Raw genomic sequence first — 55592 nt, 5'->3', positions numbered from 1 at the left:
GGACCAGCGGCACCGCCTGACGCTGCATGTTCGCACCCATGAGGGCACGGTTGGCGTCGTCGTGCTCGAGGAACGGGATCAGGGCAGTCGCGACCGACACCATCTGGCGCGGCGAGATGTCCATGTAGTCGACCTCGGCACCCGGGATGTCGTTGGTCTCGCCACCCTTGGTGCGGACCAGGACACGGTCGAGCACGAAGGTGCCGTCCTCGAGCAGCGGCGTGTTCGCCTGCGCGATGATGTAACGGTCCTCGTCATCGGCCGTCAGGTACTCGATGTTGTCGGTGACCTTGCCGTTCTCGACCTTGCGGTACGGCGTCTCGATGAAGCCGAACGGGTTGATGCGACCGAACGACGCGAGCGAACCGATCAGACCGATGTTCGGACCCTCAGGGGTCTCGATCGGGCACATGCGGCCGTAGTGCGACGGGTGGACGTCACGGACCTCCATGCCGGCGCGGTCGCGGGACAGACCACCCGGGCCCAGCGCGTTCAGGCGCCGCTTGTGCGTCAGGCCGGCCAGCGGGTTGTTCTGGTCCATGAACTGCGACAGCTGCGAGGTGCCGAAGAACTCACGGATCGACGCGACAACCGGACGGATGTTGATCAGCGTCTGCGGCGTGATGGCTTCGACGTCCTGCGTGGTCATGCGCTCACGAACCACGCGCTCCATACGGGAGAGACCCGTGCGCACCTGGTTCTGGATGAGCTCACCGACGGCGCGGATGCGGCGGTTGCCGAAGTGGTCGATGTCGTCGGTCTCGACGCGCACCTCGACGGCCTTGCCGTTGCGGACGCCGGACAGGATCGCCTTGTCCGCGTGCAGGGCAGCGAGGTACTTGATCGTCGCGACGACGTCGGTCAGCGACAGCGTGGACTCGGCCAGCTCCGCGTCGACACCGAGCTTCTTGTTCGCCTTGTAGCGCCCGACCTTCGCGAGGTCGTAACGCTTGGGGTTGAAGTAGAAGTTCTCGAGCAGCGCGCGACCGGCCTCGACCGTGGGCGGCTCGCCCGGGCGGATCTTGCGGTACAGGTCCACAAGAGCCTCGTCCTCGGTGTGGACGTGGTCCTTCTCGAGCGTGTCGAGCACGGACGGGAACTCGGCGAACTCCTCGCGGATCTCCGCCTCGCTCATGCCGAGGGCCTTGAGCAGCACGGTGACGGACTGCTTGCGCTTGCGGTCGACGCGGACGCCGACGGCGTCGCGCTTGTCGATCTCGAACTCCAGCCAGGCACCACGCGACGGGATGATCTTCGCGGAGAAGACGTCCTTGTCGCTGGTCTTGTCCGGCGTGCGCTCGAAGTAGACGCCCGGCGAACGCACCAGCTGGGAGACGACGACACGCTCGGTGCCGTTGATGATGAAGGTGCCGCGTGCCGTCATGAGCGGGAAGTCGCCCATGAAGACCGTCTGGCTCTTGATCTCACCGGTGGTGTAGTTGACGAACTCCGCGGTGACGAACAGCGGAGCCGCGTAGGTGAAGTCCTTCTCCTTGCACTCGTCCGCCGTGTACTTCGGCGGCTCGAAGCGGTGGTTCGAGAAGGAGAGGGACATCGAGGACCCGAAGTCCTCGATCGGGGAGATCTCCTCGAAGATCTCCTCCAGCCCCGAAGTTTCCGGGACATCATTACGGCCAGCCGCCTTGGCAGTTTCTACCCTGGCCTGCCAGGCTGGGTTACCAAGAAGCCAGTCGAAGCTCTCGGTCTGAAGGCCAAGCAGGTCGGGGACCTCGAGTGGCTCATAGATCTTTGCGAAAGAAACGCGACGGGAAGCGGTACGGTTCGCAATGGCTTCGGCGGACGGAGCTGAAGGGGTGCGCGAGGCAGCCAAGAGGGGTCCTTCCCTGCAGTTCGGGTGAACGCTGTACGCTCTGCGGTGCTGCAGGAAGCTCTGCCGGACTTCACCGGTCGCCGGAGGGCATCCCGCAAATGGGGATGCAACCAGGACATTCGGGGAAGCAGGGGGAGGCGTCGAGGGCACACGCGGGCGCAAAGCGCTAGCATACCTATCTCCCTTAAGTATGTCCAGTCGCCCCAGGACCTGCATGTCGAGACGGTACGAATCCTCGAATCGTTGCGTATCCGCACCGCCGCGGCGCACGCACGAGCCTGGAGAGCACGAGAGGCCCGCACCCCGAAGGGTGCGGGCCTCTGCAGTCGGCGGACGCCGCCCGGGACGAACCCGGGCAGCCGTCACACCAGCCCGAAGGCGGTCAGACCAGAGGTCACTTGAGGGTGACGGTGGCGCCGGCGCCCTCGAGGGCAGCCTTGGCCTTCTCGGCGGCGTCCTTGTCGGCGCCTTCGAGAACCGGCTTCGGCGCGCCGTCGACCAGGTCCTTGGCCTCCTTGAGACCGAGGGACGTGAGCGCGCGCACCTCCTTGATGACCTGGATCTTCTTCTCACCGGCGGCCTCGAGGATGACGTCGAACTCCGTCTTCTCCTCGACAGCCTCAGCGGCGGCAGCAGCCGGACCGGCCGCGGCGGCGGCAACGGGGGCGGCAGCGGTGACGTCGAACTTCTCCTCGAAAGCCTTCACGAAGTCGGAGAGCTCGATGAGGGTGAGCTCCTCGAAGGCGGACAGGAGCTCGTCGGTGGAGAGCTTCGCCATGATGGCGTTCCTTTCAGTAGGCGCTTCGCGGGCCGGTTCCGGCCCGCCAGAAGCAGGGGGTTTTGTTCTAGCGCGACCGCCCGATCAGGCGGCAGCGCCCTCCGACTCCTGCTTCTGACGCAGGGCATCGATAACGCGAGCGACCTGGGCGGGCTTGGCGGTGAAGGCGTACGCGGCACGCGTCAGCGTGGCCTTCAGACCGCCGGCCACCTTGGCCAGCAGAACCTCGCGGGACTCGAGGTCCGCGAGCTTCGTGATCTCTGCAGCGGACATCGGGCGGCCGTCGAGCACGCCGCCCTTGATGACCAGAGCAGGGTTCGCCTTGGCGAAGTCACGCAGACCCTTGGCGGCCTCGACCGGGTCACCGGTCACGAACGCGATCGCGGAGGGACCCTTGAGGTCGGCGTCGAGCGAGTCGATGCCGGCTTCCTTGGCCGCGATGTTGGTCAGCGTGTTCTTCACCACGGCGTAGGTTGCGTTGCCGCTGAGCGACCGACGCAGCTCCTTGAGCTGCGCGACGGTGAGCCCGCGGTACTCGGTCAGCACGGCTGCGCTCGAGCCGCGGAACTTGCCCGCCAGCTCTGCGACAGCGGCTGCCTTCTCCGGCCTCGCCATGGCAATCCTTCCGGTGGTGGTACCACCGGCCCCCTGGGGCGTGAGCCCCGGGCGTTGCCCCGGAACGAGAAAAAGAGCCCCGGCGCAGGCGCACGGGGCTCGGTTCGTGCGGCAGGGCCACACTCGAGTTCGTCACCTGCGCAGGCCCCCGCTCTCAGCGGGACTTCGGTCTTCTTCCGCCCTGTGCTCGTGAAGAGCGGGCAGCGTCGGACGACCGGCGGTCTTGGGTTACCTGAGAAGGTTACACGATCCCTGGGGTGGTGCCGCACCGGCGGGCGGTGGCCCTCGCCACACGCTGCCCGACGCCGCCCGCCACGCCCGGACGCCGGCCGTCAGCGCGGGAGTCCCTCCAGGGAGCCGAAGCACACCAGCGGCGCGGGCTCGGGCTCGTCCGCGAGCGCCGCCGCCAGCGCGGCCTCCGGGTCGTCCGTCGCGCGCAGGTGGGCGTGGAACCGTGGCATCACGCGGGCGGCGACGGCGTCGGAGAGCGGTGCGACGGCCGCGACGACGGCGCGGGCGCCGAGCCGCAGAAGGACCGACGTCAGGCCGAGCACCTCGCCGCCGACCACCTGGGACGAGCCACCGACCTCGCACGCGGACAGGATCACCACGGAGCCCGGCAGCCGCGTGCCGTCGAGCTCGTGCGCGAACAGCGGGCCGTCGGCCAGGTCGATCGAGGCGAAGAGAGGGTTGTCGGCGTCGTGCCTGCCATGTGTCGCGAGGTGCACGACGTCGTGGGTCGCGAGCGCCTCGCGCACCGCGGCCGTGGTCGCGGCCCCTCCCGTGAGGACGGTCGCGCCCGCCCAGACCTCGCCCACGGCCCGCACCTCGCTCGCTCCGAGCGTCACGCCGGGGCCGTGCGCCGCGAGGAGCCGGCGCCCCTCCCCCGGCCGGGGGTGGGCGCGTCCCCGTGCGACGTACGAGCGCATGGTCGTGCGCTGGCCCCGCCGGGACGGGAGAGCCGTCCACGGCACGCCGACCAGCGGATCCCGGCCTGCGACGTAAAGCGGGCCGTCCGCCTCCAGCGGGATCGCCAGGAGCGTGTCGAGTGCGTCGAGGTTGCGGGTCAGCGAGCGGCGGGCGACGTCGCGCAACGCCGTGGGCACGAGGTCGTTGGCACACACCCCGAGGTCGGCGCGAGCGCGCAGCACCCGTTCAGCGACCGCGGCGTGGGGCGCGAGGTCCAGGGTGCGAGCACCGTGCGCGTCCAGACGGACGCACCGCAGGACGCCGTCGATCACCATGAAGTTGGCGAGCACCGCGCCGTCGTCGCGGGCGGCCAGGAGGGTGCGCACCTCCGCCGCGGTGGCGGGGCGCTCCCCGGTCGCGGCGTCGTCGCCGGTGCGGTGCCAGGCGCGTTCGCGGGCGGCCGCCAGGAGCCTGCGGGAGCGTCCGAACAGCTGCTCACGCTCGGCCGCACTCTCCCGGTTCGTGAGTGTTCGAGCCCGGACGACGAGTCCGCGGGCCTCCGTGAGGAGTGCTCCCACCGCGGGGTCGTCCGGCGCGGCGGCCCACCCCGCCCCGGCGAACGTGGCACGACCCCGCTCGACCGCCTCGAAGAGCGCATCGGGCCGGCCGGTGCGCACGGCGGCCGCGATGTCGGTCCGCTGCAGGTCGACGCCGTGCGCCGCCGCGGCGGTCACGGACTCCACCGAGCCGAGGCCCAGGCTGTGATCCGCCATCATCCCGAACCCAGCGCGCACGGCCGCCACGCCGCCGGCGCGATCCCCGGACGCGAACGCGAGCTGGGCGAGCACCGTCTGCTGCTGGATCCGGGTGGTCAGCGGGGCGTCGGCCATGCCGTCCGGGAGGTTGTCGAGGACGGCGCGGGCGGCGCCGACGTCGTCGGCCAGGAGATACCACTGAGCGGCGACGAACCGCGCGGCGAGGCCGGGGTGCTGCCCGAGCAGCGGGTCCACCTCGTCTCCCGCCTCGGCCGCTTCGAGCGCCTGCTCTGCGCGGCGGAGGGCGTCGCTCGGCACGGGCGTCTCACCGCGCCGGATCGGCAGGAGGATCGCCTCCAGCTCCGCGACGCGAGCTACCGCGGCCCGCTGCGGGTGACCGACGCCGGCGTAGTACTGCCGGACGAAGGCCGCACAAACGCGGGCCTCGTCCCAGCGATGCAGCGCCATCAGGCAGCGGGCGCGAAAGTACTCGGCTTCCGCCCGGTGCTGCGCGCGGCCGGGCACGGACATTCGGGAGATCGCCTGGGTGAGGACCTGCTCAGCTTCCTCGATCAGGCCGGCCTCGTAGAGGACGGCGCCACGGCCGATGTCGAGCACCCCGTCGGCGCGCTCCGGGTCGACCGCGCGGGCGGCGGCCATGGCCTGCAGCGCACCGGGCAGGTCCCCGAGCGCGTACCGCACGAACCCCGTGTTGTGCAGGGCCAGGGAAGCGATGTTGGACAGGCCGGCGCGCATCGCCTGCTCGCGGCAGGCGTCGAAGTCACGGAGCGCCGCGTCCAGCCGGCCGAGCTCGATGGCGGTGGCACCGCGGTTGAGCAGGGCCGCCGCCCGGTCCCGCGCCGGGAGCACCTCCGGATCTGCGAGCACCTGGTCGTAGGCGGCCATGGCGTCGGTGAGCCGACCCGCGCGCTGCAGGAGCAGGCCCCGCGTCGCGGCGATGACGGCGGCCAGGCGTCCCTGGCTCTGGGACGGCGCCGCGGCTGCACGGCCCTCGGCGTCGTCGAGCAGGGCGAGCGGCTTGTCCAGCGCGTCCTCGACCGCCTGCACCGCCACGGCCTCCCCCGTCAGGGAGCGCATCATGCCCTCGGCCCAGCGCTCGTGGTCAGTGGGAGCGAGGCCGCTCGGGTCCATGACTCGGAGCCGGTCGAGCACGTGCCGGAACCGGGGCAGGGCTTCGCCGGGCAGCGACCGGGAGTTCAGATCCCGGGCGGCCAGCAGCTCCGCCTCGAGTTCGGGCCACATGTTGCCCCCTACCATCTCCACGCGCCCGTGGGCTCAGGCGGGACACGGTAGCGGGACATGGCAGGTCATGTCACCGGCCCGTGCGACGTTGCAGGTCGGAGGCTCGAGTGTGGTTGCCTCGGGAACCGATCAGGTGACTGCCAGGCCTTCGACCGAGCTGAAGCAGACCAGCGGTACCGGCTCGGCAACGTCCTTGAGGGCCGCTGCGAGCGCTGCTTCCGGGTCGTCGGTCTCGCGGAGATGGGCGTGCAGGCGTGGCATGACGCGGGCCGCGAGCTCGTCCGAGAGCTTGGCGACCGACGCGATGACCGCGCGGGCACCCAGGCGCAGGAGCACCGAGGTCAGGCCCAGGACCTCACCGCCGAGCACCTGGGTGGAACCGCCGACCTCGCACGAGGACAGGATCACCACCGAACCTGGCAACGGCGTGCCGTCGAGCTCGTGGGCGAACAGCGGACCGTCGGCGAGGTCGATGCTCGCGAAGAGAGGGTTGTCGGCGTCGTGCTGGCCGTGGGTTGCCAGGTGTACGACGTCGTGCGTGGCGAGGGCCGTGCGAATGTGCTCGGTGACGGCATCGTCCCCGGTCAACACGGTTGCACCCGCCCACTGCAGTCCGACGGCGGCGGCTTCGTCTGCCCCTTGGGCGACGCCCGGACCCGCCGCTGCGAGCAGACGCCGCTTCCCACTGGGTCGCGCATGCGTGCGGCCACGCGCGACATACGAATTCACGGCGGTGCGCAGCGCACCACGAGACGGGAGCGCCGACCACGGCACCCTGAGGAGTGGTTCCCGTGCCACGACATAGAGGTCGCCCTGGGCGCGCACCGGGGCGAGAAGGATGGTGTCGAGTGCCTTGAGGTTGCGCTCCAACGACGAACTGGCGGCGGCACGAAGCGGCGCCGGGATCAACTCGTTGGCCGCCATGGCAAAGTCCGCTCCGACGCGGCGGACCCGCTCGGTCACGTCCTCCGCCGGGCCGAACTCGATGGTCGTCAGGCCGTTGGCGTCCACCCGGACGCAGCGCAGCATGCTGTCGAGCACAAAGAAGTTCGCCACCACGGATGCGTCATCGCCTCGCTCAGCAAGGATTCGGCGCAGTTCGCGGGCCGTGACCGGGCGTTGAACGGCGCCCGCGTTGCCCGCGTGCCGCCACGAGCGCTCCCGCACCTCGTCCTGGATGCGGCGAGCACGGCCGGAGAGTCGCTCCCGCTCCCTCGCGTGCCCTCCGGGCAGCTCGCGCGCCCTGGCCAGGAGGCCCCGTGCCTCGGTGAGGAGTGCAGCGGCCTCGGCGTCGTCGGGCGGGGTGACGCGGCCCGTGCCGGCGAAGGTGGCGCGTCCGCGCTCAAGCGCGTCGAACAGGGCGGCGGGACGGCCAGTTCGTGCGGCGGCCGTGACGTCGATGCGGTTCAGGTCCTCGCCGTGCGCCGCTGCGGCCGTGACTGACTCGACCGAACCGAGTCGGCTGCGATGGTTGGCGAGGAGGCCCAGACCTGCACGCACCGCGCGCAGACCCTTCGCGCGGTCGCCCGTCGCAAACGAGAGTTCCGCCTGGACCGTGTAGTGCTGGATCCGCATGGTCAGCGGGGCACTTGTCAGACCGCGGGGAAGTTCCGCGAGCGCGGCTCGGGCTGCATCGAGGTCGCGTCCGAGCAGGAACCACTGTGCTGCTACCAGCCGCGCCGCGTGGCCTGGATGCTGGCCGAGGACGAGCCCCGCCGCGTCCCCGTCTCGTGCGGCAGCGAGCGCCTGCGCTCCCCGGATGTAGGTAGTACGCGTCGTCGGAGCTTGTACACCTCGGCGAACCGGAGCAAGTGCTGCCTCAAGCTCAAGGACCCGCGCCAGTACGGCCCACTGCTCGTAGCCCGCGGACGTGAAGTGCCTACGTGCGCGGGCAGCAAAGGCGGACGCCTCCTCGAATCGAAGCAGCGCGAGCAGGCACCGGGCCCGGAAGTACTCGGCAATAGCACGATCGGTGCGCAGTCCGGCCTTGAGCAATTGCGGGATCGCCTCACCTAACAGTGTCTCCGCCTCGTCCAGCAAGCCCACGCTGTACAGCACTTCAGCCCGGCCCAGAAGCGGAATACCGTCATCCTGATCCGGAGCAAACATGCGTGCGGCCGCCATCTCCGCGAGGGCCGCGGGTGCATCGCCCAACATGCTCAGGTAGAAGCCTGAGTTGTGCCGCGCGAAGGCCACGAGCACCGGAGTTCCGGCCGCCTCAGCATGCCGCACCGCCGCTAGGTTGTCCGCCAGGGCTCCCTCAACGTCGCCGAGATCCGACAGGGCGGAGGCCCGGTTGAGGTACGCAACGGCCAGATCTCGGGGTTCCCCGTCGTCGCTGACTGCGAGCACCCGATCGAAGAGCCGCACCGCCTCCTCAAGCTCCCCGGCGTTGAGCAGAAACATCCCCCGTTGCCCCGAGGTCACGGCCTCGATGCGACGACGCTCCACGCCGTCGACCAATTGTGCGGCGCCCAGAGCCCGGTCGAGCGATCCGAGCGCAGCCTGAAGATCTCCGGTACATGCGAGGTCCGCCTGGGCAAGTCCCATCCAGGACCGCGCGAGAAGCCACGCCCACGTGACGCGCTCGTCAGTGGCGAGATCCGCTTCGTCGTAGCTGTCGAGGTCGCGAAGGAGAGCCTGAAACTCGCGGCGAGCACGACGCGGGCGGGCGCGGATGTTCCATTCCCGCGCCCGCTCGAATCGCTCGGCGAGCACCCTGAAGCCCGCCGCACTCCTACCCACCTCTACTCACCGCACCCCTCAGGACATCACACTGGCACCCCGGGCACCTCCGAGTAGAGATCCCCGACCTGAGTCACAGCATGCCAGGCGTCGCTGACACGGCCCAGAGCATTCGCCGCTGGCAGCTGACCGGCGGCTCGGCCCGCGAAAATCACCGCCGCGAGCTCACCCGCGAGGTGGGGTGCCGAGAACGAGGTTCCGCTCCACGTCCCGTAGCCGTGCGTGAAGTCGTCCGGGTCGATAGCGTGCCGCAGTCCGTCCGCCGACCGCTCGCCCTCCGCCGCCCCGTCGAACGTGGTGGGCATCGTGCTCAGGACCTGGACGCCCGGGCGGACTGCCGAGATCCAGGCGCCATCGTTGCTGAAGTCGGCCAGGGTGCCGTCCGGGTTGGACGCGGCCACGCCCAGCAACGGCGTGTACTCGGGGCTGAGGTCATGTGCGTCGGCGGGCACCACCCCGTTGCTCGTGCGCCGAACCGGCGGTGCCCAGCCAGCGGGAAAGGTCCTCCGGGTGGATCCGTCATTGCCCGCTGACGCCACCACGAGCACGCCCGCCCGGCGCAGATCCCGGAGTCGGCCGCGGTAGACACCCTCGTAGTCGTCATCGTCCTCGGGGTGCTCCAGGTAGTAGCCGCTGGCGATCACCATGACGTCGACGGGAAAGTACCCCGGGACTCCTGCGAGTCCGCGCAGGTGGAACTCCAGGAGCCGCTCCACCGATCGTGCGAAGTCCCACTCGGAAGCCGTGCCGTCCCCGCCGTAGACGCGGACCGGGAGCAGTGCCGCGTCAGGGCACGTCTGGTGGACAACCCCGGCAATGAAGGTGCCGTGGCCCGCATAAGGGTCGAGCGGTGACGTCGCACCGTCGCGGCGTCCCTCGCGCTCTGCATCCACGTCCTCCTCGGGGTAGGTCCCGATGGGCTGGCCGTCAAGTTCTGCGCCGCGAAGGACGACCGTCCCGGGCTCGTCGAACCACGGGTGCTGCCCGATGCCGGTATCGAGGATCGCCACAACCGGCCGGTCGACCCCGTCCGACGTCACCAGGGGCGACGTCCCGTTGGCGGTGCGGACAGGCGGCGTCCCCGGAAATACCGCAGGAACCCGCTTGTGCGGGTCGCCAAATCCGGCATGATTCTTGTGGCCCGTCACTACATGGTCCAGTGAAACCCGCTTGCGGCTCTCCCCGGCGTCCTGCACGACCGATACCATGAGCCCGAGTGCGTCCCAGTCGTCCCGCACCGCGTCGAGCCGCACCTCGACATCGGGCCGCGCTCCGAGGACGTCGGCAGCCTCGCGCGACGGCGCCTGGTCAAACTCCCCCACGGTCACAGATACGCCGTTCTCGCGGGCGCGAGCCGTGATCATGTCGAGGAGCGCGTTGTGGCCCCCCTCGACATCGCCGCGGATGATCACGCGGTCACGAACGTAACGAGTCGGCGCGGCGCGACCCCCACCGGGAAGCCGGTCCGACGCCGGATCCAGTTCCCGGACCGGCCGCCATCCACCCGCGTGGTCCCGGACGCGCATGCCCTCGGGCATTGGCTCACTCACAGCAGTACCTCTCGATCGATAGGCGTACTTGAGAGACCCTGCCAAGCCCCTTGGCCGGGTCTGAAGGTCAGAGATTCAGAGGTCAGGCAGTCAAAGTTCGATGACCGGCGTGCTCACGGCCCCGCCACCGCCGTCGGTCCGGCGGACTACCAGGCTGGCTCGGCCGCGCTCGACGGAGTCGAAGGCGAACCGGCCGTCCTCGTCGGAGGCAACAGTGACGACGTCGACTCCCGGTCGGTGCAGCTCCACGTCCAGGCCGGCCGCCGGCGCGGCCCAGCCGTCGATCCGTACCCGGCCACCCGCGGCCGGAGACAGGCTGATCATGACGGTCAGCGAGTCGTGCGTGAAGGTGATCGTCTTCGCCTCGGCGGGCGCGGTGTCGTCGGCGCGGGCAGCTGCGGCGGCCCCCCGGACGCCGGCCAGCGGGGTGTCGAGGTAGACGGCCTCCATCAGGTCGGCCTCGAGGCCGGCCAGCGTGATCGCGAACAGCGACCGCTCGACCAGGTCGTCCGGCACGGGATCCACCGCCTCGACGGCGCGGGCGAGACGGGTCAGCACGGCGCCGTCCCCGGCGTCCAGCGCGCCCTTCGGGTCGAACGAGAGGTCCCCCACGGCCTCGTCGTCCTGGTTGGATTCCGGCGTCAGATCCACGAGAAGTCCCCTTGCTCGTCGAGGATGGTGCGCAGCTTCGCCAAGCAGCGGCCACGGGTCGAGCCGATGGAGCCCATCGGCATTCCGATCGCCGCCGAGATGTGCCGGTAGTCCGGCCGATCGGCGAGCGAAACCAGACGCAGCAGTTCCTGGCAGCGTCCGGGAAGTTTCTGGAGCGACATCCACAGGATGCGATCGCGTTCGTCGCGCAGCACCTCGGCGTCGGGCAGCGGATCCTTCGCGGGGAGCGCCATCGGATGCTCTGGGCTGTCGTCCGGTAGCTCGGTGCGGCGCTTCTCGTCGTCACGGTGCTTGCGCACGGACTCCCAGGCGGCGCGCTTCGCCGTCACCAGGAGCCACTTCAGCACGGCCTTGGGCTCCGCGATCGTCTCCGCGTGCCGCACGAGCGCGACCCAGGTGCTCTGCACCACGTCCTCGGCGGCGTCCTGGTCGACGCCCTGCGCGCGGACCGTGTGCCAGAGCAGCGGCGTCGCCTCGCGGACGAGCTCGCCGAGCGCCTGCCGGTTGCCCTCGCGGTACTCGGTCAGGGCGATCGCAGCGCGATCGCCCAACGTGAGCCCGGACCCGTCGACGTCGGGCAGGGCCTCCCTTGATCCTGTCATTGCACCACGGGATTCTCTGCTGGCGGATGTTTCCAGGCCCGGTTCCGGACGTGGACCACTTGGACCAGCCGAGTCTACGGCCGAGATCACGGAACCGGGGAGGACGAAGATAGTGCCCAACGGGCGCTCCCCTCTCTCCTCGGCTCACGTCGGCGCCATGCCGCTCATCAGACAAGAGGGGCTAATGGCCGGTTCGATACATAGTGTGGAAAAGAAACACGAAGGCCCGCATCCCGTCGAGGGGATGCGGGCCTTCTTGCGCTCAGGAGCGCTCGGATCAGGCCGAGGCGTCTTCCAGCAGCTTGGTGGTCTTGCTCTGGTCCAGCGGGATGCCGGGGCCCATCGTCGTGGTCATGGTCGCCTTGCTGATGTAGCGACCCTTCGAGGACGACGGCTTGAGGCGCAGGACCTCGTCGAGCGCGGCCGCGTAGTTCTCCAGCAGCTGGGTCTCCGAGAAGGAGGCCTTGCCGATGATGAAGTGCAGGTTCGCGTGCTTGTCGACACGGAACTCGATCTTGCCGCCCTTGATGTCGGTGACGGCCTTGGTCACGTCCATCGTCACGGTGCCGGTCTTCGGGTTCGGCATGAGGCCACGGGGACCCAGCACCTTACCGAGGCGACCGACCTTGCCCATGAGGTCCGGCGTGGCGACGGCCGCGTCGAAGTCGGTGTAGCCGGCGGCCACCTTCTCGATCAGGTCGTCGCCGCCGACCTCGTCGGCACCGGCCGCGCGGGCCTCCTCCGCCTTGGCGGCGTTGGCGAACACGATGACCTTGGCGGTCTTACCCGTGCCGTTCGGCAGGTTGACCGTGCCACGGACCATCTGGTCAGCCTTGCGCGGGTCGACGCTGAGGCGGAACGCGACCTCGACGGTCGCGTCGTACTTGACGGTGGCGGTCTCCTTGGCGAGACGGATCGCGTCCAGCGGCGCGTACAGCGTGTCGCTGTCGATCTTCTCCGCGGCGGCGAGGTACGCCTTGCTGCGCTTTGCCATGTTTTCTCTCCTTGTGGTCGTAGCGGGCCCGGTATGCCCTGCCACTGCTGGTGCCCGACGACGTCCGCCGGTCACTCTGGTCTGTCAGGTCTCGTTGTGCGCGTGATCGTTGAGACTACGCGCCCGTTATAGGCGCAACGATCGCGCCCACAACGAGGGGGATCACTCCGAGACGGTGATGCCCATGGAGCGGGCCGTGCCCGCGATGATCAGCGATGCGGCGTCGAGGTCGTTCGCGTTGAGGTCCGGCAGCTTGGTCGTGGCGATCTCGCGGACCTGAGCCTTCGTGATCGAGGCGACCTTGACCGTGTGCGGCGTCGGCGAGCCCTTGGGCACGCCCGCGGCCTTCTTGATCAGCTCAGCGGCCGGCGGCGTCTTGGTGATGAACGTGAACGAGCGGTCCTCGTACACCGTGATCTCGACCGGAACGACGTTGCCGCGCTGCGACTCGGTCGCCGCGTTGTACGCCTTGCAGAACTCCATGATGTTCACGCCGTGCTGGCCCAGCGCGGGGCCGATCGGCGGAGCCGGCGTCGCGGCGCCGGCCTGGATCTGCAGCTTGATGAGGCCGGAGACCTTCTTCTTCGGGGGCATGCTTGTCTACCTTCTGTTCGGTGGGCCGACGCCGTGGGCGATGACCCGGTTGCAATGCTGAGGGGACGAACGGATCAGATCTTGGCGACCTGGTTGAACCCCAGCTCGACCGGGGTCTCCCGGCCGAAGATTGAAACGAGGACCTTGAGCTTCTGGGCCTCGACGTTGATCTCGGAGATCGAGGCGGGCAGCGTGTCGAACGGCCCGTCGGTCACGGTCACCGACTCGCCGACCTCGAAGTCGACGTGGACTGGAGCCTTGCCACCGGTCGTCGCACCGCCACCGGCGGCCTGCTGGCCGGCGTGGGCCGGCTGGGGCAGCATCGACGGCGCGAGCATCGAGTAGATCTCGTCGAAGCTCAGCGGCACCGGCTGGTGCGTGTGCCCGACGAAGCCCGTGACGCCCGGCGTGTGCCGCACGGCGCCCCACGACTCGTCGGTCAGGTCCATGCGCACGAGGACGTAGCCCGGGATGCGGACCCGGCTCACAATCTTCTTCTGAGCGTTCTTGATCTCGGCGACTTCCTCCATCGGAACCTCGACCTGGAAGATGTAGTCCTCCATGTTCAGGCTCTGGATGCGGTTCTCGAGATTGGTCTTCACGCGCTTCTCGTAACCCGCGTACGAGTGGATGACGTACCAGTCGCCCGGCAGGCCGCGGAGGGTTCGCTTGAACTCCTCGACCTCGTCCACGATGACGTCGCCGTCGGCGTCGACGGGGCGCTCGTCGGTGGCGTCGCCCTCGTCCGTGGTCTCGGCGTCGTTCTCGGCCGGAGTCTCGGCGTCCGCAGGCACGTCAGCGTTCTCGGCGTCCAGGGGCGCGTCGACAGCCGCATCGGAGGCGTCGGACGGCGAGACGTTCTCCGTCTGGTCCAGAGAGTCCTGGGACACGAAACGAACCTGCTTTCTCTTCGTGCGCCGGGGCTGCGCCCGGCACGGGTGTGCGTACCTCTACGAGCTGTGTCCGCCCATTGTCGCGCGAAAGTACCGCGAAGGGACAATCAGCAACGAGCGAGAACGGTCACAGCGAAGTACTGCGCAGCGTGCCCCATGTGCTCGTCCGGCGCACCCGGACCGTCGCGGGCCCGCGATCAGGCCCCGTCCACGACTGCGTCAGCTGCCGTCTCCGACGAGCTTGATCAGGCGAAGACCCAGCCGGCGAGAAGGCCGAAGCCGTAGTCCAGCGCCACCACGAAGATCATGACGACGACCAGGAAGACAAGCACGACTGTCGTGTACGTGATGAGCTCGGAACGCGTCGGCGAGACGACCTTCTTGAGCTCGGCCACCACCTGGCGCACGAAGAGCGCGATTCGGGCGAAGATGTTGCCGCCGCCCTTGCTCGGACGCTCCGCGGCGCTCTGGATCACCTCGGTGTCGCTCACTGCTACCCCACTCCTGTGGCCCGGCGCGCCGGGCGGCGCGGACTGGCGTTCCAGGTCCACTCACGTGGGCCCGCTGCGCGCGGCCCCGCTGGGGTTCACGCTGGCAGGGTAGACAGGACTCGAACCTGCAACCTGCGGTTTTGGAGACCGCTGCGCTACCAATTGCGCCACTACCCTTTGTGTCCGATGCCTTTGACATGCACTGCTGCGAGCCCGTGAGAGGCGCGCCACATCAGGTGAGCATCGATCACCGAGGCACAACTGTACGGTACCCACGGCCGTAGGTCGAACTCGTTCCGGGTGGCCCTGCGAGGGTCTCGACAAGCTCGACCACCGGAGGGGCGGCTTGACCAAAGGGGCACCGTCCATCGAACGGTGGACAGCAGATGTAGCCGAACGGGCGTCCCGCCACGGGGACCGCGCGGGCCATGCTCGAGGCATGCAGACATCCGGCTCCCCGGCCGTGCAAGTACGCGGCCTCCGCAAGCGATACGGCAACGCACGTACCGGGTTCAAGGACGCCGTGGCGGGCCTGGACCTCGACGTCTCCACCGGCGAGATCGTTGCCGTCCTGGGCCCCAACGGCGCGGGCAAGACCACCACCGTCGAGATCCTCGAGGGCTTCCGCGACCGGGACGACGGCGACGTCGTCGTGCTCGGCGAGGACCCCCGGGACGCCGGTCGCGCGTGGCGGGCGCGGATCGGCGTCGTCATGCAGGACTCCCGGGACCTGAGCGAGCTCACGGTCGCGGAGAAGGTGCGGGCCGCCGCGGCTTCCTATCCCGACCCGCGCGACCCGGCGGAGGTGATCGCCGCGGTCGGGCTCACAGAGAAGGCACGGGCGCGGACGCGCGGGCTGTCCGGTGGGCAGCGGCGTCGGCTGGACGTGGCGCTCGGGATCGTCGGCCGGCCCGAGCTGCTGTTCCTGGACGAGCCCACCACCGGGTTCGACCCGCAGGCTCGCCGATCCTTCTGGGACCTCGTGACCGGGCTGCGGGACGACGGCACCACGATCCTGCTGACCACCCACTACCTGGACGAGGCCGCCCAGCTCGCCGACCGCGTGGTCGTCGTCCGGGACGGCGTCGTGGTCGCCGAGGGCACGCCCGACGCCCTGGGCGGGCCCGGGGCCCGCACCCCCGTGGTGGCGTGGGACGACGACGGGGTGCGCCGCGTCGAACGGACCGACCGGCCCACCGCCGTCGTCGCGCGCCTGATCGCGGCAGCCGGACCCGACGGCGAGGTGCCCGGCCTGTCCGTGTCCCGCCCGACCCTCGAGGACGTGTACCTGTCCCTGATCGGCGAGGCCCCGATCAACGACGAAGAAAGGGGAGCGGCGTGATGAGCACGACAGCCAGCACGACAGGTCTCAACAGGCTCGACCAGACAGGGGCCACCGCGAGGCGGCTGCCCGGCACGCTCCGGCTCGGGCTGGTGCGCGGGGGCGTCGAGCTTCTGCAGTTCGTGCGCGAGCGCGACTCGATGATCTTCGGCTTCGCCTACCCGATCGTCATGCTCGCGATCTTCGCGACGGTCTTCGGCGACGACGACCCGATCGTCGCGAACGGCGTCACCGTCAGCTTCGCGCAGTACTTCTTGCCCGGCATGGTCGCGACCGGCATCATGCTCTCCACCTACCAGACGCTCGCCATGTCGATCGCCGTCGAGCGGGACGACGGGACGCTCAAGCGCCTCCGTGCCACGCCCCTGCCCGCTACGTCGTACTTCCTGGGCAAGGTGTTCCTGTCGCTGGTCACCGTGCTGGTGCAGACCGCCCTGCTGCTCGCGGTCGCCGCGCTGCTCTTCGATGTCCCGCTGCCCGACGACGCCGGCCACTGGGCCACGTTCGCCTGGGTATTCGTGCTCGGGACGGCGACGGGAGCTGTGTGCGGCGTCGCGTACTCGTCGGTGCCCCGCTCCGGCCGGTCCGCGAGCGCGGTGGTGGTCACGCCGATCCTGGTGCTGCAGTTCACGTCGGGAGTGTTCTTCCCGGTCGGCCAGCTGCCGGGCTGGATGCTCGACCTGTCGTCCCTGTTCCCGCTCAAGTGGATAGCCCAGGGCATGCGGTCGGTGTTCCTCCCGGACAGCTTCGCGGCCGCCGAACCATCCGGGGCCTGGCAGCACGGTGCGACGGCTGCTGTACTGGCGACATGGCTGCTGGTGGCGCTCGTGGTCGGCACTCGGACGTTCCGGTGGCGACGGCACGATGACGGCTGATGTGACCACTGACGACGGCGCGGCGCACGGCGAGCGCGCCGTCGAGAGCCTGCACGCCGGGTGGGACCAGCAGGTGCGGTGGTGGGACGCGGCGTTCTACGTGATCGTCGCCCTCACCGCCGTCGCCCTGCTGCTGGAGGGCACGCGCGGCGTGCAGCTCGCCGTGGCCTTCGGGGCGATGGCCGCGATCGTCGTGGCCTACCTGCTGTGGGGCGCGAAGGCCGCGCGGACCCGGGACCAGCGGCTGGCCGGGATGTATCTGGTGGTGCTGGTCCTCGGCACAGGGGTGACGGTGTCGCAGGCCGGGGTGGCGTCGCTCCTGCTGTTCATCGCGTTCGCACAACTGTGGATGCTGCTCGAGTCGATCCGGTACGGCGTGATCGGCTGCGCCGTGCTGGCGGTGGTGGTGGCGTTCGGCATCGCGGCGCGATTCGGATTCGACCCCGCCGTCGTTGGCGAGGTGGTGCCGCAGATGCTGGTGACGCTCGTGTTCTCGATCGGGCTGGGGCTCTGGTTCCACGTCGCGATGCAGCGCGCGGAGGAGCACGCGCGCCTCCTCGGCGAGCTGCAGGCCGCGCAGTCCGAGCTGGCGCGGACGAACCACGAGGCCGGCGTCACGGCCGAGCGCGAGCGCCTCGCCCGTGAGATCCACGACACCCTCGCCCAGGGGTTCACGAGCGTGATCATGCAGGCGCAAGCCGCGGCGGCCGCCCTCGACGTCAAGAACGACGACGCAGTGCGCGAGCGCCTGCACGTCGTCGAGGAGACCGCACGCGACAACCTCGCCGAGGCCCGCGCCCTGGTGGCCGCGTTCGCGCCCGTTGCGCTGCAGGATGCCTCGCTCCCCCAGGCGCTGGGCCGCCTCGGGACCCGGTTCGCCGAGGAGACCGGACTGATCGTGAGAGTCGAGGCCGAGGGCGTCGGGGCCCTCCCGCCGGCGGTCGAGGTGGTGCTTCTCAGGGCCGCGCAGGAGGCGTTCGCGAACGTGCGCCGGCACGCCCAGGCCGGCTCCGTCGTCGTGCGGCTGGGGCAGGCCGGCGGGGAGGTGACGCTCACGGTGTCCGACGACGGGCGGGGACTGGGCCCGGACGCCGCCGACGGGTTCGGGCTGGCCGGGATGCGGGACCGGGTGCGGTCGGCGGGCGGCACGCTGGCGGTCGGGCCGGGGGAGGACGGCGGCACCACGCTGTGCGCCCGCGTCCCGGTCGACGCGCAGGTCGATGCGCGGGTCGACGCGCGGGTCGACGCGCAGGTCGACGATGCGAAGATCCATGCGCAGGTCGACGCAGGAGGCGACGACGCGGAGGCCGACGACGCGGGCGCCGGCTCACCAGCCCGAGCACACGACGGGACCCAGGGGGTGGCGCGATGATCCGAGTGCTGGTGGTGGACGACCACCCGGTGGTGCGGTCCGGGCTGGCGGGAATGCTCGCCGTCGAGGACGACCTCGAGGTGGTGGGCGAGGCCGCCGACGGGCGAGAGGCCGTCGAGCTGGCGGCGTCGCTGCTGCCCGACGTCGTGCTCATGGACCTGCGGATGCCGGTGCTCGACGGGGTCGCGGCGACCGCCGGGATCGTCGGGACCGGGCCGCGCGTCGTGGTGCTGACGACGTACGACACCGACGCCGACATCCTCCGCGCCGTCGAGGCCGGGGCGACCGGGTACCTGCTGAAGGACACGCCCCGCGCGGTGCTCGTCGCTGGTGTCCGGGCGGCGGCCCGGGGCGAGACGGTGCTGGCGCCGAGCGTGGCGACGCGCCTGGTCAGCTCGGTCCGCTCGGCCGCAGAGCGGCCCTCGGCGCGGGAGGCCGAGGTGCTCACGCTCGTGGCACGCGGCCGGTCGAACGCCGAGGTCGGGCGGGAGCTGTCCATCACCGAGGCCACGGTCAAGACGCACCTCATCCGGGCGTTCGCCAAGCTCGGCGTCGCCGACCGGACGGCGGCCGTGACGGTGGCCCGGGAGCGCGGCTGGATCGCCTGACCTTTCCGGGACGCGGCCTGGCTCCTGCCGGTAGGTTGCCCGCATGAACAACTCGGGCAAGATCGACATTCCGGCACGCGTCGAGGCGGCGGTCGCATCGGCGATCTACGACGTGGCGCTGCCGATCGACACCATGGGCGTGACCTTCCACGACGGCGCTCTGAACGACGTCACCGAGGCGTACCGCGCCGAGCCGGACGCCACCCTCGCCGCGGCCGACGCCCGGTTCGCGGCGCACATGGCGACCGTCGCGGCCGCGGCGTCGGACGACGAGGCCGAGGGGCCGATGCTCCGGGCGCGGGCCGCGATGGCCCTGAAGGAGCGCCTCAAGGAGCTGTGACCAGGGGCGACGCGATTACGCCGCCCCGGGCCGCGGCCTAGCGGCTCCCGGCGGCGGGCGCGGACGGGTCCCCGCCGGCCTCGCCGCCGTCGGTCGGCTCGCCCGTCGGCTCCTCCGTGACCGTCACCGTCGGGGTCGGCGTCGGCTCCTCCGTGACCGTCACCGTCGGGGTCGGCTCGGGGTCGGGGGTAGGAGTCGCCGTCGGGGTCGGCGTGGGCGTCGGGCTCGGCGTCGGAGTGGCCGACGGCGTCGGCGTCGGCGACGGAGTGGACGACGGGAGGGGGGTGAAGTCGTCCTCCTCGTCGTCGGTCTGGCTGGGGGTGGGCGACGACGACGGGGTCCGCGACGGCGCCTGCGACGACGGGCTGACGCTCGGGTTGACCTCCGGCGGCGGTCCGTCGTCGAGGATGTTCGCGATCACCAGGCCCGCCCCGCCGAACACGAGCAGCGCGAACACGATGACGGTGGCCACGCGGCCGCGCCCCGTCGTCATGGCGTGCCACCACTTGCGCTCCTCGGCGGGTGGCCCGACCGGAGGCGGCCCCACCGGGGGTGGCCCGACCGGCGGCCCGGACGCCGCTGCGGCCTCGGCGCCGGCTACGCCAGCGGCGGCTACGCCCGCGGCGCCGATCGCGCCGACGACCGTGGTGCGGTCGCCGCCCTCGGCGACCTGGCCCAGCTTCATCGTGCCCGACCCGGCTGCCCCGGCGACCGGGTCGATCACCTCGGTGCCGCCTGCGCCCACGCCGAGCTGCATGGTCTCGCCGCTGGTGCCCATCCGGCCCGCGGGGCCGCCGAGCAGGATCGTGACGGTCCCCCGCATCGCCTCGGCCGTGGGGAACCGCCGGCCCGGGTCCTTGGCCATCGCCCGGGACACGAGGCGGTCCACCGACGCCGGGACCGCGGCGCGACGGGCCGACGCGGCCGGCACCGGGGCGTTCACGTGCGCCCGCAGGACGTCCTCCGCCTGCGCGCGCTCGTACGGCGCGTGCCCGGTCAGCGTGTAATAGGCGAGCGCACCGACGGCGTAGATGTCGCTGCGCGCGTCGAGGGGCTTGCCGCGGGCCTGCTCGGGCGACATCCCGATGACCGAGCCGGCCACGGTGGCGCCGTCGCCCTCGCCGCCGGCGGGCCGGGTCAGGCCGAGGTCCAGCAGCCCGACGACGAAAGTGCCGTCGGGGCGCTTGTCGACCATCACGTTGCGCGGGGCGACGTCCCGGTGCACCAGGCCCGCCGCGTGCACGGCGGCGAGCGCCTCCAGCAGGCCGTCGATGATCGCGAGGGCGTCGCGCCACGGCACGCCGCTGTCCCCGGCGAAGTCGGACAGGGACACGCCGGCCATCCGGTTCATGACGGTCCAGGGGACGCTCGCGCCCGCGACCTCTTCCTCGCCGGAGTCCAGCACCTTCACGACGCCCGGGTGCGTCACCAGCGCCGACGCCTCTACCTCGCGCCGCAGGGAGGCACGCGCGCTCTGGTCGTCGACCAGGTGGGGGTGCAGCACCTTGACCACGAGGGGCAGGTCCGGGTCGATCTCGGGCTCGGCGGGTTCCCCGGGCTCGGCGATCTCGGCCGTCGCGTCGGCGCCGGCACTGTCGTCCGCTTCCGCGTCTGCATCGGGGTCGGAGCCTGCCGCCTCGGCGACGGCGTCATCGGCGTCGGCCGCCTCGGCATCGGCCGCCTCGGCGTCGTCGTCCGGCGTGGGCTCCGGAACCGCCGGAGCTGCTACCCGCTGCGCCTCATAGACGGTGAACGTCGCTCCGGTGCCGAGAACGTCGACCAGCTCGTACTTTCCGCCGAGGACCGCGTGAACCGGGAGGTCTGCGGCGTTGTCCTCGCCCGTGGTCTCTTCGTTCACTGGTTCACCGGTGTCCATGGTTGCGCATCGAGCAAATCAGTCTTTTCGGCTATCTGGGGCATGTTCTTCTTAGGATATGTAGCGGAGCGCATGGACACCAAAGTTGGATGTCGGGATGTGTGAGTAGTGCGGAGTATCACGCTCGTGGCTGCCACAGAGCTGCCACTTTGCCAGACTACGCAGATGCGAGACCTCGCACTTCTCCCCAAAGCGCACCTCCACCTGCACTTCACCGGATCCATGCGGGTGCCGACCCTCGTCGACATGGCTACCGCTTACGGCGTCCGGCTGCCTGAGGCGCTCGTCGACAACGACCCCTTGCGCCTTCCCGCCACCGAGCGTGGCTGGTTCCGCTTCCAGCGCTTGTACGACGCCGCCCGCGCGTGCGTGCGCTCCGAGGCCGACATGCGCCGCCTGGTCCACGAGGCGGCGGCCGACGACGCCGCCGAGGGCTCCGGCCGGCTCGAGATCCAGGTCGACCCCACCTCCTACGCGCCGTTCGTGGGCGGCATCACCCCCGCCGTGGAGGTAGTCATCGACGCCGCCAAGGCGGCGAGCGCCGCGCACGGTATCGAGGTGGGCGTCATCATCGCGGCGTCGCGCATGAGGCATCCGCTCGACGCGCGCACGCTCGCCCGGCTCGCTGCCCGGTATGCGGGCGACGGCGTCGGCGAGGTGGTGGGCTTCGGCCTGTCGAACGACGAGCGCCGCGGGGACACGTCCCAGTTCGGGCCCGCGTTCGACATCGCGCGGCGGGCGGGTCTCGCGGCCGTGCCACACGGCGGTGAGCTGCTGGGGCCGGACCACATCAGCGAGGTCATGCGTGAGCTCGTCCCCGACCGGATCGGGCATGGTGTGCGCGCCGCCGAGGACGAGCGTGTCCTCGCGGACATCGTGGAGCGTGGCGTTGCCCTGGAGGTGAACCCCGGCTCGAACATCGGTCTCGGTGTGTACAGCGAGGCGGGCGAGGTGCCGCTGCGTACCCTGGTGAACGCGGGTGCCCTCGTGGCGCTCGGCGCCGACGACCCGCTCCTGTTCGGGTCGCGGCTCGTGGACCAGTACGAGATCGCGCGCACGGCGCACGGGTTCACGGATGCCGAGCTCGCGGCGCTGGCGGGGTCGTCGATCCGGGCGAGCCGGGCGTCGTCGGCCACCAAGGCGCGGCTTCTGGCCGACGTCGACGCGTGGCTGGCTGCTCCGGATGCCGATGATGTCCTGAATGCCCTCCCCACGGGTGGCACTGTCACGATTGGGTGACGATCGACCGACCCAACCATCCCGGGCGCCCGTGCGTCAGTGGGAGGTACGGGACACTCGCGAGGGGACGAAGTCGTCTCGCGTGTGCGTGCCGCGCCACCCCAGAAGGTGCGGCCGAGGAGGAGTCACGATGCGGGTAGTGCACGGTAGGTCGGCCAACGGTGTGAGCAAGCGGGTCGGCGGCAGGAGAGTCATGGGCACGCTGGGCGCGGTAGCGCTGGCAGCGACCCTGCTGTCCGGCTGCGGCGAGGAGCAGGACCCCCCGGCGGAGGCGGACAGGACGACGAGCTCCCCGTCACCGGAAGAGAGCGCCCCGAGCCCGGAGCCCAGCGCGAGCGACCCGTCGGAGGAGCCGGAGGCGAGCGAATCGCCGCTGGACGACGCCGACGAGGGCGCCGACGACAGCACGGACGCGCCCGGCGACGCGAACGAGGGCGACGACGACGGGAAGACCGACGAGGGCAACGGCAAGTCTCAGGGCGGCGACCAGTCCGAGGACAAGGGCAAGGGCAACGGCGGCGAAAAGGACAAGGACGACCAGCCGGAGGAGCCCGACTACGTCGAGTACGGCGAGGTCAGCGACCGCGTAGGCGATCTGCAGCAGCGTCTGCAGGACCTCGGCTACTTCGTGACGTCCGTCGACAGGTCGTACGGCGGCGAGACGCAGCAGGCGGTGTTCGCGCTGCAGAAGGCCGGCGGCCTGTACCGCGACGGAGTGGTCGGCGACGCGACTCAGGCCGCGCTGGACGACGGCCTGGTGCCGCAGGCGCAGACGTCGTCGGGCAAGGTGCTCGAGATCGACATCGACCGGCAGCTCGTGCTGGCTGTCGAGGACGGCCAGGTCGTGAAGATCATCAACGCGTCGTCCGGCAACGGGGAGACGTACGAGGCCAAGGGCGCCACCTACACGGCGTACACGCCGCGCGGCTCGTTCGCGGTGTACCGCGAGGAGGATCGGAATTACCCGTCGTCGCTCGAGCTGGGCGACATGTGGCGGCCCAAGTTCTTCACCGGCGGAATCGCGGTGCACGGCTCGGCGTCGGTACCCGCGTTCCCGGCGTCGCACGGGTGCGTGCGGGTGTCGAACAGCGCGATGAACTGGATCTGGGACAGCTGGGGCGCTCCGTCGGGCACCCCGGTCGTCGTCTACTGACCTCTCTGCCGAAGTAGAGCTGGGGCGAGATAGAACCCTGGCGAAGTAGAGCCGCAGCGGGAACTGTGGTTCTACTTCGCCAGGGTTCTATCTCGCCACGAAGAGGTCAGAGGGAAAGGCCGACCAGGACCGTCTCCGGCACCAGGGTCACGCCGAACCGGTCGCGGACCCCGTCGCGCACCGCGCGAGCGAGGGCGATGACGTCCTCGGCCCGGGCACCGCCGCGGTTGGTCATCGCCAGCGTGTGCTTGGTCGACAGCCGCGCCGGGCTGAGCTCCCCCGCAAGGCCGAAGCCCTTGCCGAAGCCGGCCCGCTCGATGAGCCAGGCCGCACTGGTCTTCACGAGCGTGGGGTCGATGGCGCCGAGGCTCGGGCCCGTGGTCGTCTCCGGCGTCGCGGAGCGGACCGGGTAACGAGGGGCGTCCGCGGGCAGGTGCTCCAGGTGCTCCACGGGGATCACGGGGTTGGTGAAGAACGACCCCGAGTTCCAGCGGTCGTGGTCCGGCTCCGCACCGAACATCGGGCTGTCGAGCAGCATGCCCTTGCCGCCACGCAGGCCCAGCACGGTCTCGCGGACATCCTTCATCGGGGCGCGCTGCCCCACCTCGACGCCGAGGCGGCGGGCCAGCTCCCCGTAGCCCACGGGCGCGGACAGCGTGCCGAGCCGGAACTGGAACTGGACGTTCAGCACCACGTAGCGCGGCGACGGGTACCAGGGGGCACGCGGATCACCGTCACGGCCTTCGGTGTGCATGGAGCGCTTGAGCAACGACGTGCGGTACCCGAAGCCCAGCTCCCCGACGGCGAAGGTGCGCACCCGCCGCTCCCCCCGGTCCCACGTGCGGACCAGCGAGACCACACCGGAGAGCTCCTGGCCGTACGCACCGATGTTCTGGACCGGGGCGGCGCCGACGGTCCCCGGGATGCCTGACAGCGACTCGACCCCTACCCAGCCCTCGTCGACCGCGCGCTCCACGAGCTCGTCCCAGTTCTGGCCGGCCGGCGCGCTCACCACGGCGCCACCGCAGGAGTCGTCCGACTCGACGGTGAGCCCGGTGCGGGTGTCGCGTACGACGACGCCGTCAAAGCCCTCGTCAGCCACCAGCAGGTTCGACCCGCCACCCACGACCAGCAGCGGCACCCCGTCGTCGTCGGCGGTGCTCACCGCCTCGATCAGTGCGGCCTCTTCCTCGGCCTCCACGTACGAGGCAGCCGGTCCACCTACTCGCAGAGTGGTGAGGTCGGCGAGGCTGGGGACCACCGCTTGCGCCTGGACGGTGTCTGCCGGGTATGGGCTCACCGTGCAAGCCTATCTACCCGTCGCGATGGATTTGTGCACATCTTCGCCATAGCGTGGGTGATGTCTGCCAATTCTGGAACCTTTTGGTGTCCGCATACGTGTTCACTGCTCGACTTCGGCGCCCTGGCCTCGGCAGACGCTTGTCGCAGGCCTGCGCTACCTCTTCACACCCGCCGCCGTCGGCAACGGCCGGACAGACCGCGCCATGGCCAGCCCGAGCGCCATCGGGACCAGGAGCACCAGCACCGCCAGGCGGTAGCCCGTCGCGTCCGCGACGAAGCCGATGAGCGGCGGCCCGACGAAGAACGCGGTGTACGCGATGGTCGAGACGGCCGCCACCCGCATCGCGGCCCGCTTGGGCTCGTCGGACGCCGCGCTCATACCCATCGGGAAGCCCATCGCCGCGCCGAGGCCCCACAGGCCGACGCCGACCAGGGCCAGCCAAAGCACCGGCACCAGCGAGAACGTGAGCACACCCACGAACGCAAGCGCCGCGGAGAGTACGAGCACCGGCACCCGCCCGAACCGGTCGATGGCGCGCGTCCCGGCGAGCCGGGCGGTCGTCATGGCGGTGAGGAAGACCGCGAGGCCGACCGCGCCCATGCCGTCGGACGTGCCGAATCCGTCCACGACCGCGAGGCCCACCCAGTCGTTGGCCACGCCCTCGGTGAGGGCCGCACCGAGCACCACGAGCCCGATCGCGAGCGTGCGTGGCTCTCGCCACGCGGCGAGCAGCCCGGCCAAGCCCGACGCCGGCGGCGTCACCTCTCCCGGGTCGGCACCGTCCGCGCTGCCCGCCCCGGCGGTGGCGACGCCGTGGGGCACGGCTGCCGAGACGACGCTCGGCGAGAAGTAGCGGACCGCGATCACCACTGACAGGAGGGCCACTGCCCCCGCCGCCACGATGTGCCAGACGACCGGGATGTGCGCGTTGGCCACCGGGATGCCGATGCCGGCGCCGACTACTGTGCCGAACGAGAACCCGGCGTGAAAGATCGGCATGACCGCACGGCCGAGACGCTGCTCCACCGCGGCGCCCTCGAGGTTCATCGCGGCGTCCCAGACCCCTGCCCCCACGCCGAACAGGATCAGGCCGAGCCGCACCGCGAGGTGCTCCCCCGCGGCGACGCCGTACCCGGCCACGGCGAGCCCGGCCACGAGGACACCCGCGAAGGCCAGGACCGTCCGCGCGGTGCCGAACCGCTCCGCGACCAGGCCCGACAGGGGGATGGCAGCTACCGAGCCGATGGACCCCGTGAGCAGCAGGAGGCCCATCTCCTGCTCGGAGAAGGACAGGCCGTCCCGGACCGCCGGGAGACGCGATGCCCAGCTCGCGAATGCGAACCCGCTGGCAGCAAAGACGACGAAGACCGCGCGGGCGGCGGCGTGTGCAGTAGGCACTGAACTCCTTGGTGCGATTGAATCTCCCGACCGTAAGCCACAGTCTGGGATCAGCCCAGCAGATTCCCGGGTCCTGCACCACCGGTGCCCGATGCGAGAGAAGGAACAGCGATGAGCCGCCAGACCGTAGGCCGGCCGACCCTCGCAAAGGTCGCCGAGCTGGCAGGTGTCTCCGTCTCCACTGCGTCGCTCGCGTTCTCGGGGGCAGGGCCGATCACGCCCGAGACCCGGGAGAAGGTGCTGGCCGCCGCCCGCGAGCTCGAGTACTCCGGGCCCAACCCACTAGGGCGGCAGCTCCGGTCGGGGCGCTCCGGAATCGTGGGCGTGGTGATCGGCGACCAGCTGGGCCGGTCGTTCCGGGACCCCGTGTCCACGCAGGTGCTCCACGGCCTGGTCTCCGCGATCGGCGAGCAGGGGCTGGGCGTCCTGCTCGTACCCGGGATGCCGCAGGGTGCCACGGCGCAGTCCGTCGGGCTCGCCGCCGAGGCTGGGCTGCCCGCCGCCGTCGACCCGCTGGTCGAGGCCGCCGCGATGGACGTGGCCGTGCTCGTGTGGGGCACCCTCAAGGACGACCCGAACCTCGCGGCGCTGCAGCGCAGGGGCGTACCCGTCGTGATCGGCGAGGGGCAGAACGTGCCCGGCGTGCCCGTGGTGGGTGTCGACGACCGGCGCGGCGCGGCCGAGGCGGTGCGGCACCTCGTCGAGCTGGGGCACACGCGCATCGCGGAGATCACGCTGCCCTTCGGCCGGGACGAGCGCTCGGGCCTGGTCGACGCCGCCCGGCTCGCCACCGTGGAACGCACGCCCACCCGCAACCGGCTGGCCGGTGTACGGGACGTCATCGAGCCGGTCATGTCGTGGGAGACACCGGCCTCGCTCGTCGAGCACGGGCGCGACGCCGCTACCGAGATCCTGTCCGAGTGGGCACCGGCCCGGGACCGTCCGACGGCGATCGTCGCGCACTCCGACCTGCTCGCCGCCGGAGCGGTGATCGCCGCGCGCGAGCTCGGGCTGCGCGTGCCCGAGGACGTGTCGGTGGCCGGGTTCGACGGGCTCGACCTGCCGTGGCTCTCCCCCGACGTGCTCACCAGCGTGCACCAGCCGCTCGTCGAGAAGGGACGGGCGCTCGGCCTGGCCGTCGTCGCGCTCCTCGCCGGTGAAGAGCCCTCGTCGGTGGTGCTGCCCGTGAATCTTGTGGAGGGCACGACGACGGGGCCCGTTCCCGACTTGAGCTAGCACCCTCCCCTGACCCGCACCCGCATGGTTGTGGGCGTGATCGTTGCGACTACCTGCCCGTTTTAGCCGCAACGATCGCGCCCACAACCATGACGGATCAGGCGCGGAGCTTGGGTTCGGGGAGGTAGACCTCGCCGCCCGCCTCCCTGAACTCCGCGGACTTCTGGGCCATGCCCTCCGCCACCGCGCCCGCGAGCGCCGCCTGGTCCCGCGCCCCGCCGAACTCGTCCCGGATGTCCTGCGAGATGCGCATCGAGCAGAACTTGGGCCCGCACATCGAGCAGAAGTGCGCGGTCTTCGCTGCCTCGGCCGGGAGCGTCTCGTCGTGGTACTCCTCGGCGAGCTCCGGGTCGAGGGAGAGGTTGAACTGGTCGCGCCAGCGGAACTCGAAACGGGCCTTGGACAGGGCGTCGTCCCTCGTCCGAGCGCCGGCGTGCCCCTTGGCGACGTCGGCGGCGTGGGCCGCGATCTTGTACGTCACCACTCCGGTGCGCACGTCGTCCCGGTTCGGCAGTCCGAGGTGCTCCTTGGGCGTCACGTAGCAGAGCATCGCGGTGCCGTAGCGCGCGATCTCGGTGGCGCCGATGGCGGACGTGATGTGGTCGTACCCGGGCGCGATGTCGGTGACCAGGGGGCCGAGCGTGTAGAACGGGGCGCCGTCGCACAGCTCCTGCTGCCGCTCCACGTTCTCGCGCACGAGGTGGAACGGGACGTGGCCCGGGCCTTCCACCATGACCTGGACGTCGTACGCCCAGGCGCGCTTCGTCAGCTCCGCGAGCGTGTCGAGCTCGGCGAACTGCGCGGCGTCGTTCGCGTCGGCGAGCGACCCCGGACGCAGGCCGTCGCCCAGGGAGAACGCGACGTCGTAGGCCGCGAAGATCTCGCAGAGCTCGTCGAAGTGCGTGTAGAGGAAGTTCTCCTGGTGGTGCGCCAGGCACCAGCCGGCGAGGATCGACCCGCCGCGCGAGACGATCCCCGTGACCCGGTCGGCGGTGAGCGGCACGTAGCGCAGCAGCACGCCGGCGTGCACGGTCATGTAGTCGACGCCCTGCTCGCACTGCTCGATCACGGTGTCCCGGTAGATCTCCCAGGTCAGTGCGCTCGCGTCGCCGTCCACCTTCTCCAGGGCCTGGTAGATCGGCACGGTGCCGATGGGCACCGGCGAGTTCCGCAGGAGCCATTCGCGGGTCGTGTGGATGTCGTCGCCCGTGGACAGGTCCATGACGGTGTCGGCGCCCCACTTGGTGGCCCACTCGAGCTTCTCCACCTCCTCCGCGATCGAGCTGTGCACCGCCGAGTTGCCGATGTTCGCGTTGACCTTCACCAGGAACGCCTTGCCGATGATCATCGGCTCCGACTCGGGGTGGTTCACGTTGTTCGGGATGATCGCCCGGCCGGCGGCGACCTCGCTGCGCACCAGCTCGACGTCGCACCCCTCGCGCAGCGCCACGAACCGCATCTCCGGCGTGATCACGCCCTGGCGCGCGTAGTGCATCTGGGTGACGGTCCGGCCGTGGACGGCCCGGCGCGGCCGACGTCGTGCGCCCTGCCATTCCCGGGTCGCCGCGCCACGGCGTAGCGCGCCGCGCCCGTCGTCAGCGAGGGCCCGACGCCGGCCGTCGTACTCCTCGGTGTCCCCCCGCGCCACGACCCAGGGCTCGCGGGCCGGCGGGAGGCCACGCACCGGGTCGGACCCGGGACCCTGCGTGCGGTAGACCCGCACCGGCTCGTTCGGGGTTCCGTCCGGCGACGGCGCCAGCGTGATCTCGGTGACCGGCACTCGCAGGCCGGCTTCGTCGTGCGGTGTGCTTTGCCCGCCGTCGTGCTCGTGGTCGCGCTCGTACTGGTACGCGAGCGTGCGGGACTGGGTGTTCTCCATCATGAGACTCCTGCTTCCTACGCCGGTGTTAACCGGACAGGTTCAACGGTCCCGGGCCGAACAGCCCGATCTCAGCCCCTGCGTGAGGCACCCGTGGGATCGCGAGCGACGTTAGCACCCCGGGCAGCCGGCGGTCGCCTGCGTCCTCTTTCGGAGCCATACCTTTTCCGCTCTGGTAGAGAGGCACCACGGCCCGTTTCACCCGGTGGGCCCGAGGACGTGGAGGCAGGCATGTCGATACGAGGAGAGCTGCGGACCAGGACGTTCGCGCTGGCGGCGACGGGAGCGCTCGTGGTGCAGGCGGGGATAGCGGCGAGTGCCGTGCCGGCGTCGGGAGCGCCAGAGGCGGGCGCGGCGGCGTCGGACAACCAGATCACGCTGACCGCCTGGGACGGGTACGCCGAGCTGCGCGCGGGCAAGACCGCGAACCTGCGGCCGGGCGCCCGCGGCGGGCTCGTGCTACGCGGCGCGGGAGACACCGTCGAGTACACGGACCCGTTCGGCGACGGAACACCCGTCTCCTACGAGACGGGCACGTGGACGTCGCCCGTCGTCGAGGCCGGATACTCGATCGACGAGTCCGTGAGCTCGTGGAACGCGCGCACGCCCACCGGAACCTGGGTCGAGATCGAGTTCCGCGGCCGCAAGGCCGACGGGACGTGGACCAAGTGGTTCGTGATGGGCCGCTGGGCGTCGGGCGACGACTACTCGCCTGCGGACGGCACGGTCGGCGACATCCACCGCACTTCCGTGAACGGCCAGACCGACGCCGACGCGTACCTCTTCACCGACACCTACGTCGCGAAGTCGGGCCACGAGCCGGACGCGTTCCAGACCCGGGCCACGCTGTACCGGCCCCAGGGCACCAGCGTGTCCCCGCGGCTGGACTCCGTGAGCACCCTGACCAACGAGTACCTGCCGGACTCCCGCTACACGGGCACCAGCGACTTCACGCTCGGGCGCGAGGTCGAGCTCGACGTGCCGCGGTTCAGCCAGAACATCCACCGCGGCGAGTACCCCGAGTTCGGGGGCGGCGGTCAGGTGTGGTGCTCGCCGACGTCGTCGGCGATGGTGCTCTACTCCTACGGGCGCGAGGTGCCGGACTCCGAGCTCGAGGGCATCGTGGCGCCGAACGGCGACCCGCAGGTCGACTACGCGGCCATGCACACCTGGGACTACACCTACGAGGGCGCGGGCAACTGGCCGTTCAACGCGGCTTACGCATACACGTTCGGCGTGGAGTCGTTCGTGACCCGGCTCCGATCCCTCGCGGAGGCGGAGAAGTTCATCGAGGCCGGTATCCCGCTCGTCTTCTCGATCAACTTCGCGGAGGAGGAGATGCCGGAGGCCGGGTACGGCACCAACGGGCACATCGTCGTGCTGACCGGGTTCACCGCCGACGGCGACCCGATCCTCAACGACCCGAACAAGGCGAGCAACGAGGCGGTGCGCTCCGTGTACACGCGGGAGAACTTCGAGCGCGTGTGGCAGACCTCGACCGACGGCATCATGTACGTCTACCACCCGCGCGACGTCGCGCTCCCGGCCAACCTCCCGGGAGTCACCCCGAACTGGTAACCGCCGGTCCCTCGTTGTTGTGGGCGTGATCGTTGCGCCTACGCGCCCGTTTTAGGCGCAACGATCGCGCCCACAACAAAGGAAGGCTACTTGGGGGTCAGCTTGGGGTCTGATGCTCAGAGGCGGACGAGCACCTGCGTGCGGCCCAGGACCTTGGCCCCGTCGACGGTGACGGCGAGGTCCACACGGACCGTGCCGGCCTCGGCGTCGATCACGCCGATGGTGCCCGTGACCTCGATCGACGCGGTGCCCGGGTTGGGCACCTCGACGGGCTTGGTGAACCGTGTCTGGTAGTCGACGACGGCGCCCGGGTCGCCCGCCCAGTCCGCCACCACGCCGACGACGGTGCCCATGGTGAGCATGCCGTGCGCGATGACGCCGGGCAGGCCGACACTCTCTGCGAACTTGTCGTTCCAGTGGATCGGGTTGAAGTCGCCGCTGGCGCCCGCGTAGCGGACGAGGGCCGCGCGGTCGAAGGCGACGGTGCGCTTGCCGATCGTGTCGCCGACGGCGAGGGTCGCGATGTCGGGGCGGGTCATGCGTCCTCACCGCGGATCGCGAGCGTGGAGGTGACGGTGGCGACGGGCTCGCCGGGAGCATCAGCCTCCGGGTCCGGGGCCTCGGCACCCGCCGGGAGCGCGAAGATCTCGCAGCGCGTGGTCACCATGCTGATGGGGCCGCGGGAGACGATCCGGTCCACGTGCAGCACCGTCGTCAGCTCGTCACCGGCGACGATCGGGCGGTGGTGCGTGAAGCGTTCGTCCGCGTGGACCACGCGCGAGAAGTCGATCTGCGCCTCGGGGTCGCTGATGTACTGCGACTCGGCGCGCTGCGCCACGATCACGGCGAACGTGGGCGGGGCGACCAGGTCCGGATAGCCAGAACCCCGCGCCGCCACGAGATCGTGGTGCGCGGGGTGCATGGCACCGACGGCACTGGCGAACTCGCGGATCTTCTCGCGGCCTACGGAGTAGGGAGCGTTGGCCGGGTAAGCCCGGCCCTCGAAGTCAGCGTTCGCCACGTCGGTGTGAGCTTGCTACCGAGACTCAGCGAGTCTCGCGGTGCGACGTGTGCTTGCCGCAGCGCGGGCAGAACTTCGCCAGCTCCAGGCGGTCTGGGTCGTTACGACGGTTCTTCTTCGTGATGTAGTTCCGCTCCTTGCAGTCCACGCACGCCAGCGTGATCTTCGGGCGGACATCCGCGCTCTTGCTTGCCATGGCTCTCACCTCCGCGCCTCGAGGGAGAGGCGCCATGTGTCTTCTCGTCGTCCGGCAGTGGACGCCGAACGGATGTACTTGCTTGGTAGCGAGGGCGGGGCTCGAACCCGCGACCTCACGATTATGAGTCGTGCGCTCTGACCAGCTGAGCTACCCCGCCGCGCGTGACTGAACGCGAGGTTGTCCGCCGTTGTTCCCCCAGCGGCAAGCCGCTGAGCGGGACGGACGACCCCGCGTCGATCACAGAGCCCCGAAAGGGAATCGAACCCTTGACCTTCTCCTTACCATGGAGACGCTCTGCCGACTGAGCTATCGGGGCGGCGAGGAAGACTCTACATGGCCTCCGGCCTGGCGTGAAATCGAATCGGGTGTGAGTTGTGCCGCCTTGCTCGCGAGTTCCGGAGGGGACGGCCCGAGGGTCCCCGGGAACGAGACTGGTCAGCCCAGGAAGCCCTGAATCTCCTCGATCGCGCGACGAAGGACGGCGCTCTGCGGCCCTTCCTCATGTGCGAGCGCAGTGGTCCACTCGACAAACGAGGCAAGGAGCTTCGTCACCGCTTCGACGCCGCCTGGGTTCTCGAACGACGCCTGCACCCCGACGTCGTCGAGCACGAGTGACATCAGGACCTGGGACTCCTTGTGGTCCCCCACGAAGGCCCATAGATCGCGAGGGCCCGGGTACAGCAGGTCCTCCGGTTCCCCCGGACGAAGCTCGAGCTGGAGCCACACGTCGACCGATTCGCTCTGGCCGAGTACGAGCCAACGCAGGAAGTGCTGCCCGTCCGTACGAAGGAGTATCTCCGTCGGGCGGCCGTTCCAGAGGTCGAGCACAAGACCCCCGTCCACGTGACCACTCCAGCTGTCGTGGACGCGACCACCGTTGATGACGCTCACGCCGCACCATCCCCGTACAGGTCGAACGCCTTCTCGAGCTCGGCCCTCTCGTCGTCGTTCCACGGGCCCTCGACGCGGGGAACGCGCACCGAGACGTGATCCGGGTTGCTCGGGTTCGGGGTGTGCACCACATCGAACTTCAGGTCGCGCAGGTGTCCGACGGTCGTGTAGCGGACACGGTCGCGCGGGTCCGGAGTCCACTTCTTGCGAACCAGGATGGCCGCCTCCGCCGCGGTGATCCGCCCACGGAGCATCGACGCCTCGGTCTCGTCGCTCTTCGGCCCACGGAAGACCGTCGGGCCGGTCGCCGCGCAGCCGTAGTGGGTCAGCTCCTCGTCGTCGAGCAGCTGAACTGGCTCCTGGGCGATGGACCGCTGGTCAATCGCCACGATTCCCCCGACATGCCCCACCCATGAAATCGAGGCTAGACCGGAGTCGATCCACCCGCCCGACAGGGCTCTGTGCGGGGTCGGCCCGGTTGGGCCAAGGCGTCGGCCCACTCCCCGCGATAAGGGCCAACCGGCTGGCAACGAAGTAGGGCGTGACCAGCGTTCCGCTGGTCACGCCCTACTTTTACTCACGTGGCTGGTGAGGGATTCGAACCCCCGAAGGCTGAGCCGTCTGATTTACAGTCAGATCCCTTTGGCCGCTCGGGCAACCAGCCGTGAACGGAGCCAACCATAGCGCCCCACGTGCCTCGGCGAGAAATCGAATTGATGCCCTGCCCAGGTGACGAGGCCCACAGCGGACGCCGCGGTGGGGCCGCCGCGCGAGACCTATCGTGACGCCGTGACACAACACCGTGATCGCTGGGGACTGCCGCTCGGTATCGGCGCTTTCGCGATCTGGGGCGGGATGCCCCTGTTCTTCCCGCTGCTCCAGCCGGCGGGCGCCGTCGAGGTCGTGGCCAACCGCATCGTGTGGAGCCTCGTGTTCTGCCTCATCGCCCTTGCTGTGCTCCGGCAGCTCGGCGACTTCCGCACTGCCCTGCGCTCGCCCCGCACCCTTGGCACCCTCGCTGCGGCGTCGGCCCTGGTCGTCGTCAACTGGGTGGTCTACGTGCACGCCGTCCTCACCGACCGTGTGATCGACGCCGCCCTCGGCTACTTCATCAACCCGGTGATCACGGTGCTGCTCGGCGTGCTGATCCTGCGCGAACGGCTGCGCCCCGTGCAGTGGGTGGCGGTGGCCTGCGGCGTCGCGTCGGTGGTCGTGCTGTCCACCGGGCTCGGCGGGCTGCCGTGGATCTCGCTGTGCCTCGCGCTCTCCTTCGGCTTGTACGGTCTCGTGAAGAACCGCGTGGGCCGCACCGTGCAAGCGTTGCCCGGCCTGGCGGTCGAGACGGTCGTCGCCACCCCGTTCGCGATCGCCTACCTGGTGTGGCTCGGTGATTCGGGGACGTTCACCGGGCACGGCGTCGGCCACTCGCTGCTCCTCATGTCGGCGGGCGTGATCACCGCCCTGCCCCTGCTCATGTTCAGCGCCGCGGCGCGCCGTCTGCCGCTGTCCGTGGTCGGCATGCTGCAGTACCTCGCCCCGGCCCTGCAGTTCCTGGTGGGGCTGCTCGTCTTCGGGGAACACATGCCGCCGGCGCGCTGGGTCGGGTTCTTCCTCGTGTGGGTGGCGCTCGTGCTGCTCACTGCCGACGGGATCCGCCAGGCCCGGACGGTTCCCCGGGTGCACTGACCTCGGGCTTCGCCGGCCGAGCTTGTGTCGCTGGTCGAGCTTGTCGAGACCACCGGGTCTCGACGAGCTCGACCAACGGGGGCTCACCAGGTGCCGGGCACCTGGCGGGTCGTCACGTTGAGCCGGTTGTAGAGGTTGGTGACCCCGATGTGCAGCACCAGCGCGGCGAGCGCCTGCTCGTCGAAGTGCTCCGCGGCGCCGGCCCAGACGTCGTCGGGCACCGGGTCGGAGCTGTCCGCGAGGCGAGTCATCGCCTCCGCGAGCGCGAGCGCCGCGCACTCTGCCTCGGTGAGGTAGGGCGACTCGCGCCAGGCGGCCACCGACGCGAGACGGTCCTCCGACTCGCCGGCCTTGCGCGCCTGCCGCATCCCGTACTCGATGCACCAGCCGCAGCCGTTGATCTGGCTGGCGCGGAGGTGCACGAGCTCGAGCGTGGCCGCGGGCACACCCTGCCCGTGGACCATCTGTCCCAGCCCGGCCAGCGCCTTCACACCGCCGGGGACGAGCATGGCCGGGTTCTTCATGCGGGGTGTCACGGTCCGCAGGTGCGGCGTGCCGGATGCTTCGGGAGCGAAGCCGTGGGTGGCAGTCTCGGTGGTCATCGCGATCCAATCGTCGTGGCCGAGGGTCCGGCCGGTCACATCGGCGCTCTGCGCGCCGTCAGACCCTTGACGCCCCCGACACGCAGGATGTGACAGATGAGCCCCGACGAACTCGCCACCGCCTTCGAGCAGCACCGCCCCCGCCTGCGTGCGGTGGCCTACCGGCTGCTCGGCAATCCCGACGACGCCGACGACGCGCTCCAGGAGACCTGGCTGCGCCTGAACCGCACCGGCGACGCGGACATCGACAACCTCGCCGCCTGGCTGACCACGGTCACCGGCCGGATCTGCCTCGACATGCTCCGCTCGCGGTCGACGCGCCGCGAGGGCCCCCTGCCGTCCGGCCTGCCCGACGACACCGCGCCGGAGATCCTGGACGAGGGCTCCCCGGATCCGGCGCGGGAGGCGGAGCTGGCCGACGTCGTCGGGGTGGCGATGCAGATCGTGCTGGAGAGCCTCGACCCTGCCGAGCGCCTGGCGTTCGTGCTGCACGACCTGTTCGCCGTCCCGTACGAGCAGATAGCGCCCGTGCTGGGCCGGTCCGTGGCGGCGGCGCGCCAGCTCGCGAGCCGCGGGCGGCGTCGGGTGCAGTCCGGGCCTGCCGCTCAGGCCGCCGCGGGTGGTGCCGACGCCGAGGCGCGGACCGCCGGCGACGCGCGAACCGACCGGCAGGTGGTCGAGGCGTTCCTCCTGGCCTCGCGCACGGGCGACCTCGCGGGCCTGCTCGCACTGCTCGCGCCGGAGGTGGTGCTGCGCGCCGACCAGTCCGCCGTCGAGGCGGCGGCCGCGTTCGCCGACCGGGGCGCTCCCCTGCTGGCGCGCGAGGTCCGCGGGGCGGCGGCGGTGGCGGAGGCGTTCCGGGGTCGGGCGACGGCTGCCGTGCCCGCGCTGATCGGTGGCTCGGTCGGGTTCGCCTGGGCGCCGGGCGGAGAGCCGCGCAGCGTGTTCGCCCTCGTGGTGCACGACGGGCGGATCGCCGCCGTCGACCTGGTGAGCGACCCGTCCGCCCTCGCGGAGCTGCACGTGGTGCTGCTCGAGACGCCGAAGTAGTCGTGTGGACCGCGGCGCGGGACGAGGGTGAGGTGACCGATGGCAGGGTTGGGCGCATGAACACTCCTCGCATCGTGGTGGCCGGGCCTGCGGCGTGGAACACGATGGTCCTGCTCGACCGCCTCCCCGAGCCCCGGCCGCATGCGGTGTTCGCGCGCGGGTCCGTGCGCACGCTGGGCGGTACGAGCGCCGGCAAGGTCCTGCACCTCGCCGACCTCGGTGTGGTGGCCACGCTCGTCGCCGACGTCGGGACCGATCCGGAGGGGGACCTGATCCTCGCGGCGCTAAGGCACGCGCTGGGTGCCGAGGTGCTGGCCCGCCGGGTCGCCGGGCCGTCCGAGCAGCACCTGAACCTCATGACCGACGCCGGCGAGCGCCTCTCGATCTACCTCGCACTCCCGGGCACGTCGCCCGAGCCCGACCCCGCTGCCGTCTCACGTGTCGCTACGGCTGAGCATGTGGTGCTGGACCTGGGCGCCGTCGGGCGGAACCTGCTGCCGGCCGCCGTCGCGAGCGGCGCCACGCTCTGGACCGACCTGCATGACTACGACGGCGTCGCCGAGTTCCACCAGCCGTTCGCCGACGCGTGCTCGTACGTCTTCCTCAACGACGACGGCACGGACGACCACCGCGAGCTCATGACGTCCCTGCTGGAGCGGGGGGCGAGCACCGTGGTGTGCACGCTGGGCGCCCGCGGGGCCGTCGCGCGTACCGCCGAGGGCTGGTTCGAGTGCCCTGCGGAGCGCGCGGAGGTGCTCGACACCAACGGCGCCGGCGACGCGTTCTTCGCCGGTTTCTTCGGGGCGCATCTCAGCGGCGCGGGCACGGCGGAATGCCTCCGAGCGGGTGCGCGCCAGGCGACCCGTGCCCTGGGCAGCCGGCACCTGAGCCCGCTCCTCGACGAGGACGGCTAGGCCCGCCGGTCCCCCACGCTCGCCCCGGCCGACCGGGCCAGCACGGCCGCCAGCTCCTCTGCCACGCCGTCGGCATCGTGGTGCCCGACGACGGCGTCCGCGCCGGCCAGCACATCGCGGTGGGCGTTCGCCACGGCGATACCGCGGCCCGCCCAGGTGAGCATCGGCAGGTCGTTGGGCATGTCGCCGAAGGCCCAGACGTCGGCGGCGTCGACGCCGAGCCGCGCGCACCAGCGGGCCAGGGCGGCAGCCTTGTCGACCCCGGGCGGCATGAGCTCGGCCAGGCCGACGGCGCCCGAGTACGCCAGGTGCGCATGCTCACCCACGGCGGCGCGCACCGCTGCGAAGAACTCCTCCTGCGCCAGACGGATCTCCTCCGGCGGGTCCGCGAGGATACCCGGCGGAGGGATGCGCGCTGGGTCGAGCGCGAGGATCTTGGACACCGGTCCGCGAGCGCCGACCAGGCCGAGTGTGTCCTCGACCGGCACCGACCACAGGACGGGGTCGAGCGCCGGCTCCCGGTTCGGGTAGGTCGGGTCGAACGTGACGCCGTCGGGCCGCTCGAAGGCGAGCGCGGCGTGGGGCAGCGCCGCCCGGATGGCGGCCACGACGGCGCGCACGGCGTCGTCGTCGAACCCGAAGGTGTCGAGCGTCTCGCCGGAGGCGACGTCCAGCACGCATGCACCGCCGATGCAGATGACGCGGCCGTGCCCGCCGACGGTGTCGGCGAGGTGGGTCAGCCAGCGTGGCGGGCGGGCGGTCACGAAGACCACCTCGACGCCGGCCGCGTCCAGGTCGGCGAGGACCTGCCGGGTGCGGTCGGAGACCTTGCCGTCGCTGCGGAGCAGCGTGCCGTCGAGGTCGGTGGCGACGACGCGGGGCAGGCGGGTCAAGGCGCGTCCCAAGGGTTCACGAACGAGACACCCATGGGCTCGAAGTCCGCCGCGTTCCGCGTCACGAGGGTTAGACCGTGCACCAGCGCAGTCGCGGCGATGAGCGCGTCATGGGCTGGGCGGCGGTGCGGTACATGGAGTCGCGCGGCGGCGTCGGCAACGTCCTGATCAACGTCCAGGAGCCGCCCCGAGTAGCTCGGCAGAACACTTTTCTCCAGCCAGACGTCCAGGACCTCCGCCTGCCGCGAGTCGTTCCGCCGCTTCGACTCGATCCCGGCCCGCAGTTCCAGCACCGTGATGACGGAGAGCGATGTGTCCGACGGCGACAGGCGTTCCGCCCAGTCGTTGAACCGCTCAGTCCTGCGCTCGCCGGACTTCCGGAGCTCGGACACGACGTTGGTGTCCAGCAGGAACTTCACCAGTCGACCTCACGCGCCGATCCTTCAGGGCGCACCGGCTCGAACTCGATCTCTTCAGGCATCACGAATGCATCGGCCAAGCTGACGTCTGTGCCCGTGAGCCGCTGATAGTCCGCGAAGGTGAGTAGCACGTGCGACGGCCGACCATGGTCGGTGATGACTACCGGACCGCGGGCCGCGGCACGCTTGACCGCACTCACGTCGTGATTCAGCTCGCGAGACGTAACGACACTCATCTCCGACCACCTCCAATGTAGGTACGTACCTACAGTACGCCGTCAACGGTGCCAGCGCCACGCTGAACAGTACGGCGCCGTCCGGCCGCACAGGCTCAGGCGGTGCGCAGCCCTGCGGCCGGCAGGATGACCCCGTCGATGGTCGAGATCAGGAACTCGCGGTCGACGGGCTTGCCCAGCATGAGCACGCTGTACGCGACCATCGCCGGGCCGATCATGCAGAGCCGCTCGATGTCGGCGTCCGCCGGGATCTCGCCGCGTTCGATCGCGCGCCGGAAGAAGATGCGGTTGGCGGACGCGCGCGGCTCGACGAGCGCCTCCTGCGCGGCGGCGGCAAGCTCGGGGCTCCGGGCGATCATGGACGCGATCCCGGCCATCACCTTGAGCTTGCGCTCACTGTCGCGGATGCTCGGCGGCCTGATCATCGCCACGAGGTCCCCCCGCAGGGTCCCCGTGTCCGGCAGAGCGGCGAGGTCGATATCCCTCGACTTCATGCACACGACGGCGTCGAGCACGAGCTCGGCCTTGGACGGCCACCTGCGGTAGAGAGTCGCCTTGCCGGCCTTGGCCCGCGCCGCGACCATGTCGATGGTCATGCCGTCATAACCGGTCTCCGACAGCACGTCGAGCGCGGCGTCCAGGATCTCGGGATCACGGGTGTGGTCCCTCTTGCGTCCGAGCCGGGGCTTCGCCTCGACCTGCTCGGTCTGCGTCATCGCGGTCGCCCTCCCCTCTGTCCGGTCCAACTTTAACGGCGGGTTAATTATTGAACCAACCATTTCCGGAACTCGACAGTACCGTATATGGTGGCCCGCATGTCCGAAACCTCAACACCCGCGACCGACCGTCGTCGCTGGATCACGCTCGTCGTGGTCGGGCTGGCCCAGCTCATGGTCGTGCTCGACGCGACGGTCGTGAACATCGCACTTCCCTCGGCCCAGGCCGACCTCGGCTTCTCGGACGGTCAGCGTCAGTGGGTCATCACCGCATACTCGCTCGCGTTCGCAAGCCTCCTCCTGCTCGGCGGGCGGCTCTCCGACCTCATCGGCCGCAAGCGCACCTTCATCATCGGCCTCATCGGTTTCGCCATCGCCTCCGCGCTGGGGGGCGCCGCCGGCTCGTTCGACCTGCTCGTGGCCGCCCGCGCGCTGCAGGGCGCGTTCGGTGCACTTCTCGCTCCCACGGCGCTCGCCGTTCTGACCACCACCTTCACTGTGCCGAAGGAACGCGCCCGAGCGTTCGGCGTCTTCGGTGCGATCGCCGGCGCCGGCGGCGCGGTCGGGCTGCTCCTCGGCGGCATCCTGACGGAGTCCCTCGACTGGCGCTGGAACCTCTACATCAACGTCTTCATCGCCGCGTTCGCCCTCGTCGGGGCCCTGGTCTTCGTCCCGCGCATCACCCGCAGCGGGCCGCGGCCGAAGCTGGACGTCCCGGGGACCGTGCTGGTGTCCGGCGCGCTCTTCGGCCTCGTCTACGGCTTCTCGAACGCCGAGACCGGAGGCTGGGACGCACCCCTGACGTGGGGCATGCTGGCCGGCGCCGCCGTCCTGCTGACGGCTTTCGTCGCCTGGCAGAGGCGAGCAGCGCACCCGCTCCTGCCGCTGTCGATAGTCCTCGACCGCAACCGCGGCGCCGCGTACACCTCGGTGCTGATCGCCGGCGCCGGGATGTTCGGCATCTTCCTCTTCGTGACCTACTACCTGCAGCTCACGCTCGACTACTCGCCGATCCAGACGGGCCTCGCCTTCCTGCCCATGATCGCGATGCTCGTGGTCGCCGCGCAGCTCGGCACCAACCTGTTCGTGCCCCGGTACGGTCCCAAGCTCCTGGTGCCGGTCGGCATGACGCTGGGCGCGATCGGCATGGTCTCCCTCACGTTCCTGGACGCGTCGAGCACCTACGCCGCGAACGTCCTGCCGCCGCTGATGGTCATCGGCTTCGCGATGGGGACGATCATGCCCGCCTCCATGCAGACCGCAACGCTCGGCGTCGACCGGCAGTTCGCCGGCGTCGCGTCGGCGATGGTGAACACGAGCCAGCAGGTCGGCGGCTCGATCGGCACGGCTCTGCTCAACACGCTGGCCGCCACCGCCGCGGCCGACTACCTTGCGGCCCACACGCCGGTGACCGAGGCGATCGGCGTGGAGGCGGCGATCGCCAGCTATTCGACCGCGTACTGGTGGGGCGCGGGGTTCTTCGCCCTGGGGGCGGTGCTGTCGGCCCTGCTGTTCCGGCGCCGCGGCCAGGGGCTCTCGCTCACCGACACCCGTCCGGCCTCCGCCGAATCCGCCCCAGAACCCGTGCCCGTCGGCTGAGCCACAGCCCTCCTGGGGCCGCTACCTTGAGCTATGGTCTTCTATGTCCCACTCGGGCTCATCGCTCTCGGGCTCGCGCTGCTCGGCCTGCCCACGGCCTGGGAGGGTGGGATCGTCGCGCCCATCAGCGCGCTGCACGGGCTGTCAATGCTCGACGCCGCCGGTGCGACCCTGCTGGCCGTCGGCGGGACCTGGCTCGAGATCGCCCTGGTCGCCCGGCTCCCAGGGCTCGGGTTCGGGCCGCGGACGCTGTTCGGGCTGGGCGTCCTCGGCGGGCTCGGCGCCGGTCTGGTCATCGCGTCGGTGTTCCTCGCTGACGCGTGGTGGGTGGTGGGCGCCGCAGCACTGGGAATCGCGCTCGCCACCCTCACCGTCGTGGCCCTACGCGACTTACGGCGTCACGGGTAGTCCCGGTCGAGGCCGACGCGTTACCAGGTTGTTATCGGAGCATCGGACCCCTTCGCCGTTTGTATCTGGTAGAAATATCTCCGAGAGAGGTGAGGCCATGCGCGCCAGACAGACCCGCACCGCAGTCCTGGGAGCCCTGAGCATCCAGCCGATGACCGGCTATGCCCTGCGCGAGGCGATCCGCGAGACCCTCGGGCACTTCTGGAGCGAGAGCTTCGGGCAGATCTACCCAACGCTCGCGGAGCTCGAGCAGGAAGGGCTCGTCGAACGCCGCGGGGGTACCCGGACCGGCTCCTCCGCGTTCGCCCTCACTTCGGCCGGCCGCGCGCACCTGCGCACCCTGCTCGCCGAACCGCCGCAAGCCGACCCGCCGCGCAACGGCGTCCTCCTGCGCCTCTTCTTCGGCCGGGCCCTGGGGCCCGAGGCGTGCGCCGAGCTGGTGCAGGACGCGCGGGACCGGGCGGAACGCCAGCTCGCCGGGCTCGCCACCGAGCGCACGGACACCGACCACACCGAGCACGCGGACGACAGCCCCTACTGGCTGCTGACCATCTCCGCGGGCGAGCACGCGGCGCGCGCCACGATCGCCTGGGCCGACGAGGCGCTCGCGACTCTCGCCACCCTCGCCGCCGATGGCCACGGCCACGACGGAGAACCCCCGACCTCGACGAAGGAGACGCCATGACAGCCACCGGCAACGAGGCGCGCTCGACCTCACGTGACTCGACACCCCAGGGCGCGACACCCGACACGCCACGGCTTGACGGTGACCCGACGCAGGGGGTCACCCCGACACGAGGCCGTCCCGCGCACGGGACCCCATCGGCCCGGACGCGATGGCTCGCGACCGCGGCCGCGGCTGGCTTCGGTCTAGTCGTCGCCTTCCAGGTCGCCCTCGCAGCCGGGGCACCGCTCGCCGCCGCCGCCTGGAGCGGGGCTCACACCGGCCGGCTTCCGGAGGATCTGCGGGTTGCGAGCAGCGTCTCTGCGGTCGTGTGGCTGCTCGCCGCGCTCGTCGTCCTCGCACGCGGGGGCATGGGCGTGCGCCTCCCTGCGACCGTCGGCCGGGTGGGAGTCCGCGTGCTCGTCGCGGTGCTCGCGCTCGGAGCGGTCATGAACGTCGCGTCGTCGAGCCCCTGGGAGCGCTACGGGTGGGCGCCGTTCATCGTGGTCCTGCTCGTCCTGTGCGTCCTGCTTGCCCGGCGGGGCCCGCAGGACGTGGCGCGCGACTGAAGGGAGCGGGCGGTCGCCGGTTCACCCGGCGACCGCCCGTCCCGCACGCTCAGCGCCGGCTCTTGACCGCCGTCTGCTGATCGCCAGGCACGCTGTGGCCGCTGACCGTCAGCGGTAGTTCGTGAACTGCAGGGCGAAGTCCAGGTCCGAGCCCTTCAGGAGAGCCATGACCTCCTGAAGCTGGTCGCGGGACTTGCTGGTCACGCGCACCTCGTCGCCCGTGATCTGCGTCTTCACGCCCTTCGGGCCCTCTTCGCGGATGATCTTGGTGACCTTCTTCGCGGACTCGCCGGCCAGGCCCTCCTTGAGGGTGGCGGCGAGGCGGTACTCCTTGCCGGAGGGCCTGGGCTCACGCTCGCCGACGTCGAGCGCCTTGAGCGAGATGCCGCGCTTGATCAGCTTGATCTCGAAGACGTCGAGGGCGGCGAGCACGCGCTCCGACGAGTTGGCGACGATCACGATGCTCTCGCCGCTCCAGGCGATCGAGGCGCCGACATTCTTGAAGTCGTACCGCTGCGAGATCTCCTTCGACGCCTGGTTCAGCGCGTTGTCGACCTCCTGGCGGTCGACCTTGCTGACGATGTCGAACGACGAGTCGGCCATGTGGTGCTCCTTCTGCGTAACACCCGGACGCCGCTGCACGTCCGGTCGGGATCTTGGACCACCGTATCCGCCCCCACGGACAGCGACGAACGCATTCCATGAGCGACGAGGAGTGGGTTCAGAGCATCCCCGGTGGGGTGCCCCACGGCGGCGCGTCCGGGCCCGACGTCGGACCGCCGATCCCGCCCGGGCCGTAACCGCCCGACGGGCCGCCCGCCATCGTCTCGAGGCGGCGGATGCGGTCCGGCATCGGCGGGTGCGTGGCGAACAGGCGGCCGATCCCGGCGCCGCGGAACGGGTTGGCGATCATCAGGTGCGACACGTTGGTGAGGTTGCGGTCCTGGGGCAGCGGCGCACGCTGCGTGCCCTGTTCCAGCTTCCGCAGCGCCGAGGCCAGGGCCAGGGGGTCGCCCGTCAGGCGGGCGCCGTCCTCGTCGGCGTCGTACTCGCGGGTGCGGGAGATCGCCATCTGGATGAGCATCGCCGCGACCGGGGCGAGGAACGCCATGGCGAGCGCGGCGAGCGGGTTGCCGCCCTCGCGGCGGTCACCGCCGCCGAAGAACAGCAGGAACTGCGCCAGCGCGGTGATGAGGCCCGCCATCGCGGACGCGACCGACGACGTCAGGATGTCCCGGTTGTAGACGTGCATGAGCTCGTGCCCCAGCACACCGCGCAGCTCGCGCTCGTTCAGCAGCTGCAGGATTCCCTCCGTGCAGCACACAGCGGCGTTCTGCGGGTTGCGCCCGGTGGCGAACGCGTTGGGCGCCTTGGTGGGCGATATGTACAGCCGCGGCATCGGCTGGCGCGCCGCCGTGGAGAGCTCGCGCACGATGCGGTGCATCTCCGGCGCCTGCAGCTCCGTGACCGGATACGCGTGCATCGCTCGGATCGCGAGCTTGTCGGAGTTCCAGTAGCCGTAGGCGGTGGTTCCCAGCCCGATGAGCACGAAGATCCACAGCATGCTGGAACGTGCTCCGAAGAGCGCCCAGAGCCCGAGGATCACGGCCCACATCCCACCGAACAGCGCGGCGGTCTTCAGCCCGTTGTAGTGCCTGTGCATCGCACTCCTTTCCACCCAGCCGAACGCGCCACGCGGGGTGGCGGTTCCCGGAGGCAATGATCGCTCACTCCGGTTGCGGGCACGGAAGAGGCGCAGATCATGAGATCTGCGCCGCTCCGATACCGGCCTCAGCGAGGCGCAGGCGCAGGCAGCCCAGCACTGAAGAGGCTGAGCGCCTCCTGGACGAGCTTGACGAGCTTGTCACGCCCGTCGGCCGGGGACGCCCCCCACACACGCAGCGCCGCCCTGACCGCCGCGATCCCCGCGGAGGCCACGAGCCACGGATACATCTCGGTCTCTTCGTCGGCGCCGGTGTGCTCGGCAACCACGCCGCGCAGCTCTGCCTCCAGGTTCCCGAACCGGGCCGCCTGGACGTCGAGCAAGGAGGGGTACTGCACCACCAGGCCGAGCATCTGGCGGATCTGGTCGAGCTGGTCGTCCGTCAGGTTCATGAAGTAGTCGGCGAACACCTCGCGGAGCGCCTCCAGCGGAGGTACCTCCCGCACGGCCTCGCGAAACGCGGGCAAGAACTGCTCGGGGTCTTGCCCACCGGCCGAGACGACAGCCTCCTCCTTGGAGGAGAAGTAGTTGGAGAACGTGCGAGGCGACACGATGGCCACGCGTGAGATCTCCTCGACCGTGACGTGGTCGAGTCCCTTCTCCAGGGTGAGCTTGAATGCCGCGGCCGCGATCGCGCCGCGCGTCATCTGTTTCTTCAGCTCCCTGAGTCCCTGGGCGGGCACTTCGTCCGGGGAGGTCTCCTCTGCGCTCATGACCATAATCTACTCCAATTCTCGCGCTTCCGGTGAATTTGCCATATCGGCAACCTTTCACCCGGTCTAGAAAATGGCGGGTATCCACCAGCCGGCGACCGCGGCCCCCAAGACCATCGCGGGCCCGAACGCTACGTCCGACCGCCGCGACCGCCGGCGGGCGAGGAGCAGCCCCGCCGCCAGGATCGCGACGATCACAAAGGCTGCCAACGTGCCGAACAGCACCTGCGGCCAGCCGAGCCAGCCGAGGAAGGCTCCGAGCAGCCCGGAGAGCTTCACGTCCCCCAGGCCCAGCCCAGACGGCGAGATGAGGGCGAGCAGGAGGTACACCGCGCACACGACGACAGCGGCGAGCATCGCACGCCCCAGCCGCGGCCATTCCCCCGACACGGCCGCAGCCAGGGCCAGCGCGGCGAAGAACGCCGGGTAGGCCGGCCCCAGGATGCGGTCCGGGATCCGGTGCTCGGCGAGGTCGACGGCCACCAGCAGCGCGCAGGCCAGGCCCAGGATGGCGAAGGCCACTGCCTCCGGCCAGGTCGCGGCCAGGGCCACGGCACCGGCGCCGCCCGCAGCAGCCAGGGCCGCGAGCGCCGGGGTACGCAGCCACACGGAACGAGTCGTGGCTACCTTGCTCCGTACCCAGGGGCCGCACGCGGCCGCGATGCCGCCGGTGACGACCGCGGCGAGGAGGATGGGGATGGGTTCCATGGCGCGGTCAGCCGCTGAACGCGTCGAGGACGCCGATGACCACCGGACCGAGCATCACGATGAACAGGACCGGCAGGATGCACAGCATCAGCGGAAAGATCACCTTGACCGGGATCTGCATCGCCTTCTCCTCGGCACGCTGACGCCGCTTCTTCCGCATCTCGTCGGCCTGCGTGCGCAGCACGTCGGCGATCGCGATGCCGTGGTTGTCCGCCTGGACGACGGCGCGGACGAACCGGCGCAGGTCTTTCACGTCGGCCCGGATGGCGAGCAGGTCGTACGCCTCCCGGCGGGACAGACCCATCCGCATGTCCTGGAGCGTGCGGACCAGCTCCTCGGCCAGGGGGCCCGTGCCGGTCTTCCCCGCACGCGCCATCGCCGCCTCGAATCCCAGACCGGCCTCGACGGCGATCGTCATCTGGTCCAGGGTGTCCGCCAGCTCGAGCCCGATCGCCTTGCTGCGTTCCTGGCCGCGGCTGTACAGGAGCAGCTCGGGCAGAAAGTACGCCACCAGGGTGAGGACGATCCCGAGGACGACGGCGAGCGTGCCGGGAACTGCGGTCGCGAACAGGAGGCTCAGCGTCACGGCTCCGGCCGCGAGGAGGACCTTGGCCGCCAGGAGGCGTTCGAGCGGCCAGGCCGGCGGCCGCCCCGCGCGGCTCAGCAGCTTCTCGAGACCCGCTGCGGCTTTCGGGGGCGTGAGTCGGCGGACGAGCAGGGCGGCGCCGCCAGGGGCGCCGGCGTCGGCGGGGCCGGAGCCGGCAGGACCGTGCGACGTCAGCCCGCGATCGAGGTTCGCGCGAACCATCCGGCGCTCGCGACCGGCTGGGTCGAGGAAGACCAGGACGAGCAGGGCGAGCGACAGTCCGATGGCGACGATGGCGGTCAGCGCGACCGGTGTCAGGGCGATGGGTGACATGGTGTGATCCTCCGGATCAGAAGGTGACTCGGACGGACTTGCGGAGCCAGAGACCGCCGACGACCAGCAGGACGACGCTCGCGGCCATCATGAGGTATCCGAGGAGGCCGCTGGTGAAGGCAGAGAGGTAGCTGGGGCTGAGAAGCGCCAGAACGCCGATGATGGCGAAGGGGAGCGCCATCAGGACGTAGGCGGAGAGCTTCCCCTCGGCGGCGAGGGCCTTGACCTGCCGCCGCACGGTGTTGCGCTCGCGGATGGTGTTGCCGACGCCGTCGAGCACATCGGCGAGGTTCCCGCCGACCTCGCGGTTGATCTCGATAGCCTGGGAGACCCAGACGAAGTCCTCGCTGGCCATCCGGGCACCGGCCTCGTCCAGCACCTCGCCGAGGTCACGCCCGACGCGGACCTCGTTGATGACTCGGGAGAACTCCTCCGACGTGGGCTGTTCGCTCTCGCGCGCGACCGAGGCAAGGGACTGCAGGAGGCTGTGCCCTGCACGCAGGCTGCCGGCCATGAGCTGCAGCGAGTCGTCGAGCTGGTCGGCGAACGCGGCCTGCCGACGCTTGATGCGCACGGCCAGGCCGAGCCGGGTCCCGACCGGGACGAGGACTGCGAGCAGGATAGCCACGAAGATGTTCCCGAGCAGCAGCCCGGCCGCGAAGACGCAGACCACGCCGATGATCTGGAAGAACACGAGATCCTGGAGGCGCATGCGCACGCCCGCGCGCTCGAGGAGGTCGGCGGCTACCTTCGTGCCGCGCCGTTGCAGCATGACGTCGAGCGCGGTGGTCGCCGCGGCCGCGCCGCGCTCGAGGACCCCCGAGCGCGACTCGGACACGGGGCGACGGCGTTCGAGCGGCAGGCGGTTGCCCGCCCCGAGCACCGCATAGAGGGCGGCCAGGGCGGCCACACCGACGGCGGCGATCCCGAAGATTGCGATGCCGTTCATCGGTGTGCCCCCGTCTCGACGGTGCCGAAGACGGACGGCGAGAGCACGATTCCGAGGTCGGCGAACCGGTCGGTGAACCGGGGCCGTACGCCGGTGGCGACGGGCGTGCCACGGAACCGGCCATTGACGTCCACGCCGGCCGAGTAGTCGAAGAGGAACGCGTCCTGGAGCGTCACGGTCTGGCCCTCCATGCCCTGCACCTCCGTCACGGCGGTGACCCGTCGCGTGCCGTCCTTCAGGCGCGTGAGCTGCACGACGACGTCCACCGCCGACGCGATCTGCTCGCGGATGGCGCGCAGGGGCAGGTCCATGCCGGCCATGAGGACGAGCGTCTCGAGGCGGGCTATGGCGTCCCGAGGCGAGTTGGCGTGCACGGTCGAGAGCGAGCCGTCGTGGCCGGTGTTCATCGCCTGGAGCATGTCGAGCGTCTCGCCACCGCGGACCTCACCCACCACGATGCGGTCGGGCCGCATTCGCAGGGAGTTGCGGACCAGCTCGCGGATGTTGACCTCGCCCTTGCCCTCGACGTTCGGCGGGCGGCTCTCCAGCCGCACTACGTGATCCTGCTGGAGCTGGAGCTCGATAGCGTCCTCGATGGTGACGATGCGCTCGTTCTCGGGGATGAACGAGGAGAGCACGTTGAGGAGCGTCGTCTTACCGGTGCCCGTTCCGCCGGAGACGATGACGTTGAGCCGCGCCTGTACGCACGCCCGCAGGAGCTCGGCCATGTCGGAGGTCAGCGTCCCGAACCGGATGAGGTCGTGCACCTTGAAGGGGTCCCTGGAGAACTTTCGGATCGTCAGCGAGGAACCGTTGAAGGCCAGGGGCGGGACGACCGCGTTGACACGCGAGCCGTCGGGAAGACGGGCGTCGACCAGCGGGGACGACTCGTCGATCCGTCGGCCGACGCGGAACACGATGCGCTCGATGATTCGGCGCAGGTGCTCCTCGGACTTGAAGCGTGCGTCGCTGCGCTGCAGCTTGCCGGCCTGCTCGACGTAGATCTGGTCGGGACCGTTGACCATGATCTCCGTGACGTCCGGGTCGTCGAGGAAGCGCTGCAGCGGGCCGTGGCCCAGCACGTCGTCCTCCACGTCGCTGATGAGGCGCTGCTGCTGCGCCGCCGTGAGCGGGACGTCCTGCTCCTCGACGACGTGGTTCAGCTCGCTGCGCACGATGGTGTGCAGCTTCTCCTCGCTCATCGAAGGGTCATGGAGGCGGGTCCCGAGGCGCTCGAACAGGGCCGACGCCGCGGTGTCCTTGAGCCGGGTCAGCGCGTCACTACCGGACGACGACACCGCCGGGGCGGCGACAGGAGTGGACGTGCGCGCGGACAGGCTGCGGCCGGTGTCGGCCGGCTCGGCGGGCACCGGAGCGACCGGAACGGCGGTCTGGGCGGGGGCCGCCGGTTCGGCGGCCGGCGCCTCGGCCGGCGGGGTCGGAACGGCCTGCCCGGCCGCGGAGCCCGTTTCCGGGGCGTCTCCGCGGTCGTCGCCGGACCGGCCCTTGGCGGCCATGCGTTCGGTCAGCTTCATCGTCGCGCTCCAATGTGTCGTCCACGGAGGCGCCTGTCGCGGCGCCCCGTGTAGTGGTCCACGAGGGTGTGCAGCTTCTTGGTCATGGGATCCCGCACACCGCTCTGAAGCAGCGGCACGCCGAGGTTGACGGACGTGGGGGTGGCCTTCGACCGGGGCAGCTGCAGGTCGACGCCGGTGCCGATCGTGGCCTCGACGTCGGCTATCGACATCCCGCTGCGCTGGCCGGTGAGGTTGAGCGCGATGTAGCGCGAGCCGATGAACATGCCGAGGTCGTCGAGGGTCTGCAGCTCCTTGCGCAGACCGCGAACGCCCGGCACGTCCATCGTCGTGACGAAGAGCGGGTCGGTGGTCTCGTCCAGCGCGGCGAGCGTGTGCTCGAGCAGGCCGGGCGCGGTGTCCACCACGACGTAGCGGAACTCCGTTGCCAGCGTCGCGAGCAGGCGACTCACGTCCTCGGCCGTCACCCCGTCCGCAGCGGCGGGCGAGTCGACGCCGCAGATGACGTGCAGCCCGGTCTCGTGCTGGGTGAGGAACGTCTTGAGGACCATCGTGTCGGTGCCCGCAGATCCCTGGACGGTGTCGGCGAGGCTGTGCTGCGGCGTGAGGTTGAGCGCCGAGGCCACGTCGCCGAACTGGACGTCGAGGTCGACCAGCACGGTGGAGCCCGGCTCCTCCTTGGCGAGACCCACGGCCAGGTTCGTCGCGACTGTCGTCTTGCCGACCCCGCCCTTGGGCGAGAGCACGCTGATCACCCGGCCCCGGGTCGTCGGCGAGTACTGCTGCGAGCCGTCGGCCGCGGTCGCGGCCATCACAGTTGTGCTCATCGGAACAGGACCCCCTCGGTCACGGTGCGGGTGCCGCCACGCGGGGTGCCTTCCGGCTCCCGGGACAGCCAGATGGTGCCGATCTCCTGGCTCCAGACGAGCACCTCGGCGTCGGGAGCGGACAACGCCAGGGTCACCAAGACGTTGCCCTCCGGCACGGCGGGGCCCTCTGGTTCAGCGCCTTCTTCGGCTTCGGGATCGGCCTCTGGTGCTGCGTTCGACGGCGGCAAGCCGACCTCGACGCGCGTGACGAGCGCCTGGTGCAGGACCTGGTGCGTCGGCTTGGGGCTGTCGTGGTAGGTGGTGAAGACGCCGACCGTCTCGCCGGCGGTGATGGTGCTGCCGACCACGCGCTGGGACTCGAGCATGATCGAGATCTCCTGCATGTCCTCGGGAACCTCGACGGCGTCCTTGTCCTTCTCCTTCTCGGGTGCGTCGAACCGGTTGGCGAGCAGCTGCTCGCCGGCGACGAGGTCGGCGGTCGCGACCTTGCCGGCCACGTCCTCCAAGCTGGTCAGCGCACCGGGGGCGACGGCCTTGGCCGGCAGCACCTTGGGCTCCACCAGCTCGGCGAGGTCCTTGGCAGGAGTGCCAGCTTTGACCGGTCCGGTCACCACCAGCACGCTGGTGGTCTTCATCCCGGCCATCGCGCGCTGGTCTGCGCCCACGACATAGCCGGTCAACAGCACCACGCCGACGATGGCGAGCAATATGGCCGCGACTGCGGCGATGATTCGACTGCGCACAGGTCTGGTCCTTCCGAGATGACGATGCAGGTTGGGGGGTTGTGACTACGGCTCGAGGGCGACGACGGACGCGCCCAGGGACGGTGCGGTCGTGCTGTACTCGAAGGCGTCGTCGAGGTCGACGAACTCGGTGAAGTAACCCTGGACGCATTGCTTGCCGCCCTTGCACTCCCCCGTGTTGCTCCACGAGAACTGCCCGACGAAGTGGTAGCCGGTGATCGTGAAGGCCGCGTACCCGTAGAGCCGGTACCAGGCGTTGCCACCCACGTCGCCGGCGTCGTCGAAGATGGGCAGGAGCACGGTGCGCCCCTGGAGCGCGGCGAAGTCGGCCGTGGAACAGTCGCTGGGCACGGAAGCGCCGGTGCTCGAATCGACTATGTCGTCGACGCTGGTGCTCGTTGTGCACCCGTCGATGTCGTCCTCCAGCCAGCCGAAGCCGCCAGGAACGACGTTGTTGGACGGCCCTGTGCACTCGGTTTTCGAGGCCTTCGTGAAGAAGATCGTGTGCTCGACTGTGGTGGACGGCAGCCCGCCGCCCGTCTGGAGCTGGAACTCGCACCAGGAGAAGGCGAGCGGCAATACGGAGACGCCGCCGGACGGCACCCCCCACGACGCGGTGGCGCTCGCTCCGACGTCGCTCTGGTCAAAACCCAGTACTGGCGCGAACCAGTGCTCGCGGAGGCTGGCGGTCTCCACGGTCACGGACCCGGTTGCGGGCGTGAGCGGGGACGTGACGACCGTCGCGGTCACCTCGCTGTCGTTCTTGTTCGGTGTGGCGAGGTCCTGCGCGGTCGTGGCGGGCACGCCACAATCGTTCTTGGCACAGTCCTGGGCGATGCCCAGCGCGGCCGCGTCAGCCCCGGTCTGGAGCTGCTGGCGGTCGGCCCAGACGGAGGCGACGTCCACGGCGATCGCGGCGAAGCCGATGAGCGGGATGATCAGCAGAGCGACCATGACGTTCACGGCGCCCCGCTCCCGTGGGCGCGACAGAGCGTGCGTTATCCCTTGCATCGCATTGTCCCTTTTCCGGTGAGGGTGAAGTCGGACCCGAAGAGCCCGAACATGATTTCGAAGGGGTACGTCACGGTGACCGTGGCGGTCCCGGGGTTCGTTCCCGAGCACGTAGTGGGTGTGACGCCGATCTGGCCGTCGGTCAGGGCGAGCTGGGGCGAGGCGGCCTTGGCTGTGGCCCGGGCCTCCGCGACGTCGTCCTGCAGAGCCATGACGCGAACGCCCTCGCGCGCCGCCCCCGAGAGGGCGGTCTGGATGTGGTAAGCCCGGCCGCACTCGACGATGCCCATCACCAAGAGCAGCAGGATGGGAAGGACCAGTGCGAACTCGACCGCGGCCGCGCCGCGCTCGTGGTGCCTTCGCGTCAGTCGAAGCATGTCGTTCCCGTTCTCTGTGGTGGTGGATCTTGGTTGGTGCGGGTGACGGGCCGGCTCCCCCTAGGGGGTGGGAGGGGAGCCGGCCCGTGGTTCGGCGTGTCGCCTCAGACGGTCGGCAGCGCGTTGAGCACCTTGACGAAGAGGGCGTCCAGCTTCGGGCCGAGCAGCAGAAGCGTGGCGACGATCGCGATGGAGATGAGTCCGACGAGCAGGCCGTACTCGACGGCGGTGGCGCCCTTGTCCTTCTTCGCGCCGTCGAGGCGGGTCGTGAGGACGTGGAGCGAGGTCATGAGGAGTGCAGCAGCACGAGACATGTTGGTTTTCCTTGCGGTCATGCTCCGACGTCCGGAGCTTTCGAGTGGTGGTACGAGTGGTGGTACGAGTGGTGGTACGAGTGGTGGCGGCGGGAGCCGGCCAGTGGTTCAGGGTGTGGCTCAGACGGTCGGCAGCGCGTTGAGCACCTTGACGAAGAGGGTGTTCAGCTTCGGGCCGAGCAGCAGCAGCGTGGCGACGATCGCGATGGAGATGAGTCCGACGAGCAGGCCGTACTCGACGGCGGTGGCGCCCTTGTCCTTCTTCGCGTCTTCGAGGCGCGTCGTGAGGACGTGGAGCGAGGTCATGAGGAGTGCAGCAGCACGAGACATGTTGGTTTTCCTTGCGGTCATGCTCCGACGTCCGGAGCTTCGAGTTGGTTGCGGTGTGCAACCGAGATGAACTCTAAGCGCAAAGATGCGTGATACGCAAACTCTTTCACCCGGCATGTTTGCCACCTGCGAAAATACACGGATGCAATCGTCTCTTCCAGTCGCGCAACGTTGCGCTGTGAGCGCCCAGACCCACTCCGGAGACGACAAACGGCGGCAGCCCGGGGACCGGGCAGCCGCCGTCGCAAACGGGATTTGGCGGGGTGAGATCAAGCGGAATACAAGACAAAGGGGCCACCTTCCGTGTGGAAGGTGACCCCTAAGTCGTCGGGCAGCGGAGCGTCAGCCGCCGTTGCGCGCGATCTCGATCATCTCGTGGCGCGGCACGACCTTGACCCGTTCACGGCCCTCGGCCTCGCCGAGGGAACGCTCGTGCGCATCCAGGAGCTCCCACCCGGACCACTCGATGTACTCCACGCCCTTGCCGGCGAGGAACTCGGTCACGGCCTCCGGCGTACCCTGCGGGGCGGTGCGGCCGCCCTCAAGGTCGCCCGGGGCCTCGCCGTCGGCCACGCCGGTGACGTCCTCGACGAGGTGGCGCACGGTCTCCGACGCGTCGGACTTGGTGTGACCGATCAGGCCGACGGGGCCGCGCTTGATCCAGCCGGTCGCGTACACACCGGGCACCTGGTTGCCGTCGATGTCGACGACCCGGCCCTCGCGGTTCGTGATGACGCCCTTGACGTCGTCGTACGGGATCTCCGGCAGGGACGAGCCGAAGTAGCCGACGGCGCGATAGACGGCCTGGACCGGCCAGTCGGTGAACTCGCCGGTGCCCTTGACGGTGCCGTCGCCCTGGAGCGCTGTGCGCTCCGTGCGGAGTCCGACCACCTTGCCGTCCTCGCCGAGCACCTCGGCGGGGGCGTGCAGGAAGTGCAGGTGCAGACGGCGCGACGCCGTGTTCTGCGCCGGGTCCTTGAGGGTCCAGTCCACCAGGGTCTTCACGACCTGCTTGGTCTGGTTCGACGAGTTGATGGCCGCCTCGGAGCCCTCGTCGAAGTCGAAGTCCTCCGGGTACACCACGATGTCGACGTCGGGCACGTGGCCGAGCTCGCGCAGCTCCAGCGGCGAGAACTTGACCTGCGCCGGGCCACGGCGTGCGAAGACGTGCACGTCCTTGACCGGGGAGGCCTTCAGGATCTCGTGCACGTTGGCCGGGATCTCGGTGGGCAGCAGGTCGTCGGCGTGCTTCGCGAGGATGCGGGCCACGTCGAGGGCGACGTTGCCGGCGCCGATCACGGCCACCTGCTCCGCCTCCAGCGGCCAGGTACGCGGCACGTCGGGGTGGCCGTCGTACCAGGACACGAAGTCCGCGGCGCCGTAGGAGCCGTCGAGGTCGATGCCGGGGATGTCCAGCTCGGCGTCCTTGATGGAGCCGGTGGAGAAGATCACGGCGTCGTAGAACTGGCGCAGGTCTTCGAGCTTCACGTCCACGCCGTAGTCCACGTTGGCGATCAGGCGGATGTCTCCGCGGCTCAGCACCTTGTGGAGCGCGACGATGATCTGCTTGATGCGCGGGTGATCCGGAGCCACGCCGTACCGCACCAGACCGAACGGCGCGGGAAGGCGCTCGAACAGGTCGATGCTGACGTCGAGGTCGGTCTTGGACAGGATGTCGCTCGCGTAGATGCCGGCAGGGCCGGCGCCGACGACGGCGACGCGCAGGGGTCGGGTGGTGCTCACGAAAGGGGCGCCTTCCGGGTCGAGGTCAGGAGGGAAGCGAAGGCCGCTCCCGATTCTACCGACCGGGTAAGGCCAGCCTCATCCCCGCCCAGGGGCTGGACGTGGCGTTCCTGTGAGGATCGGCGTCCCAACGCACCTCAAGCGCCTTCTCGCTCGCGCTCGCGCTTCACCCTGGCCGCCCGATGGCGGAGATCGGCCCGCTCGAGCACGTTGTCGACCACGTCGTGCGCCGCCATGCCGAGCCCCAGCAGCCCGACGATGCTCAGGATGACCGTGGCCGGGATGAGTCCCTGAGCCCTACAGATCAGGGCCACGACCACGAGCACCAGGCCGATCCCGAGGTTCCACTTGCCGAAGCCACTCATACCGGGGGTCAGGCGACCGCGATCTCGCGAACCGCGCGCTCCACGTCCTCGCCTACCTTGCCGCCCGTGGCGCGCAGGGGACGGTAGGCGGGGACCACGGTCACGGCCGCGTTCCCGTCCGTGACCTCCAGGGCGGTGATGACCCTGGCGCCGTAGCTGCCCGACGTCGACCGCGCTCCCCCGGGCGTGCGGCGCACCACCCAGCGCGGCTGGGTCTCCCGCCCGAGCCACACCTCGACGACGTCGCCCGACACCGCCAGGGCCACCGGGCTCCCGCCCATCGGCATCATGCCGCTCGCCGCGGCCCCTGCGGCCTGCGCCTGGTCGACGGTCTCCGCCGTCGTGAACGCCGGGACGACGTGCGCGCCCGGGCGCTGCTTCTCCACGTGTGCGGCCAGGCCGCGCGCCCGGCCCAGCACGACGGCGATCACGATCGCGCAGATCACCAGCACGATCACGGCCGCGATCCAGATCGTGGCCTCCTCGACACCCTCGCCCTGGATCGTGATGATCAGTCGGGTGATCGAGATCGCGGCGAAGAGCACCAGTACCGCGGTGAACAAGCGTCGTCGGC

The 55592-nt window shown here is 70.4% G+C and carries 58 protein-coding genes, 4 tRNA genes and 1 riboswitch (1 of these 63 only partly in view); of the genes, 16 read left to right on the top strand and 46 right to left on the bottom strand.

All coding sequences use genetic code 11. The features are described from left to right. From rpoB to IE250_RS10430, 13 genes are all read right to left on the bottom strand, one after another. Positions 1-1831, bottom strand: the 5' portion of a protein-coding gene (rpoB, locus tag IE250_RS10490) for a DNA-directed RNA polymerase subunit beta (RefSeq protein WP_189669266.1). It extends 1682 nt beyond the left edge of the window; only the first 1831 of its 3513 coding nucleotides appear in the window; its start codon is at positions 1829-1831; its stop codon lies off the left edge, out of view. A 394-nt stretch (positions 1832-2225) separates the two neighbouring features. Continuing rightward, positions 2226-2609, bottom strand: coding sequence for a 50S ribosomal protein L7/L12 (gene rplL / locus IE250_RS10485; RefSeq protein ID WP_189669265.1), 384 nt, complete (start codon positions 2607-2609; stop codon positions 2226-2228). 84 nt (positions 2610-2693) lie between these two features. Then, a complete protein-coding gene (rplJ, locus tag IE250_RS10480; RefSeq protein WP_189669264.1) occupies positions 2694-3224 on the bottom strand; it encodes a 50S ribosomal protein L10 in 531 nt (176 codons plus the stop codon). A gap of 332 nt (positions 3225-3556) precedes the next feature. Next, positions 3557-6151, bottom strand: coding sequence for a CHAT domain-containing protein (locus tag IE250_RS10475; protein ID WP_189669263.1), 2595 nt, complete (start codon positions 6149-6151; stop codon positions 3557-3559). Positions 6152-6280: 129 nt separating this feature from the next. Next, on the bottom strand, positions 6281-8869 hold the full coding sequence (locus tag IE250_RS10470; RefSeq protein WP_229872339.1) for a CHAT domain-containing protein: 2589 nt from the start codon (positions 8867-8869) through the stop codon (positions 6281-6283). Between the two features lie 53 nt (positions 8870-8922). Continuing rightward, positions 8923-10446 carry a S8 family peptidase gene (locus tag IE250_RS10465; protein ID WP_189669261.1) on the bottom strand — a complete coding sequence of 508 codons (1524 nt, stop codon included), beginning with the start codon at positions 10444-10446 and terminating at the stop codon, positions 8923-8925. A 90-nt stretch (positions 10447-10536) separates the two neighbouring features. After that, complete coding sequence (locus IE250_RS10460) at positions 10537-11097, bottom strand: hypothetical protein (protein ID WP_189669260.1); 561 nt, start codon at positions 11095-11097, stop codon at positions 10537-10539. Next, positions 11088-11720, bottom strand: a complete 633-nt coding sequence (locus IE250_RS10455; RefSeq protein ID WP_189669259.1) for an RNA polymerase sigma factor — start codon at positions 11718-11720, stop codon at positions 11088-11090. The genes IE250_RS10460 and IE250_RS10455 overlap by 10 nt, the downstream gene beginning before the upstream one ends. Before the next feature lie 277 nt (positions 11721-11997). Next, positions 11998-12714, bottom strand: coding sequence for a 50S ribosomal protein L1 (rplA, locus tag IE250_RS10450; RefSeq protein WP_189669258.1), 717 nt, complete (start codon positions 12712-12714; stop codon positions 11998-12000). Positions 12715-12876: 162 nt separating this feature from the next. After that, positions 12877-13308: a 50S ribosomal protein L11 gene (gene rplK, locus IE250_RS10445; RefSeq protein WP_108492315.1), complete on the bottom strand. Its 432-nt coding sequence runs from the start codon at positions 13306-13308 to the stop codon at positions 12877-12879. Between the two features lie 74 nt (positions 13309-13382). After that, positions 13383-14198, bottom strand: a complete 816-nt coding sequence (gene nusG / locus IE250_RS10440; protein WP_189669257.1) for a transcription termination/antitermination protein NusG — start codon at positions 14196-14198, stop codon at positions 13383-13385. Positions 14199-14446: 248 nt separating this feature from the next. After that, the gene (gene secE, locus IE250_RS10435) at positions 14447-14692 is read right to left on the bottom strand and encodes a preprotein translocase subunit SecE (RefSeq protein WP_189669256.1); all 246 of its coding nucleotides are present in this window, start codon (positions 14690-14692) and stop codon (positions 14447-14449) included. Positions 14693-14793: 101 nt separating this feature from the next. Further along, positions 14794-14869: transfer RNA gene (locus tag IE250_RS10430), tRNA-Trp, on the bottom strand. A gap of 262 nt (positions 14870-15131) precedes the next feature. Between IE250_RS10430 and IE250_RS10425 the strand changes: the two genes are divergently transcribed. The 5 genes from IE250_RS10425 to IE250_RS10405 are packed head-to-tail and all read left to right on the top strand — an operon-like array spanning position 15132 to position 19229. Next, complete coding sequence (locus tag IE250_RS10425; protein WP_189669255.1) at positions 15132-16034, top strand: ABC transporter ATP-binding protein; 903 nt, start codon at positions 15132-15134, stop codon at positions 16032-16034. Then, positions 16034-16909, top strand: coding sequence for an ABC transporter permease (locus IE250_RS10420; RefSeq protein WP_189669254.1), 876 nt, complete (start codon positions 16034-16036; stop codon positions 16907-16909). The genes IE250_RS10425 and IE250_RS10420 overlap by 1 nt, the downstream gene beginning before the upstream one ends. Before the next feature lies 1 nt (position 16910). Continuing rightward, positions 16911-18281 carry a sensor histidine kinase gene (locus IE250_RS10415; protein WP_229872338.1) on the top strand — a complete coding sequence of 457 codons (1371 nt, stop codon included), beginning with the start codon at positions 16911-16913 and terminating at the stop codon, positions 18279-18281. Then, a complete protein-coding gene (locus IE250_RS10410; protein WP_189669252.1) occupies positions 18278-18889 on the top strand; it encodes a response regulator in 612 nt (203 codons plus the stop codon). The genes IE250_RS10415 and IE250_RS10410 overlap by 4 nt, the downstream gene beginning before the upstream one ends. A gap of 43 nt (positions 18890-18932) precedes the next feature. Next, complete coding sequence (locus IE250_RS10405) at positions 18933-19229, top strand: hypothetical protein (RefSeq protein ID WP_189669251.1); 297 nt, start codon at positions 18933-18935, stop codon at positions 19227-19229. A gap of 37 nt (positions 19230-19266) precedes the next feature. On the opposite strand, the gene IE250_RS24845 is transcribed toward IE250_RS10405, so the two are convergent. After that, a complete protein-coding gene (locus IE250_RS24845; RefSeq protein WP_189669250.1) occupies positions 19267-21087 on the bottom strand; it encodes a serine/threonine-protein kinase in 1821 nt (606 codons plus the stop codon). A 183-nt stretch (positions 21088-21270) separates the two neighbouring features. Between IE250_RS24845 and IE250_RS10395 the strand changes: the two genes are divergently transcribed. Together IE250_RS10395 and IE250_RS10390 are read left to right on the top strand one after the other, a co-directional pair. Further along, complete coding sequence (locus IE250_RS10395; RefSeq protein ID WP_189669249.1) at positions 21271-22344, top strand: adenosine deaminase; 1074 nt, start codon at positions 21271-21273, stop codon at positions 22342-22344. A gap of 130 nt (positions 22345-22474) precedes the next feature. Further along, on the top strand, positions 22475-23497 hold the full coding sequence (locus IE250_RS10390; protein WP_189669248.1) for a L,D-transpeptidase family protein: 1023 nt from the start codon (positions 22475-22477) through the stop codon (positions 23495-23497). 106 nt (positions 23498-23603) lie between these two features. On the opposite strand, the gene IE250_RS10385 is transcribed toward IE250_RS10390, so the two are convergent. Both IE250_RS10385 and IE250_RS10380 read right to left on the bottom strand, forming a co-directional pair. Further along, the gene (locus tag IE250_RS10385) at positions 23604-24797 is read right to left on the bottom strand and encodes a UDP-N-acetylmuramate dehydrogenase (protein ID WP_189669247.1); all 1194 of its coding nucleotides are present in this window, start codon (positions 24795-24797) and stop codon (positions 23604-23606) included. Between the two features lie 156 nt (positions 24798-24953). After that, positions 24954-26198, bottom strand: coding sequence for an MFS transporter (locus IE250_RS10380; protein WP_189669246.1), 1245 nt, complete (start codon positions 26196-26198; stop codon positions 24954-24956). A 111-nt stretch (positions 26199-26309) separates the two neighbouring features. On the opposite strand from IE250_RS10380, the gene IE250_RS10375 reads away from it, so the two are divergent. Then, positions 26310-27434, top strand: coding sequence for a LacI family DNA-binding transcriptional regulator (locus IE250_RS10375; protein WP_189669245.1), 1125 nt, complete (start codon positions 26310-26312; stop codon positions 27432-27434). A gap of 97 nt (positions 27435-27531) precedes the next feature. On the opposite strand, the gene thiC is transcribed toward IE250_RS10375, so the two are convergent. Next, entirely contained in the window at positions 27532-29316 is a 1785-nt protein-coding gene (gene thiC, locus IE250_RS10370) for a phosphomethylpyrimidine synthase ThiC (protein ID WP_229872337.1), read from the bottom strand. Continuing rightward, a riboswitch (TPP riboswitch) is annotated at positions 29311-29416 on the bottom strand. (Overlaps the previous gene by 6 nt.) 128 nt (positions 29417-29544) lie before the next feature. Here thiC and IE250_RS10365 point away from each other — a divergent pair. Beyond that, complete coding sequence (locus tag IE250_RS10365; RefSeq protein WP_229872336.1) at positions 29545-30891, top strand: C39 family peptidase; 1347 nt, start codon at positions 29545-29547, stop codon at positions 30889-30891. A gap of 116 nt (positions 30892-31007) precedes the next feature. Here the strand turns inward: IE250_RS10365 and IE250_RS10360 are convergent, their stop codons facing one another. The 8 genes from IE250_RS10360 to IE250_RS10325 all read right to left on the bottom strand — a co-directional run bounded on the left by IE250_RS10360 (position 31008) and on the right by IE250_RS10325 (position 33666). After that, positions 31008-31430 (bottom strand): MaoC family dehydratase, encoded by a 423-nt coding sequence (locus IE250_RS10360; protein ID WP_189669243.1) that lies wholly within the window; start codon positions 31428-31430, stop codon positions 31008-31010. Next, positions 31427-31912: an FAS1-like dehydratase domain-containing protein gene (locus IE250_RS10355; RefSeq protein ID WP_189669242.1), complete on the bottom strand. Its 486-nt coding sequence runs from the start codon at positions 31910-31912 to the stop codon at positions 31427-31429. Before IE250_RS10355 ends, IE250_RS10360 begins: the two co-directional genes overlap by 4 nt. Positions 31913-31937: 25 nt before the next feature. Continuing rightward, positions 31938-32108: a 50S ribosomal protein L33 gene (rpmG, locus tag IE250_RS10350; protein WP_013837798.1), complete on the bottom strand. Its 171-nt coding sequence runs from the start codon at positions 32106-32108 to the stop codon at positions 31938-31940. A gap of 83 nt (positions 32109-32191) precedes the next feature. Then, positions 32192-32268: transfer RNA gene (locus tag IE250_RS10345), tRNA-Met, on the bottom strand. Positions 32269-32354: 86 nt separating this feature from the next. Further along, positions 32355-32427, bottom strand: a tRNA-Thr gene (locus tag IE250_RS10340). A 119-nt stretch (positions 32428-32546) separates the two neighbouring features. Then, on the bottom strand, positions 32547-33002 hold the full coding sequence (locus IE250_RS10335) for a hypothetical protein (protein ID WP_189669241.1): 456 nt from the start codon (positions 33000-33002) through the stop codon (positions 32547-32549). Further along, positions 32999-33391: a hypothetical protein gene (locus IE250_RS10330; RefSeq protein ID WP_189669240.1), complete on the bottom strand. Its 393-nt coding sequence runs from the start codon at positions 33389-33391 to the stop codon at positions 32999-33001. Before IE250_RS10330 ends, IE250_RS10335 begins: the two co-directional genes overlap by 4 nt. A gap of 193 nt (positions 33392-33584) precedes the next feature. Further along, positions 33585-33666, bottom strand: a tRNA-Tyr gene (locus tag IE250_RS10325). A gap of 125 nt (positions 33667-33791) precedes the next feature. Between IE250_RS10325 and rarD the strand changes: the two genes are divergently transcribed. Beyond that, positions 33792-34688, top strand: coding sequence for an EamA family transporter RarD (gene rarD / locus IE250_RS10320; protein WP_189669239.1), 897 nt, complete (start codon positions 33792-33794; stop codon positions 34686-34688). A gap of 83 nt (positions 34689-34771) precedes the next feature. On the opposite strand, the gene IE250_RS10315 is transcribed toward rarD, so the two are convergent. After that, positions 34772-35290 (bottom strand): carboxymuconolactone decarboxylase family protein, encoded by a 519-nt coding sequence (locus IE250_RS10315; RefSeq protein WP_229872335.1) that lies wholly within the window; start codon positions 35288-35290, stop codon positions 34772-34774. Between the two features lie 96 nt (positions 35291-35386). On the opposite strand from IE250_RS10315, the gene IE250_RS10310 reads away from it, so the two are divergent. Beyond that, the gene (locus IE250_RS10310) at positions 35387-36340 is read left to right on the top strand and encodes a sigma-70 family RNA polymerase sigma factor (protein ID WP_189669238.1); all 954 of its coding nucleotides are present in this window, start codon (positions 35387-35389) and stop codon (positions 36338-36340) included. Between the two features lie 56 nt (positions 36341-36396). Continuing rightward, positions 36397-37254: a carbohydrate kinase family protein gene (locus IE250_RS10305; protein WP_189669237.1), complete on the top strand. Its 858-nt coding sequence runs from the start codon at positions 36397-36399 to the stop codon at positions 37252-37254. Here the strand turns inward: IE250_RS10305 and IE250_RS10300 are convergent. From IE250_RS10300 to IE250_RS10285, 4 genes are all read right to left on the bottom strand, one after another. Next, a complete protein-coding gene (locus IE250_RS10300; RefSeq protein WP_189669236.1) occupies positions 37251-38147 on the bottom strand; it encodes an HAD family hydrolase in 897 nt (298 codons plus the stop codon). The genes IE250_RS10305 and IE250_RS10300 overlap by 4 nt on opposite strands. Further along, positions 38144-38566, bottom strand: a complete 423-nt coding sequence (locus tag IE250_RS10295) for a type II toxin-antitoxin system VapC family toxin (RefSeq protein ID WP_189669235.1) — start codon at positions 38564-38566, stop codon at positions 38144-38146. The genes IE250_RS10300 and IE250_RS10295 overlap by 4 nt, the downstream gene beginning before the upstream one ends. Continuing rightward, positions 38563-38802 carry a type II toxin-antitoxin system Phd/YefM family antitoxin gene (locus IE250_RS10290; RefSeq protein ID WP_189669234.1) on the bottom strand — a complete coding sequence of 80 codons (240 nt, stop codon included), beginning with the start codon at positions 38800-38802 and terminating at the stop codon, positions 38563-38565. The genes IE250_RS10295 and IE250_RS10290 overlap by 4 nt, the downstream gene beginning before the upstream one ends. Positions 38803-38897: 95 nt before the next feature. Further along, the gene (locus IE250_RS10285; protein WP_189669233.1) at positions 38898-39518 is read right to left on the bottom strand and encodes a TetR/AcrR family transcriptional regulator; all 621 of its coding nucleotides are present in this window, start codon (positions 39516-39518) and stop codon (positions 38898-38900) included. A 99-nt stretch (positions 39519-39617) separates the two neighbouring features. Between IE250_RS10285 and IE250_RS10280 the strand changes: the two genes are divergently transcribed. The 4 genes from IE250_RS10280 to IE250_RS10265 all read left to right on the top strand — a co-directional run bounded on the left by IE250_RS10280 (position 39618) and on the right by IE250_RS10265 (position 42758). After that, complete coding sequence (locus tag IE250_RS10280; RefSeq protein WP_229872334.1) at positions 39618-41117, top strand: MFS transporter; 1500 nt, start codon at positions 39618-39620, stop codon at positions 41115-41117. Positions 41118-41150: 33 nt separating this feature from the next. Continuing rightward, entirely contained in the window at positions 41151-41525 is a 375-nt protein-coding gene (locus IE250_RS10275) for a hypothetical protein (RefSeq protein ID WP_189669231.1), read from the top strand. A 97-nt stretch (positions 41526-41622) separates the two neighbouring features. Continuing rightward, the gene (locus IE250_RS10270; protein ID WP_189669230.1) at positions 41623-42210 is read left to right on the top strand and encodes a PadR family transcriptional regulator; all 588 of its coding nucleotides are present in this window, start codon (positions 41623-41625) and stop codon (positions 42208-42210) included. Then, positions 42207-42758 (top strand): hypothetical protein, encoded by a 552-nt coding sequence (locus tag IE250_RS10265; protein ID WP_189669229.1) that lies wholly within the window; start codon positions 42207-42209, stop codon positions 42756-42758. The genes IE250_RS10270 and IE250_RS10265 overlap by 4 nt, the downstream gene beginning before the upstream one ends. 108 nt (positions 42759-42866) lie before the next feature. Here IE250_RS10265 and IE250_RS10260 read toward each other — a convergent pair whose 3' ends face one another. The 16 genes from IE250_RS10260 to IE250_RS10185 form a co-directional block, all read right to left on the bottom strand. Further along, complete coding sequence (locus tag IE250_RS10260) at positions 42867-43361, bottom strand: YajQ family cyclic di-GMP-binding protein (RefSeq protein WP_189669228.1); 495 nt, start codon at positions 43359-43361, stop codon at positions 42867-42869. Between the two features lie 118 nt (positions 43362-43479). Beyond that, a complete protein-coding gene (gene htpX / locus IE250_RS10255; protein WP_189669227.1) occupies positions 43480-44421 on the bottom strand; it encodes a zinc metalloprotease HtpX in 942 nt (313 codons plus the stop codon). Between the two features lie 128 nt (positions 44422-44549). Then, positions 44550-45194 (bottom strand): TetR/AcrR family transcriptional regulator, encoded by a 645-nt coding sequence (locus IE250_RS10250; protein WP_189669226.1) that lies wholly within the window; start codon positions 45192-45194, stop codon positions 44550-44552. Between the two features lie 66 nt (positions 45195-45260). Continuing rightward, entirely contained in the window at positions 45261-45902 is a 642-nt protein-coding gene (locus IE250_RS10245; protein WP_189669225.1) for a prepilin peptidase, read from the bottom strand. A gap of 7 nt (positions 45903-45909) precedes the next feature. Then, complete coding sequence (locus IE250_RS10240) at positions 45910-46821, bottom strand: type II secretion system F family protein (RefSeq protein WP_189669224.1); 912 nt, start codon at positions 46819-46821, stop codon at positions 45910-45912. Between the two features lie 16 nt (positions 46822-46837). Continuing rightward, positions 46838-47770 (bottom strand): type II secretion system F family protein, encoded by a 933-nt coding sequence (locus IE250_RS10235; RefSeq protein ID WP_189669223.1) that lies wholly within the window; start codon positions 47768-47770, stop codon positions 46838-46840. Then, a complete protein-coding gene (locus tag IE250_RS10230; RefSeq protein WP_229872333.1) occupies positions 47767-49305 on the bottom strand; it encodes a TadA family conjugal transfer-associated ATPase in 1539 nt (512 codons plus the stop codon). The genes IE250_RS10235 and IE250_RS10230 overlap by 4 nt, the downstream gene beginning before the upstream one ends. Beyond that, a complete protein-coding gene (locus IE250_RS10225) occupies positions 49302-50132 on the bottom strand; it encodes a CpaE/TadZ family protein (RefSeq protein WP_189669222.1) in 831 nt (276 codons plus the stop codon). The genes IE250_RS10230 and IE250_RS10225 overlap by 4 nt, the downstream gene beginning before the upstream one ends. Then, on the bottom strand, positions 50129-50878 hold the full coding sequence (cpaB, locus tag IE250_RS10220) for a Flp pilus assembly protein CpaB (RefSeq protein WP_189669221.1): 750 nt from the start codon (positions 50876-50878) through the stop codon (positions 50129-50131). The genes IE250_RS10225 and cpaB overlap by 4 nt, the downstream gene beginning before the upstream one ends. Positions 50879-50923: 45 nt before the next feature. Then, a complete protein-coding gene (locus IE250_RS10215; protein ID WP_268247812.1) occupies positions 50924-51841 on the bottom strand; it encodes a pilus assembly protein TadG-related protein in 918 nt (305 codons plus the stop codon). A 35-nt stretch (positions 51842-51876) separates the two neighbouring features. Then, positions 51877-52266: a TadE/TadG family type IV pilus assembly protein gene (locus IE250_RS10210; RefSeq protein ID WP_189669219.1), complete on the bottom strand. Its 390-nt coding sequence runs from the start codon at positions 52264-52266 to the stop codon at positions 51877-51879. 104 nt (positions 52267-52370) lie between these two features. Further along, positions 52371-52580: a Flp family type IVb pilin gene (locus IE250_RS10205; protein WP_229872332.1), complete on the bottom strand. Its 210-nt coding sequence runs from the start codon at positions 52578-52580 to the stop codon at positions 52371-52373. A 120-nt stretch (positions 52581-52700) separates the two neighbouring features. Then, positions 52701-52910 (bottom strand): Flp family type IVb pilin, encoded by a 210-nt coding sequence (locus IE250_RS10200; RefSeq protein ID WP_189669218.1) that lies wholly within the window; start codon positions 52908-52910, stop codon positions 52701-52703. 342 nt (positions 52911-53252) lie between these two features. Next, positions 53253-54653, bottom strand: a complete 1401-nt coding sequence (locus IE250_RS10195; RefSeq protein WP_189669217.1) for an FAD-dependent oxidoreductase — start codon at positions 54651-54653, stop codon at positions 53253-53255. A gap of 137 nt (positions 54654-54790) precedes the next feature. After that, complete coding sequence (locus tag IE250_RS10190; RefSeq protein WP_189669216.1) at positions 54791-55018, bottom strand: hypothetical protein; 228 nt, start codon at positions 55016-55018, stop codon at positions 54791-54793. Between the two features lie 8 nt (positions 55019-55026). After that, positions 55027-55592: hypothetical protein (locus tag IE250_RS10185; protein ID WP_229872331.1), on the bottom strand; the 566-nt coding region annotated here is incomplete at its 5' end.

It is taken from the genome of Promicromonospora soli, from assembly GCF_014653785.1.
Lineage (GTDB): Bacteria > Actinomycetota > Actinomycetes > Actinomycetales > Cellulomonadaceae > Promicromonospora > Promicromonospora soli.
The sequence above is the reverse complement of the archived record's forward strand: the minus strand, read 5'-3'. Positions and strand labels throughout refer to the sequence as shown.

Excerpts from the sequence above, each read along its gene's own strand:
- rplL (WP_189669265.1), bottom strand. The coding sequence starts at position 2,609 with ATGGCGAAGCTCTCCACCGACGAGCTCCTGTCCGCCTTCGAGGAGCTC.
- rplJ (WP_189669264.1), bottom strand. The coding sequence starts at position 3,224 with ATGGCGAGGCCGGAGAAGGCAGCCGCTGTCGCAGAGCTGGCGGGCAAG.
- IE250_RS10475 (WP_189669263.1), bottom strand. The coding sequence starts at position 6,151 with ATGTGGCCCGAACTCGAGGCGGAGCTGCTGGCCGCCCGGGATCTGAAC.
- IE250_RS10455 (WP_189669259.1), bottom strand. The coding sequence starts at position 11,720 with ATGACAGGATCAAGGGAGGCCCTGCCCGACGTCGACGGGTCCGGGCTC.
- rplA (WP_189669258.1), bottom strand. The coding sequence starts at position 12,714 with ATGGCAAAGCGCAGCAAGGCGTACCTCGCCGCCGCGGAGAAGATCGAC.
- rplK (WP_108492315.1), bottom strand. The coding sequence starts at position 13,308 with ATGCCCCCGAAGAAGAAGGTCTCCGGCCTCATCAAGCTGCAGATCCAG.
- IE250_RS10425 (WP_189669255.1), top strand. The coding sequence starts at position 15,132 with ATGCAGACATCCGGCTCCCCGGCCGTGCAAGTACGCGGCCTCCGCAAG.
- IE250_RS10420 (WP_189669254.1), top strand. The coding sequence starts at position 16,034 with ATGAGCACGACAGCCAGCACGACAGGTCTCAACAGGCTCGACCAGACA.
- IE250_RS10410 (WP_189669252.1), top strand. The coding sequence starts at position 18,278 with ATGATCCGAGTGCTGGTGGTGGACGACCACCCGGTGGTGCGGTCCGGG.
- IE250_RS10405 (WP_189669251.1), top strand. The coding sequence starts at position 18,933 with ATGAACAACTCGGGCAAGATCGACATTCCGGCACGCGTCGAGGCGGCG.
- IE250_RS10395 (WP_189669249.1), top strand. The coding sequence starts at position 21,271 with ATGCGAGACCTCGCACTTCTCCCCAAAGCGCACCTCCACCTGCACTTC.
- IE250_RS10390 (WP_189669248.1), top strand. The coding sequence starts at position 22,475 with ATGCGGGTAGTGCACGGTAGGTCGGCCAACGGTGTGAGCAAGCGGGTC.
- IE250_RS10375 (WP_189669245.1), top strand. The coding sequence starts at position 26,310 with ATGAGCCGCCAGACCGTAGGCCGGCCGACCCTCGCAAAGGTCGCCGAG.
- thiC (WP_229872337.1), bottom strand. The coding sequence starts at position 29,316 with ATGATGGAGAACACCCAGTCCCGCACGCTCGCGTACCAGTACGAGCGC.
- IE250_RS10365 (WP_229872336.1), top strand. The coding sequence starts at position 29,545 with ATGTCGATACGAGGAGAGCTGCGGACCAGGACGTTCGCGCTGGCGGCG.
- IE250_RS10360 (WP_189669243.1), bottom strand. The coding sequence starts at position 31,430 with ATGACCCGCCCCGACATCGCGACCCTCGCCGTCGGCGACACGATCGGC.
- rpmG (WP_013837798.1), bottom strand. The coding sequence starts at position 32,108 with ATGGCAAGCAAGAGCGCGGATGTCCGCCCGAAGATCACGCTGGCGTGC.
- IE250_RS10315 (WP_229872335.1), bottom strand. The coding sequence starts at position 35,290 with ATGACCACCGAGACTGCCACCCACGGCTTCGCTCCCGAAGCATCCGGC.
- IE250_RS10310 (WP_189669238.1), top strand. The coding sequence starts at position 35,387 with ATGAGCCCCGACGAACTCGCCACCGCCTTCGAGCAGCACCGCCCCCGC.
- IE250_RS10305 (WP_189669237.1), top strand. The coding sequence starts at position 36,397 with ATGAACACTCCTCGCATCGTGGTGGCCGGGCCTGCGGCGTGGAACACG.
- IE250_RS10290 (WP_189669234.1), bottom strand. The coding sequence starts at position 38,802 with ATGAGTGTCGTTACGTCTCGCGAGCTGAATCACGACGTGAGTGCGGTC.
- IE250_RS10285 (WP_189669233.1), bottom strand. The coding sequence starts at position 39,518 with ATGACGCAGACCGAGCAGGTCGAGGCGAAGCCCCGGCTCGGACGCAAG.
- IE250_RS10280 (WP_229872334.1), top strand. The coding sequence starts at position 39,618 with ATGTCCGAAACCTCAACACCCGCGACCGACCGTCGTCGCTGGATCACG.
- IE250_RS10275 (WP_189669231.1), top strand. The coding sequence starts at position 41,151 with ATGGTCTTCTATGTCCCACTCGGGCTCATCGCTCTCGGGCTCGCGCTG.
- IE250_RS10270 (WP_189669230.1), top strand. The coding sequence starts at position 41,623 with ATGCGCGCCAGACAGACCCGCACCGCAGTCCTGGGAGCCCTGAGCATC.
- IE250_RS10265 (WP_189669229.1), top strand. The coding sequence starts at position 42,207 with ATGACAGCCACCGGCAACGAGGCGCGCTCGACCTCACGTGACTCGACA.
- IE250_RS10260 (WP_189669228.1), bottom strand. The coding sequence starts at position 43,361 with ATGGCCGACTCGTCGTTCGACATCGTCAGCAAGGTCGACCGCCAGGAG.
- htpX (WP_189669227.1), bottom strand. The coding sequence starts at position 44,421 with ATGCACAGGCACTACAACGGGCTGAAGACCGCCGCGCTGTTCGGTGGG.
- IE250_RS10250 (WP_189669226.1), bottom strand. The coding sequence starts at position 45,194 with ATGAGCGCAGAGGAGACCTCCCCGGACGAAGTGCCCGCCCAGGGACTC.
- IE250_RS10245 (WP_189669225.1), bottom strand. The coding sequence starts at position 45,902 with ATGGAACCCATCCCCATCCTCCTCGCCGCGGTCGTCACCGGCGGCATC.
- IE250_RS10240 (WP_189669224.1), bottom strand. The coding sequence starts at position 46,821 with ATGTCACCCATCGCCCTGACACCGGTCGCGCTGACCGCCATCGTCGCC.
- IE250_RS10235 (WP_189669223.1), bottom strand. The coding sequence starts at position 47,770 with ATGAACGGCATCGCAATCTTCGGGATCGCCGCCGTCGGTGTGGCCGCC.
- IE250_RS10230 (WP_229872333.1), bottom strand. The coding sequence starts at position 49,305 with ATGAAGCTGACCGAACGCATGGCCGCCAAGGGCCGGTCCGGCGACGAC.
- IE250_RS10225 (WP_189669222.1), bottom strand. The coding sequence starts at position 50,132 with ATGAGCACAACTGTGATGGCCGCGACCGCGGCCGACGGCTCGCAGCAG.
- IE250_RS10210 (WP_189669219.1), bottom strand. The coding sequence starts at position 52,266 with ATGCTTCGACTGACGCGAAGGCACCACGAGCGCGGCGCGGCCGCGGTC.
- IE250_RS10205 (WP_229872332.1), bottom strand. The coding sequence starts at position 52,580 with ATGTCTCGTGCTGCTGCACTCCTCATGACCTCGCTCCACGTCCTCACG.
- IE250_RS10200 (WP_189669218.1), bottom strand. The coding sequence starts at position 52,910 with ATGTCTCGTGCTGCTGCACTCCTCATGACCTCGCTCCACGTCCTCACG.
- IE250_RS10190 (WP_189669216.1), bottom strand. The coding sequence starts at position 55,018 with ATGAGTGGCTTCGGCAAGTGGAACCTCGGGATCGGCCTGGTGCTCGTG.